Source organism: Anaerofilum hominis, assembly GCF_014287275.1.
GTDB classification, from domain to species: domain Bacteria; phylum Bacillota; class Clostridia; order Oscillospirales; family Ruminococcaceae; genus Pygmaiobacter; species Pygmaiobacter hominis.
This window is the reverse complement of the sequence record NZ_JACONZ010000001.1, coordinates 1,090,934-1,148,604: the sequence shown is the minus strand read 5'-3', so window position 1 is coordinate 1,148,604 and position 57,671 is coordinate 1,090,934. Positions and strand designations below refer to the sequence as shown.

Annotated in this window: 38 protein-coding genes (1 of these 38 cut by a window edge); 26 read left to right on the top strand and 12 right to left on the bottom strand. The window is 63.4% G+C overall.

Features of this window, described 5'->3' with window-relative positions:
• The first annotated feature begins 29 nt into the window (after nucleotides 1-29).
• On the top strand, nucleotides 30-386 hold the full coding sequence (locus H8S23_RS04940; protein WP_186887168.1) for a VOC family protein: 357 nt from the start codon (nucleotides 30-32) through the stop codon (nucleotides 384-386).
• 144 nt (nucleotides 387-530) lie between these two features.
• Nucleotides 531-731, top strand: coding sequence for a nucleic acid-binding protein (locus tag H8S23_RS04935; RefSeq protein ID WP_186887167.1), 201 nt, complete (start codon nucleotides 531-533; stop codon nucleotides 729-731).
• A 663-nt stretch (nucleotides 732-1,394) separates the two neighbouring features.
• Here the strand turns inward: H8S23_RS04935 and H8S23_RS04930 are convergent.
• From H8S23_RS04930 to H8S23_RS04910, 5 genes are all read right to left on the bottom strand, one after another.
• Nucleotides 1,395-2,048, bottom strand: coding sequence for a DUF2812 domain-containing protein (locus tag H8S23_RS04930; protein ID WP_186887166.1), 654 nt, complete (start codon nucleotides 2,046-2,048; stop codon nucleotides 1,395-1,397).
• A gap of 25 nt (nucleotides 2,049-2,073) precedes the next feature.
• Complete coding sequence (locus H8S23_RS04925) at nucleotides 2,074-3,246, bottom strand: DUF2812 domain-containing protein (protein ID WP_186887165.1); 1,173 nt, start codon at nucleotides 3,244-3,246, stop codon at nucleotides 2,074-2,076.
• Entirely contained in the window at nucleotides 3,227-3,562 is a 336-nt protein-coding gene (locus H8S23_RS04920) for a PadR family transcriptional regulator (RefSeq protein ID WP_186887164.1), read from the bottom strand. Before H8S23_RS04920 ends, H8S23_RS04925 begins: the two co-directional genes overlap by 20 nt.
• Before the next feature lie 310 nt (nucleotides 3,563-3,872).
• Complete coding sequence (locus H8S23_RS04915; RefSeq protein WP_186887163.1) at nucleotides 3,873-7,493, bottom strand: FtsX-like permease family protein; 3,621 nt, start codon at nucleotides 7,491-7,493, stop codon at nucleotides 3,873-3,875.
• Entirely contained in the window at nucleotides 7,487-8,194 is a 708-nt protein-coding gene (locus H8S23_RS04910) for an ABC transporter ATP-binding protein (RefSeq protein WP_186887162.1), read from the bottom strand. Before H8S23_RS04910 ends, H8S23_RS04915 begins: the two co-directional genes overlap by 7 nt.
• A gap of 520 nt (nucleotides 8,195-8,714) precedes the next feature.
• On the opposite strand from H8S23_RS04910, the gene H8S23_RS04905 reads away from it, so the two are divergent.
• The 5 genes from H8S23_RS04905 to H8S23_RS04885 all read left to right on the top strand — a co-directional run bounded on the left by H8S23_RS04905 (nucleotide 8,715) and on the right by H8S23_RS04885 (nucleotide 15,256).
• Nucleotides 8,715-11,021 carry a PP2C family protein-serine/threonine phosphatase gene (locus H8S23_RS04905; RefSeq protein ID WP_186887161.1) on the top strand — a complete coding sequence of 769 codons (2,307 nt, stop codon included), beginning with the start codon at nucleotides 8,715-8,717 and terminating at the stop codon, nucleotides 11,019-11,021.
• Between the two features lie 465 nt (nucleotides 11,022-11,486).
• Nucleotides 11,487-11,870: a BlaI/MecI/CopY family transcriptional regulator gene (locus H8S23_RS04900; protein WP_186887160.1), complete on the top strand. Its 384-nt coding sequence runs from the start codon at nucleotides 11,487-11,489 to the stop codon at nucleotides 11,868-11,870.
• Nucleotides 11,867-13,786, top strand: a complete 1,920-nt coding sequence (locus H8S23_RS04895; RefSeq protein WP_186887159.1) for a peptidoglycan DD-metalloendopeptidase family protein — start codon at nucleotides 11,867-11,869, stop codon at nucleotides 13,784-13,786. Before H8S23_RS04900 ends, H8S23_RS04895 begins: the two co-directional genes overlap by 4 nt.
• Before the next feature lie 240 nt (nucleotides 13,787-14,026).
• Complete coding sequence (locus H8S23_RS04890; RefSeq protein ID WP_186887158.1) at nucleotides 14,027-14,173, top strand: hypothetical protein; 147 nt, start codon at nucleotides 14,027-14,029, stop codon at nucleotides 14,171-14,173.
• A gap of 132 nt (nucleotides 14,174-14,305) precedes the next feature.
• Complete coding sequence (locus tag H8S23_RS04885; RefSeq protein WP_186887157.1) at nucleotides 14,306-15,256, top strand: ROK family protein; 951 nt, start codon at nucleotides 14,306-14,308, stop codon at nucleotides 15,254-15,256.
• A gap of 781 nt (nucleotides 15,257-16,037) precedes the next feature.
• Here the strand turns inward: H8S23_RS04885 and H8S23_RS04880 are convergent.
• A complete protein-coding gene (locus H8S23_RS04880; RefSeq protein WP_186887156.1) occupies nucleotides 16,038-17,066 on the bottom strand; it encodes a threonine aldolase family protein in 1,029 nt (342 codons plus the stop codon).
• 236 nt (nucleotides 17,067-17,302) lie between these two features.
• Here H8S23_RS04880 and H8S23_RS04875 point away from each other — a divergent pair, with 236 nt between their 5' ends.
• The 3 genes from H8S23_RS04875 to abc-f all read left to right on the top strand — a co-directional run bounded on the left by H8S23_RS04875 (nucleotide 17,303) and on the right by abc-f (nucleotide 21,112).
• Complete coding sequence (locus H8S23_RS04875) at nucleotides 17,303-18,481, top strand: DEAD/DEAH box helicase (protein ID WP_186887155.1); 1,179 nt, start codon at nucleotides 17,303-17,305, stop codon at nucleotides 18,479-18,481.
• Between the two features lie 14 nt (nucleotides 18,482-18,495).
• Complete coding sequence (locus H8S23_RS04870) at nucleotides 18,496-18,957, top strand: C-GCAxxG-C-C family protein (protein WP_186887154.1); 462 nt, start codon at nucleotides 18,496-18,498, stop codon at nucleotides 18,955-18,957.
• Nucleotides 18,958-19,504: 547 nt separating this feature from the next.
• Nucleotides 19,505-21,112 (top strand): ribosomal protection-like ABC-F family protein, encoded by a 1,608-nt coding sequence (gene abc-f / locus H8S23_RS04865; RefSeq protein WP_186887153.1) that lies wholly within the window; start codon nucleotides 19,505-19,507, stop codon nucleotides 21,110-21,112.
• Between the two features lie 864 nt (nucleotides 21,113-21,976).
• On the opposite strand, the gene H8S23_RS04860 is transcribed toward abc-f, so the two are convergent.
• A complete protein-coding gene (locus H8S23_RS04860) occupies nucleotides 21,977-22,528 on the bottom strand; it encodes a TetR/AcrR family transcriptional regulator (RefSeq protein ID WP_186887152.1) in 552 nt (183 codons plus the stop codon).
• 127 nt (nucleotides 22,529-22,655) lie between these two features.
• On the opposite strand from H8S23_RS04860, the gene H8S23_RS04855 reads away from it, so the two are divergent.
• From H8S23_RS04855 to H8S23_RS04845, 3 genes are read left to right on the top strand one after another with little or no spacing between them, the layout of a single operon-like run.
• Entirely contained in the window at nucleotides 22,656-23,027 is a 372-nt protein-coding gene (locus H8S23_RS04855) for a hypothetical protein (RefSeq protein ID WP_186887151.1), read from the top strand.
• The gene (locus tag H8S23_RS04850) at nucleotides 23,024-23,734 is read left to right on the top strand and encodes a hypothetical protein (RefSeq protein WP_186887150.1); all 711 of its coding nucleotides are present in this window, start codon (nucleotides 23,024-23,026) and stop codon (nucleotides 23,732-23,734) included. The genes H8S23_RS04855 and H8S23_RS04850 overlap by 4 nt, the downstream gene beginning before the upstream one ends.
• Nucleotides 23,703-23,912 carry a hypothetical protein gene (locus H8S23_RS04845; protein WP_186887149.1) on the top strand — a complete coding sequence of 70 codons (210 nt, stop codon included), beginning with the start codon at nucleotides 23,703-23,705 and terminating at the stop codon, nucleotides 23,910-23,912. Before H8S23_RS04850 ends, H8S23_RS04845 begins: the two co-directional genes overlap by 32 nt.
• Nucleotides 23,913-24,594: 682 nt before the next feature.
• Here the strand turns inward: H8S23_RS04845 and H8S23_RS04840 are convergent.
• Both H8S23_RS04840 and H8S23_RS04835 read right to left on the bottom strand, forming a co-directional pair.
• Entirely contained in the window at nucleotides 24,595-25,347 is a 753-nt protein-coding gene (locus H8S23_RS04840; RefSeq protein ID WP_186887148.1) for an RICIN domain-containing protein, read from the bottom strand.
• Nucleotides 25,348-25,608: 261 nt separating this feature from the next.
• Nucleotides 25,609-26,448, bottom strand: coding sequence for a DNA glycosylase (locus H8S23_RS04835; RefSeq protein ID WP_186887147.1), 840 nt, complete (start codon nucleotides 26,446-26,448; stop codon nucleotides 25,609-25,611).
• Between the two features lie 707 nt (nucleotides 26,449-27,155).
• On the opposite strand from H8S23_RS04835, the gene H8S23_RS04830 reads away from it, so the two are divergent.
• The 6 genes from H8S23_RS04830 to lysS all read left to right on the top strand — a co-directional run bounded on the left by H8S23_RS04830 (nucleotide 27,156) and on the right by lysS (nucleotide 36,483).
• The gene (locus H8S23_RS04830; protein WP_186887146.1) at nucleotides 27,156-27,413 is read left to right on the top strand and encodes a hypothetical protein; all 258 of its coding nucleotides are present in this window, start codon (nucleotides 27,156-27,158) and stop codon (nucleotides 27,411-27,413) included.
• 149 nt (nucleotides 27,414-27,562) lie between these two features.
• Complete coding sequence (gene rlmB / locus H8S23_RS04825) at nucleotides 27,563-28,327, top strand: 23S rRNA (guanosine(2251)-2'-O)-methyltransferase RlmB (protein ID WP_186887145.1); 765 nt, start codon at nucleotides 27,563-27,565, stop codon at nucleotides 28,325-28,327.
• A gap of 33 nt (nucleotides 28,328-28,360) precedes the next feature.
• Nucleotides 28,361-31,255, top strand: coding sequence for a hypothetical protein (locus H8S23_RS04820; protein WP_186887144.1), 2,895 nt, complete (start codon nucleotides 28,361-28,363; stop codon nucleotides 31,253-31,255).
• Nucleotides 31,256-31,775: 520 nt separating this feature from the next.
• Complete coding sequence (locus H8S23_RS04815) at nucleotides 31,776-33,854, top strand: elongation factor G (protein WP_186887143.1); 2,079 nt, start codon at nucleotides 31,776-31,778, stop codon at nucleotides 33,852-33,854.
• 354 nt (nucleotides 33,855-34,208) lie between these two features.
• A complete protein-coding gene (gene greA / locus H8S23_RS04810) occupies nucleotides 34,209-34,691 on the top strand; it encodes a transcription elongation factor GreA (protein ID WP_341479892.1) in 483 nt (160 codons plus the stop codon).
• Nucleotides 34,692-34,866: 175 nt separating this feature from the next.
• The gene (gene lysS, locus H8S23_RS04805) at nucleotides 34,867-36,483 is read left to right on the top strand and encodes a lysine--tRNA ligase (RefSeq protein WP_186887142.1); all 1,617 of its coding nucleotides are present in this window, start codon (nucleotides 34,867-34,869) and stop codon (nucleotides 36,481-36,483) included.
• A 247-nt stretch (nucleotides 36,484-36,730) separates the two neighbouring features.
• Here the strand turns inward: lysS and H8S23_RS04800 are convergent, their stop codons facing one another.
• Nucleotides 36,731-36,997 (bottom strand): helix-turn-helix domain-containing protein, encoded by a 267-nt coding sequence (locus H8S23_RS04800; protein ID WP_186887141.1) that lies wholly within the window; start codon nucleotides 36,995-36,997, stop codon nucleotides 36,731-36,733.
• Between the two features lie 109 nt (nucleotides 36,998-37,106).
• Between H8S23_RS04800 and H8S23_RS04795 the strand changes: the two genes are divergently transcribed.
• From H8S23_RS04795 to H8S23_RS04785, 3 genes are all read left to right on the top strand, one after another.
• Nucleotides 37,107-37,415, top strand: a complete 309-nt coding sequence (locus tag H8S23_RS04795; protein ID WP_186887140.1) for a hypothetical protein — start codon at nucleotides 37,107-37,109, stop codon at nucleotides 37,413-37,415.
• Nucleotides 37,416-37,727: 312 nt separating this feature from the next.
• A complete protein-coding gene (locus H8S23_RS04790) occupies nucleotides 37,728-40,517 on the top strand; it encodes a response regulator (protein ID WP_186887139.1) in 2,790 nt (929 codons plus the stop codon).
• A 286-nt stretch (nucleotides 40,518-40,803) separates the two neighbouring features.
• On the top strand, nucleotides 40,804-43,002 hold the full coding sequence (locus H8S23_RS04785; protein WP_186887138.1) for a sensor domain-containing diguanylate cyclase: 2,199 nt from the start codon (nucleotides 40,804-40,806) through the stop codon (nucleotides 43,000-43,002).
• Between the two features lie 82 nt (nucleotides 43,003-43,084).
• On the opposite strand, the gene H8S23_RS04780 is transcribed toward H8S23_RS04785, so the two are convergent.
• Nucleotides 43,085-44,551 carry a GntR family transcriptional regulator gene (locus H8S23_RS04780; protein ID WP_186887137.1) on the bottom strand — a complete coding sequence of 489 codons (1,467 nt, stop codon included), beginning with the start codon at nucleotides 44,549-44,551 and terminating at the stop codon, nucleotides 43,085-43,087.
• Nucleotides 44,552-44,906: 355 nt separating this feature from the next.
• Here H8S23_RS04780 and H8S23_RS04775 point away from each other — a divergent pair, with 355 nt between their 5' ends.
• The 4 genes from H8S23_RS04775 to H8S23_RS04760 all read left to right on the top strand — a co-directional run bounded on the left by H8S23_RS04775 (nucleotide 44,907) and on the right by H8S23_RS04760 (nucleotide 57,154).
• Nucleotides 44,907-46,571 (top strand): putative bifunctional diguanylate cyclase/phosphodiesterase, encoded by a 1,665-nt coding sequence (locus tag H8S23_RS04775; RefSeq protein WP_186887136.1) that lies wholly within the window; start codon nucleotides 44,907-44,909, stop codon nucleotides 46,569-46,571.
• A gap of 349 nt (nucleotides 46,572-46,920) precedes the next feature.
• Nucleotides 46,921-51,558: a PAS domain-containing protein gene (locus tag H8S23_RS04770; protein WP_186887135.1), complete on the top strand. Its 4,638-nt coding sequence runs from the start codon at nucleotides 46,921-46,923 to the stop codon at nucleotides 51,556-51,558.
• Between the two features lie 91 nt (nucleotides 51,559-51,649).
• Nucleotides 51,650-54,280, top strand: coding sequence for a hybrid sensor histidine kinase/response regulator (locus tag H8S23_RS04765; RefSeq protein WP_186887134.1), 2,631 nt, complete (start codon nucleotides 51,650-51,652; stop codon nucleotides 54,278-54,280).
• Nucleotides 54,281-54,331: 51 nt separating this feature from the next.
• On the top strand, nucleotides 54,332-57,154 hold the full coding sequence (locus H8S23_RS04760; protein ID WP_341479891.1) for an ATP-binding protein: 2,823 nt from the start codon (nucleotides 54,332-54,334) through the stop codon (nucleotides 57,152-57,154).
• Between the two features lie 286 nt (nucleotides 57,155-57,440).
• On the opposite strand, the gene H8S23_RS04755 is transcribed toward H8S23_RS04760, so the two are convergent.
• Nucleotides 57,441-57,671: the 3' portion of a sigma-70 family RNA polymerase sigma factor gene (locus H8S23_RS04755; protein ID WP_186887133.1), read on the bottom strand. The gene runs 165 nt beyond the window's last position; the window shows 231 of its 396 coding nt (coding positions 166-396); its start codon lies beyond the right edge, outside the window — the gene reads right to left on this strand; its stop codon occupies nucleotides 57,441-57,443.

Here is a 57,671-nt window from a genome sequence, read left to right as displayed (position 1 = left end):
AGGCTTTGAAGAGAGGAGCGTTTTGCGGGATGAAATTCGATCATTTCAATTTCAATGTGTTGGACCTGGAAAAAAGCCTTGCTTTTTACAAAGAGGCTCTGGGGCTGGAGCCGGTGCGCAGAAAAGAGGGAGACGGCTTTACGCTGGTCTATCTGGGCGACGGGACGGGCGGCTTTGCGCTGGAATTGACCTGGATGCACGGCCGCACGGAAAAATATGATCTGGGCGAAGGGGAGTTCCATCTGGCCCTGACCACGGCGGATATCGAGGCCGCCCACAAAAAGCATGAGCAGATGGGATGCATCTGCTTTGAAAACCCCGCCATGGGCATCTATTTTATCGAGGACCCGGACGGCTATTGGATCGAGATCGTGCCGCAGCGCTGACAAAAGCGCCGCGCGCAGCCGGGCAGGCCGCCCCTCTCCCCACGGCAAAGGTGGGGGAGCGCGGGGCGGAAAAGCAATTTCCCATTCGGCTTTGGGTGTCCAGAGGAATGGTATGGATCGTTATTTGGAGAGGATTTTAAGAATATGCGTAAATGCATCAGATGCGATAGCGTGATGATAGAAGACTGCGGCATAAAGGTGAAAGGTGCAGCATATGGGATTATTTTAACGGATGACGAAAACAAATGGTGGGGCGGTCGTATGGGAGAACCCAAGGTCGCAATTTGTCCTGCTTGCGGCGAAGTTTCTATCTATCTTGAGGATGTAGACAAGTTGAAAAAATAACTTATCCACAGGGTGCACAGAAACGGAGCGGAAGAAAAATAAAAAAGCAGAAGCGCAGGCCTCCGTCTTTGCAAGGAGACCCGCGCCTCTGCTTTTTTGCTGTTCGGCAAGGCAATAAAAAATAGCCACAGGCTATTTTTTAGTAGCCATGTGGCCTGTCCTCAGGCCACGGCGAATCGAAATAAGTTGTTTTTTATTGCGGAGCAATAAAAAATAGCCGCAGGCTATTTTTTAGTAGCTATGTGGCCTGTTCTCAGGCCACGGCGAATAAGAATAAGTCATTTTTTATTGCGGAGCAATAAAAAATAGCCGCAGGCTTTTTTTGGCCATGCGCCCGGTTGTCGCAAAGCGGCAAGGACAAGGTCAATCAAGGGAAGTCGTTTTTTGTTACTCCCCCAGCTTTCTATCCGCCGTGGCCGGGGATTCGAAAGCTGCAGGGCGGCCTCGGGCAAAGCGATGGAAAACGGCTGTTTGGGCGCTCTGAACGGCCCCGGTAAAAACGGATGACAGACAAACGACCCCCTGATGCAGGAAAGCAAAACTGCAGCAGGGGGCCGTTTTATGAAAAACCGAAGTGCGCAAAGGGGAAGGTATTGGAAACGGAGATCATAGAGATACGGGCGGCGGAAAAACCATGGCGGGAAGGTCCCGCAGAGCAGGAGGTCAAAAAAACAGCAGCAGACCTGCCCCCAGCAGGGCAAGGGCAGCCGACCAGGCGCCCCAGAGCGTCCTTTTGTAGGGCTGCTGATGGTCGATGGGCCGCCCCTCGGCAAGGTCCCTTTGCAGCCGCCACAGGCTGCGGATCAAAAAGATCAGCCGGCAGAGCATCCAAAGGTCCAGCAGCAGAAAAAACGCCGCCAGCCCCAGGCTCCACGCCCCCTGCCGCGTCCAGTGGGAAAACAGGAAAAATGTGTTGAGGGCGGACATGATCCCGGCAGCCCCGGCCTGGGTGGTGTAATAATTGCGGTAGCCGGTCATCGCGGCGGCGAGCTCCGCCGGGTCGGTGTGCAGCTCCGGTGCGTCCGCCTGCGCCGGGCTGGCGTAGACGTGCAGCTTGTCGGCCGTGGCGATATACGCCCAGCCCGCCTCCCGGCAGAGCCGCTGCTTTTCATAGGGCGGCGGGTCGCCGGGCTTTTCCTCCTGCGAGGGCTCCAGTCGATAGCGCATCCGGGCGGGCCGGGCGCGCTCGAAGACGTCGAACAGCCAGTTTGCCCCGCACAGCAGCCAGCCGCGGGCGGCAAGGTCGGCCAGCCGGTGCTCCATCTGGCCGATGGAGAGCAGGCCGGTGGGACGCAGGGAAAAACGCTTGAGCGTCATCTTTTTGCCTCCTGTTCCGCCGGCATCAGCCGGCTGTTTGTTCCGCGAGCCGTTCGGCCAGCAGAGAGAACAGCGCGTCCGAGGACAGGCTGCCGCTGTAGTAGACACAGACCGCCTGTTCGCCCCGGCGGGCCAGATACCAATAGGGGATGCTGACATTCTGGTAGGCTTCGTCCAGGCCGTCCACAGCCACCGGCGCAAAGTCCCCAACCCAGCCGTAGCGGTCCAGCATTTTGCCCAGCACCCGCCGGGCCTCGCCCTCGCTGCGGCAGCGGGCGTGCTCCACGGAGAGGTAGAGCAGCATATCCCCGTTTTTTTCCGCCGTCTCGTTCATCTCGCAGAACCGATAGCCCGGCAGCGCAAAAAAAGCGCGGAACGTGTTGTCCGGCTGGCTGGCGGTTATGCCGAGCTCAGTGTGGGCAAGGCCCGGCCCGTCGGTATCGGCCAGCGTGAACAGCAGCTGTCCGGGAGCGGCCTGGTCCAGCGGCCGGAGCGCTCCATGGTCAATGGCGTTCCGCGCCAGCGGCAGGCCAAGATTGAACGCGACGATCAACAGCAGAGGCAGCAGCCGGTTGCGCAGCGTGATGCACCGGGGCACGGGGGCCTCGTGGTCCACCGGCGGCAGGCGCCGCCAGCGCCTGCGGGCCAGCCAGAGCCCATCCCGCACCAGCCCGGGCAGCAGCAGCGCCAGGCAGAGCGTCAGCAGCGCGAGCTGGAACAGGTCGCTGGGCCGGGGGGGATACCCCGCGGCGATCAGATAAAACAGCACGAGCAGCAGCAGGCCCAGCACCAGCGAAAACCAAAAACTGACGCGCCGCTGGCGCCGCAGCACCGGGGCAAAGTCCTGCGGGTCGGTGTGCAGTTCCTCTGCGCCCGAGTCTGCCGGGCTGCTGTAAAAATGCAGGTCCCCGCCGGTGCCGAGATAGTCCCAGCCCGCCTCAGCGTAAAAGGCCCGGCGGTCGTAGTCTGGGCCCTCTTTGGCCTCCCGCCTGTTCAGGCAGGGTTCCGCCCGGTAGCGCATCCGCCGCGGCTCCTCTACGGCAAAGCAGTCCAGAAAATTGCCCGCGCTTTGCAGCAGCAGGCCTCTGCGCGCCTGCTGGCCATAGTAATTCTCCAGTCCGCCCACCCGCTCCAGCACCAGGGCGGGGTGCATCCGCCAGCGGCGGCGCGGCCCGCGGTCAGCTGTTTTCTCCGTCATGGCGGATCGCCTCCTTCATGCGCTTCATGTCCCGTATCATCTCTTCCAGCCGGTGATATTCGGTGAACAGGGCCTCCCGCCCGTCCGGGGTGAGCTCATAGGTCTTGCGCCGGGTGACGCGGTCCGGCAGGCGGCGGATCAGGCCGTCCTCTTCCAGCCGCGACAGCACCCCGTACAGGGTGCCGGGCCCCATCTTTACCCGGCCGCCGGAGACCTCTCCCACCGCCTGCATCAGCCGGTAGCCGTGGCTGGGCTCCAGCAGGGCCAGCAGCACATAATACATCGCCTCGGTCATCGGCCCGCCTGTATAGCCCATGCCGTCCGCCCCCTCCCGTCCGGAAATGTTGCGTGCATCGATATTACGCGTGACGATATATCGTCTAACATAATAATAGAAGGACCGCAAAAAAATGTCAAGGGGCAAACGCGCCGCCGCCCGCCGCCCCTGGCTGCGTTTCGGGCGTCGCCGTTTTTGGAGCTGCCGCCCGCCCGGCCCGCGCCGGGAGCGCCGCAAAAAAGCCGCACTCCAAAGGAGCGCGGCTTTTGAGTCTGCGGGCGGCTGCGGGCGCAGGGCCCGGGGCCGGAAAGGCTGTTTTTCTGCGCTGGCGCGTCTGCCGGGGCGTTTTTTATTCCGGCGCTTTCATGCTCTCCACCATGCTGATCTTTTTCAGCTTGCGGTGCATCACCAGGTTGACCAGCAGCGAGAACAGCAGGGTCAGCAGCGCGGCGAAGAGATAACTCTGCGGCTGGATCGAGCGGCCGAACATCACCGCGTCCACCTCCACGGTATAGATGACGAACATGTGGAGAAAGACGCCCAGCACCAACCCGGCCAGCGTGCCGATGAGCGAGAGCACCGCCGATTCGCGGTAGACGTAGGCCGAGACCTCCTTGTCGAAAAAGCCCAGCACCTTGATGGTGGCGATCTCTTTTTCCCGCTCGGTGATGTTGATGTTGGTCAGGTTGTACAGCACCACAAAGGCCAGCAGGCCGGCGCAGACGATGAGCACCACCACGATGGTGTCGATCTTCTGCATCATGTTGGAAAAGCTGGCTTTCAGGTCGTCGGTAAAGCTCACGCCGGACACGCAGTCCAGCTCGAACAGCTTGGCGCTCAGCGCGTCCCGCCCCTGCTGCGAGGTGTCGGCGGTGTGGGCGGCCACCAGCTTGTAATCGGGGTGCCGCCCGAACTGCTGTTCATACAGCTCCCCGGTCAGGTAGACGTAATTTTCCACATAGTTCTCCACCACGCCGGTGATGGTGAAAGTGCCCGTCTTGTGGTCGCTGTTCTCCAGCTCGATGGTGTCCCCCACGTCTTTGCCGGTGCGCTCGGACATCTTTTCGGTGATGACGATGCCGTCCGGCTGCAGCTGTACGGGATGGCCGCCCCTGCGGGTGTGCAGGTCCACAAATTGGGGCAGCAGCTCCGGGTCCTGCGGCACGTAAAGATAGGTGTTGAAGGTGTCCCCGTCATAGGTGTTCGAGCTTTTCTCCTGGTGGGCTGCCATGAAAGCGGTGATCTCGTCGCCGTCGTTCAGCAGCTTGCGCAGAGCGTCGTCCTGCAGGTCCTCCTCGCTTTTGAGGGTGATGGAGAGGTTGTAGGTGAAGATCTTGCCGAACTGCCGGTTGACGATGTCGCTGATCGAGTCATGCAGCCCGAAACCGGTCACCAGCAGCGCCGTACAGCCCGAGATGCCGATCACGGTCATGAAAAAGCGCTTTTTATAGCGGAACAGGTTGCGGGCGGTCACCTTGTAAGTGAATTTCATCCGCTTCCAGACAAAGCCGATCCGCTCGAGCAGGATGCGCTTGCCGGCCTTTGGCGCGCGGGGCAGCATCAGGCTGGCCGGGCACTCGTGCAGGGTGGTCCAGCAGGCGTTGAGGGTGGCGGCCAGGGTGCAGAAGATGGCCGTGCCGGAGGAGAATACCGCAAACGGCACGTTGAACAGGCAGTAGAGCTTTGGCAGCCGGTACATCATGGTGTAGGCGTTCCAGATCACGGTGGGCAGCAGGTTGAGGCCGACCAGCAGGCCGGCCGCACTGCCCGCCGCCGAGGCGATCAGCGCGTACCAGACATACTTCATCATGATCGCGCCCCTGCCGTAGCCCAGCGCTTTCATGGTGCCGATCTGCAGCCGCTCTTCTTCCACCATCCGGGTCATGGTGGTCAGCACGACCAGCGCCGCCACCAGAAAGAAAAAGATGGGAAAGACCTTTGCCACCGCCTCCACCTTTTCCACATTGGCCTTGAAAGAGGCATAACTCACGTTAGCGTCCCGGGTGAGCACGTACCACTCCGGCTCTTCCAGCTCGTCGATCTGCTTCTGGGCGTCGTCGAGCTGCTGCCGGGCGTCGGCCAGCTGGCGCTCTGCGTCGGCTTTCTGGGTGCGGTACTCCTTTTCGCCCTGTTCCAGCTGCTCCCTGGCATCGCTCAGCTGCGCTTCGCCGCTGGACACCTCCGCCCTGGCGCTGTCCAGCTTGTACTGCGCCAGATCCAGCTGCAGCTGGGCCAGACCGGGGGCCAGCGAAAGGGCTGTCTGGCCCGAGGCGATCTGCTTTTCCGCCTCGGTGATCTGCCTGCGGGCCTCGGCCAGTTTCTGTTGTCCCTCGGCGATCTGCCGCTCGCCCTCCGCGATCTGCGGCTCGCCCACGGCGATCTGTTCCTTGGCGTCCTCCAGCTGCCCGCGCGCCGCTGCGGCGGACTGGCTGGCCGTCTCGTAGGCGCGCTGGGCGGCGTCCAGCTGGGCGTTGGCGGTGTCCAGCGCGGTTTTCAGCGGGGCGACCACCGCGTCGGCGGCGTCGAATTCGGCTTTTGCCGCGTCCCGCCCGGCTTTTGCCGCCTGGGCGGCGGCGGGGTCGGCGGCCTCCCACTCCTCATAGCTGGCGTGGCCGCCGTTGGCGGCGAGAACGGCCTCGGCCTGCTCATAGGCCGCTTTTTTGGCATTGTGATCGGTGGAGGACACGGCAGCGTCGTAGGACGCCTGCGCCTGCTGCGCCGTCTGCTGCAGCGGGGGGATGGCGGCCTCCAGCACGGGCAGCTGCGCCTCCGCCTGGGCCAGCACCGGCTCCAGCGTGGAGACCAGCTGCTTGGCGGTCTCCAGCTGGGCCTTGGCGCTGGCCAGCTGCTGCTGTTTTTCCGCCAAAAGGGCCTCGTTTTCCTCCAGCTGCGCTTTGGCGTCGATCAGGGCGGCCTGCCCGGCGGCCAGCTCCTGCTGTTTGTCGGTGAGGGTGCCGGGCAGGGTCTCCCGGTTCTGCGCCAGCTCTTTTTCGCCGCTGCTGATCTGGGCTTTTGCGTCCCGGAGCCGGGCCTCGCCGCTCTCCACCTCGGCCCGCCCGTCGGCCAGCTGGCGCTCTGCGTCGGCCAGCTTTTCGTCGGTTTCCGCCTGGGCGTCCTCATACTCGGCCCGCGCGTCGGCCAGCTTTTCTTCCGCCTCGGCCTTGACCTCGCGGTAGCGGATGGCGCTGCGCGCGCCGCTGATCTCCTCGATGCGGTCCGCCACTGCGCTGACCAGATCTTCATACTCCGCGGCAAGACAGTTCAGCCCGGCCGCGCCCTGCACGGTCAGATACACGTCGGTGTAGGCGTCCAGCGCAAAGCTGTCCCCGCCCACATACATGATCAGGCCGATCGTGCCGCTGCCCACGCTGGCGGGTTCCCGCTCGATGGAAAAGTAATAGCTGCTCTCCACCACGCCCACCACTTTGAACTCCCGCCGGGCAAGGGTGGCGTCCGGGTCCTTGTTCTCGTCCGAGACCGTCAGCAGGTCGCCGATCTTTACCGACGCGCCGCCGTACTGGCTGCCCGCCTCGATGACGCATTCGTTTTCCTTGACCGGTACCCGGCCCTCCACCACCTGGAACCGGTTCAGCCAGCCCTGGGGCTCCTGCTCCTCGATCTCGTCCAGCGGCAGGCTGTGGATGCGGGTGACCAGCGTGTCGCCCCCCGGGGTGTTGACCAGCATGTCGGCCGAGTAGGCGGGCATCACCTCGTCCACCCCCTCCACCGCGCGGATGGCCTCCACGTCCCCTTTGCTCAGGGCCAGGGTGCCCAGCGTGCGGATGTCGAACAGGCGGGTGTCGTCGAAGTACCTGTCGCCGGAATACCGCATGTCGGGGGTGGTGGAGAGCAGCCCCGCAAGAAAGCCGACCCCCAGCGCCACGATGGCGAAGATGGCCAGAAAGCGGCTCATGGTGCCGCGTATGGTGCGAAAGACGTTTTTGCGATAGCTTTTGTTCAAGGTTACCACTCGATTTCTTCTACGGGGATGGGATGGGCGTTGACCTGATTGGAGATCGCCTTGCCGCTTTTGATGCGGATGACCCGGTCGGCCATGGCGGTCAGGGCGCTGTTGTGGGTGATGACGATAACGGTGCGGCCGGTGCTGCGGCAGGTGTCCTGCAGCAGGGCCAGCACCTGCTTGCCGGTGTTGTAGTCCAGCGCGCCGGTGGGCTCGTCACAGAGCAGCAGCTTCGGGTTTTTTGCCAGCGCCCGGGCGATGGAGACGCGCTGCTGCTCGCCGCCGGACAGCTGGGCGGGAAAATTGTCCATCCGCTGCGCCAGGCCCACCTGCCGCAGCATCTCGCCGGCGGGCAGCGGGTCGCGGCAGATCTCGCTGGCAAGCTCCACGTTTTCCAGCGCGGTCAGGTTCTGTACCAGATTGTAGAATTGAAACACAAACCCCACGTCATGGCGGCGGTAGGCGGTGAGCTGCTTTTGGCTGTACTCGCTCACCAGATCGCCGTCCAGCAGGATGCGCCCCTCGTCGCAGGTGTCCATGCCGCCCAGCATGTTCAGCACCGTCGTCTTGCCCGCGCCGGAGGGGCCCACGATCACACAGAATTCGCCCTTGTCCACATAAAAGCTGATGTGGTCGGCCGCCGCGATGCGGTTTTGCCCCATTTGATAAAATTTGCACACGTTGTCAAAGGTGATGAAGTGCTCCTCCATCCGATCCCCTCCCCAAGGCGGCCGCCAGAAAAAACGGCACCCGGCCGGGCCGGGTGCGGGGGCAGCCTGTTCGTTGAAAAATGTTGAGATGAAAAGCCCTGCGGGCCGTGCGCCGGACAGGGCGGCAAAACCGCCCGCCCGGGCCCCGGGCCGTCTGGCGGCCGGCTGCTCCCGCTGATGTCTATCTTAACAGATTGAAAAACCAAAATAAATGAACGAACTGTAAAAAACTGCGGATTTTGAAGATAATCAACGCTTTTGGGCGAATTTGTCGGAGCCGTTTTTCGCCCGGCGCGGACAGGGCGCTGCGAAACGGCGGGGTTTGTGTCCCAAACTGGCACAACCCAGTATTCGCCCCCTTTCTCAGCGGGGCAAAGGCTATAATAGTGCCGCACAAGTATATGAGCCGGGCGGGCCGGTCAGAACTGCGGGCGCGCGGCAGGGGCGCGGGCCCCGCGGGCGGCGGGGCCGTCCGCAAAGGGACAAGCCCGGCGCACGGTGAAAGGATGGTTATCAAATTATGGTGGAAAAACTGCGTTCCTCCCGGCTGGCGCAAAACCTGCGGCGGTCGTGGGAACAGGCGCTGCCGATGCTGGTCCAGCTGGCTGTGGCCGGCTTTTCGGCCCTGCTGGCGGGCACCACGCTGTTCGGTGATCTGGCGCCCTTTGGGGTGGCGCTGGTGGCGGGGGTGCCGCAGGGCGGCCTGCTGGCCGCCACGGCGGGCGCGGTGGTGGGCAGCGCCATCAGCCTGCCGTTTTCGATGAGCGGCAAATATCTGGCGGGCCTGCTGGCGGCGGGTGCAGTGCGGCTGCTGCTGACAAAGGTCAGGACCCGGCTGGACCCGGCGGCCGCCTCGTCCCTGTTTGGGGCGGCCGCGCTGCTGGCGGCGCAGGCGGTATACACCCTGCGGCTGGGCGAGGGGCCGCTGGCCGTCTTTAACACCGTTTCCGAGGGGCTGCTCGCCATCGGCATGGCGGTGATGTTCTCCATCGCGCTGCCGCCGCTGGCTGCGGGGCGGCCGCCGCTCTCGCAGCCGGGCGCGGTGCAGGGGGCGGCGGTGATCTGCGCCGGCACGGCGCTGCTGGGGCTGGGGCGCATCTGTCTGCTGGGGGTGAACCTTGGCTGCGCGGCGCTGGGAGTGCTGCTGCTGGCGCTGGCCCTCTCGGGCGCGGGGCGGGCAGCGGTGATGGCGCTGGCCGGGGCCGTCATGCTTTATCTCGGGGCGCCGGCAAATGCCTGGATGGGCCTGGGGCTGGGGGCGGCCGGGTTGGCGGCCGCCGCTTTCCGCGACAGGGGCCGGCCGGCGATGGCGGGCTGCTTTTTCGCCGCCTCCTGTCTGGGCCTGTTCGGCGCGCCCGAGCCGCTGCCCGGGCTGTGGTATCTGGTGGGGGCCGGCGTTTCCGCGCTGGTCTTTCTGGCGCTGCCGGTCTCGGTGCTGGAGCCTGTGCTGGAGCCGGGGGAGAACGCGGTCAGCGAGGCGGTGCTGACCAGCCATGTCTCGGCCCGGCTCTATGCCCTCAGCGACGCGCTGTGCCAGGTGGGCACCACGGTGGAGGAGGTCTGCCGCCATCTGCCCGGCCCGCAGGTCACGCTCAATGACCTGTACGACCGGGTGGCGGAGGGGCCCTGCGCCCAATGCCCGTCCCGCACCAACTGCTGGGTCGCCCACTGCAGCGACACGATGGACGGCCTCACCTCGGTCAAGGAGGCGCTGAGCGCCGGGAGGGAGATCACCAGCGAGACGCTGCCCGGGCCGCTGGCCGCGCTCTGTGTGCGGCCGGCGGTGCTGGCCGGGGCGATCAGCCGGTACTACAGCGATTATCTCACCCGGCGCACCGTGGCCGCCCGCACCGGGGTGCTGCGCAGCGCCCTGACGCAGCAGTATACGGCGGTCGCCGACGCGCTGGGACAGGTGGCGGGCGAGCTGTTTGAGGAGACGGTGCTGGACAACCGGCGCGCGGCCAAAGTGAGCGACCTTTTTTATGCGGTGGGGCTGCCGCCGCTGGACGCGGCGGCGGTGATCACGCGGGACGGGCGCTGCCGCGTAACGGTGAAGACCGGCCGGGCAGGCCTGTCCGACGAAGCGCTGCAGGAGCTCTGCGCCGAGGTTTCCGCCTGCTGCGGGCGCAGGTTCGTCTGTACGCGGCACACCGCCAGAGGCGCTGCGAGCCAGTTTGAATTTTATGAGGCCGCGCCCTATGAAGCGCAGTTCGCCACCGCCGGACGCAGCGCAGCGGGCGGCGTTTCCGCCGACGCGGTCAAGACCTTCTGCGACGTGCGCGGCCGGGCGCACATGATCCTCTGCGACGGCATGGGCACCGGCAAGGCGGCGGCGGTGGACGGGGTGCTGGCCGCCACCCTGAGCCGTCAGCTCATCGACGCGGGCTTTGAGGGCGCGTCGGCCGCCCGCCTGGTAAATGTGGCCCTTTCCCTGAAAGGGGAGGACGCGGGCGCCACCCTCGACCTGCTCACCGTGGACCTTTACACCGGACGCTGCGACCTGTTCAAGGCCGGCGCGGCGCCCACCTATGTGGTAAAACGGGGACGGGCGGTCGCGCTGGCCACCGAAAGCCTGCCCGTGGGCATTTTAGGCGGGGTGGTGGGCCGCAGCGCCCACACCGCGCTGGGGGACGGTTCCCTTGCGGTCATGGTCAGCGACGGGGCGATCAGCGCCGGGGATGAGTGGCTCAAAGCGGAGCTGGAACGCCTGGCGGCCGAAGAGGCAAAGACGGTGGCCGACGCGCTGCTGGAGGGCGCGTCGCGCCGGGAGACCGGCCACCGGGACGATATCACGATCGCAGTGCTGCGGCTGGACCGCCGGGACTGAACCGTGGGAACGGAGGAAAAAGCTGCAAAGCGTCGAGCGCCGTCCCGGCATGGCCGCCGCAGGGGGAGATAGCACCGATGTCCTGCCCGCGGGCAGAAAAGCATCCGCCCCACGGCGGAGTGCCGGAGTAGGAGCCGCGGCCTGTGCGGGCTGTCACGGACGCGCTTTGGATATACGAAAACCCCGGTTTTGCCGGGGTTTTTTGTGTGGCCTGTGCCGGAACAGACGCCGGCGGAGACGCGCGCCTTGATGAAATGACTTTTTCTGTGCGGCCCATCCCGAACGGGCCGCCGCTCCCGGTCCGGCGGGCAGTAAAAAGAGAAAAGCGTGCGCCCTCCGCCGCCGGGGCGCGGAGAAAATAAAAGTTTCACATGTGGGAGATTGACAACATATTCTACGTGATGTAGTATATAACTACTACAAAGTGTAGAAACAACGGCAAAAGCGGATAAAGAGGTGAAAGCGATGAATGCAAAGCTGAGCGCCGCGGAGCTGGAGGTCATGCGGCATGTGTGGGCCGCAGGGGAGCCGGTCACCTGCGAAGCGCTGCGGGCGTCCCTGGCGGGCGAGCGGGAGTGGAAGACCACCACGGTGCTGACCTTTTTGTCCCGCCTGGCCGATAAGGGGATGCTCACCGTCACCAAGCGGGGGCGGGCCAACCTTTACGCCCCGGCCGTGACCCGGGGGCAGTACGAGGGCAGCGAGACGGCGCAGTTCCTGGAGGAGATGCACGGCGGAAACGTCAAGCGGATGGTGGCGTCGCTGTGCGAGGCAGGGCGGCTTGCGCCCGGCGAGCTGGAAGAGCTGCAGGCCTGGCTGGAAGAGCAAAGGGGAGGGGGGCGCGGATGATGCGGGTCTTTTTTGACTGGCTGCTGCCCGCCTCGCTGGCAGGCGGCGCCTGTGCGCTGCTGCTGTTCGCGGCGCGCCCGGCCTTTGTGCGGCTGGGCGCGGCAAAGCTGCAAAAGGCGCTCTGTCTGGTGCCGCTGGTGCTGTTCTGTGTGCTGTTGCCGCTGCCCCGCAGCAGCGGCGCGGCTGCAGTGCCGGCGGTGGGGCCGGTGCGCCAGGTCGCGGACAGCCCCCTGCCCGCGCCGGTGGCGCAGGCGGCCGAGGTCTACCGTGCGGCCGTGGAGGCCCCCGCGGCGGGCCGGGCCGTCTTTTCATGGCAAAAGCTGACGGTACTGATCTGGCTGGCCGGTGCGGCGGCGCTGCTGTTGCTGCTGCTGGCGGATTATCTGGCCTTTGTCCGCGCGGCCGCGCGGCAGAGCGCCGCCCCGCAGGATGGGGGGCTGGAACAGCTCTATCGCAGCGTGGCCGACGGCCTGGGGCTGCAGGGATGCCGGCTGCCCCGGCTGCGCGTCTCGTCCCGGGTGGGCGGGCCCATGCTGCTGGGCCTGCTGCGCCCGGTGATCCTGCTGCCCGAGGGCCTGCCGCAGGACGACGATCTGCGCTATGCGCTGGCGCACGAGCTCTGCCACTGGCGGGCGGGGGACGTGGTCTATAAATGGGCCGCCCTGCTGGTGGCGGTCCTGCAGTGGTACAATCCCGCCGCCTGGCTGCTGCGGCGCCTGGTGGAGCAGAGCTGCGAATGCGCCTGCGACGCGGCGGTGACCCGCAGTTTTTCAGCGCGGGAAAAGATTGCCTATGGCGCGGCTCTGCTCCGCTTTCACGCCGCGCGCGCCCCTGCGCCGGCAAGCGGCTTTTCCGCCGCCGGGCGCAGCCTTAAAAGGAGGCTTTTGATGCTGATGGAAAAGAATACGCAGGCCCCCGGCCGCCGCGTGCTGGCGGTGCTGCTGGCAGCGGCGGTGACGACGGGCGGCGCGCTCACCTCCTGCGCCGCTTCCGGCATGGGGGAGAGCAGTTCGGCCCCTGTCTCGATCAGTGCCCCAGGGGAAGGCGCCTCTTCCGCCGCGGCGGGCGCGGGTCTTTCCTCCCCGCAGGCGGAAAAGCTGTTGTTCCCGATCGCCGAGGGGTATAAGGGGATGAGCCGTGGTTTTGCGGGGCCGCAGGAACACGGCGGCGCGGACCTGCGCGCCGAGAGCGGAAGCGAGATCCTGGCCGTCCAGGCGGGCACGGTGGAGGACGCCGGGACGGATGAGGAAAACGGCCTTTATGTGCTGCTGGATCACGGCGGCATCAAGACCTTTTACGCCCATTGCGACGAGCTGCGGGTGGAAGCGGGCCAGACGGTGGAGCAGGGCCAGGTGATCGCCACCGTGGGCAATACGGGCATGTCCACCGGCCCGCACTGCCACTTTGAAGTCCGCCTGGACGGCGCGCCGGTGGACCCGGTCCCCTATCTGGAGCAGCAGCCGGCCGAGACCGCGCCTGCAGAGGGCACGCTCGCGTTCCCGGTAGGCGAGGGTTATGGACATTTTCAGCGCGGGTTTACCGGGGCGGAAGAACACGCCGGGATCGACCTTGCGGCGGCCTACGGCACCTCGATCTATGCGGCGCAGGGCGGCGTGGTCACCTATGCCGACACCACGGCGTCCGGCTACGGCATCCACGTCATCATCGACCACGGCGGCGGGGTGCAGACCCTCTATGGCCAATGCAGCGGCCTTGCGGTCAGCGCGGGCCAGGCGGTCAGCCAGGGCCAGGTGATCGCCTATGTGGGCAACACGGGCGATTCCACCGGCGATCACTGCCATTTTGAGGTGAGGGTGGACGGCGTGCAGACCGACCCGGTGCGCTGGTTTGGCGAAGAGATACAGACCGCTTACGGCCTGACGGCGGACCAGAGCTCCGCGCAGGCGGCGGAATAGTAAAAAGACCGGGCGTCCGCGCCCGGTTTTTCGGTGAAAGAGGCGGTCGGCGGCGGCCCGTTTCCTGGCGGCGGCCTGGAAGATATTGCTGTTTGCCGCTCTTTGAAAATGTCTCAAAACAGCTGCAGAACAAAAAAAGAGACGAAAAGAATCGACAGCCTTCCGCTTGACTTTCCGGCCCGCTCCATTATAATTGTATTTGTGTCATGCATCACAGTTTCATGCGGGGGGAAGTAAAGTTTGATCTATGTCTGCGAGAACTGCAAATTCCTGTTCGAGCGGCAGGGCGAGGTGTTCCACTGCCCCGGCTGCGGCAGCGCCCACATCCGCCCCGCGGATGAAGAGGAACAGCGGCAGTACATAAAGAACAGGGAGAGGGCCAGATAGGCCCTCTTTTTTTGTGTCCGGCGCGGCTTTTGGCGCAAAATTCGGCTTGTCTGGGGCGGGGGCGGGTGGTACAATAAGACCAGAAAAATACCGCCCACGCCGGCGGAAAGAGAGACAAAGGGGTTTTACAGGATGAAATACACCATTGGCATCGACCTGGGCGGCACCAACATCGTGGCCGGGCTGGCGGACGAACAGTACCGGCTGCTCGACAAGGCGGCGGTCAAGACCCAGCCGGAAAAGGGCTTTGACTATATCACCGACAATATGGCGCGGCTGGTGGACACCCTGCTGCAGCGGGCAAAGCTCACCCCTGCCGACGTGGGCAGCATCGGCATCGGCAGCCCCGGCACCCCGGACAAAGAGACCGGCAGCATTATCTTTTCCAACAACCTGAACTGGCACGACGTGCCCCTGGCCGCCGCCGTGCGGCAAAAGACCGGCATCCGCACCTGGGTGGCCAACGACGCGGACTGCGCGGCGTTGGGCGAGTTTGTCGCGGGCGCCGCGGCGGAAAACACGTCGATGGCGCTGATCACCATCGGCACGGGGGTGGGTAGCGGCATCGTCATGGACGGCAAGCTGTTCTGCCCCGCGGGCTCCAGCGCGCCCGAGCTGGGCCACACCACCCTGATCTGCGGCGGCGAGTCCTGCACCTGCGGGCGCAACGGCTGCGCCGAGGCCTACATCAGTTTCACTGCGCTCATCCGGGACGGCAACCGCGCCGCGGACGCCCATCCCGACAGCATGCTGGCAAAGCTGCGCCGGGAGGGACAGGCCCTCAACGGCAAAAACATTTTTGACTGCGGCAAGGCGGGGGACCCGGTCGCCAAAGAGCTCATGGACCGCTTTATCGAGTACATGGGCCAGTTTCTGGCCAATGTGGCCAACAGCTTCGGGGTGCGGGCCATCGTGGTCGGCGGCGGCATCAGCAAAGAGGGCGACTGGCTCTGCCGCCGCCTGAGTGAGATCGTGGTGCGCGAAATGTTTGTGGGCGAAAAATTCGCCCCGGTCATCCGCATGGCGGCGCTGGGCAACGACGTGGGCGTCATCGGCGCCGCCGCGCTGGAACAGTACCGCTGAGACCGCCGCGGCCCGGCGGGCGCTGTAAAAAGAGCGGCGGTCCCGGGCCGCGCACAAAACACGGCTTTTGAGGGGAGAGGACGCGGGCGTCGTCCTCTCCTTCTCTTTTGTCCCCACACAAAAGCGCCGCTTCCGTGTCCCGGAAGCGGCATTTTTTTGTGCGGAGGCGCCGGGCCAGACGGCGCTGGAAAAGCGGGAGAAGAGGGGCCCCGCGCGCTGTTCCTCCGCGCTGGTGTGGTCCCCGCAGTGCTGACCGCCCCGGCGCCGGTCCTCTTTTTCAAAATTTTACGCTGCAGGCTGCCCGCGGGGGACCGCTGGAAAGCGCGTGAGAAGCGGGACCTGCGCGCCATCTGACCGCGCGCAGGTGCGTCTCTGCGGCGCAGGCAGGCGGGGGATGGAGCACACCGCAAACCGAAAAGGGGGAGCGGCGCTTGGGCCGAGCAAGCGGCCCGAGAAGCTTTTTGCCTCGGCCTGAAACAGGGCGGCCAGGCCGGACAAGCGGCCCGCAAAAACCCTTTGCCCCGGCCCGGCCCCAGACGGGGTGGGCCGCGCACCGGGCCCGGCAAGCCGCCGAAAGACCTGTTTGCACGGCGGCAGTGCGGACGCAGACGCCCCGGACGCCGGTCCGCTGACAAAAAACGACCGCCCCGCCGGCAGCTTCGCCGGGCAGGAACGGTCGTTTTTGAGGAAGGGCGCTGGTCTGTGCGCCCTCCTTTTCTGCGCGGATACTTTTTGCCCTGCTGCCCCGCGGGCGCAAGGAGGGCCCGCCGGCGCGCGCCTCTCAGGCCAGGGCGGTTTTCAGATCCGCGATCAGGGCCTCCACGTCCTCTTCCCGGGTGGCCCAGCTGCACACAAAGCGCACCGCCTGCATGCCGTCCTCGGGGGTGCCCCAAAGCTCGAAGCCATAGCGCGGGCTCAGTTTTTCCACAGCGGCCAGGGGCAGGATGGGGAAGATCTGGTTGGTGGGAGAGGGGGCCACAAAGCCGCAGCCCGCGGCGGCAAAGGCGGCCGCCAGCTTCTGCGCCATGGCGTTGGCGTGCCCGGCCAGCTTAAAATAAAGCCCGTCCCGCAGCAGCGTCTCAAACTGCAGCCCCAGCAGCCAGCCCTTGGCCAGCATGCCGCCCCGCTGTTTCATGATATGGCGGTAGCCGTCTTTCAGCGCCGGGTTGTTCACCACCACGGCCTCGCCCATCAGCATGCCGTTTTTTGTGCCGCCCAGATAAAAGGCGTCCGTCAGCGAGCCGATGTCCTCCAGCGTCAGGTCGTTTTCCGCGCAGGCAAGGGCGCTGGCCAGACGGGCGCCATCCAGGTAAAGGTACAGCCCCAGCTCATCGCAGACCTGCCGCAGGGCGGCGAGCTCGGCCTTTTTGTAGACCGTGCCCACCTCGGTGGAATCGGAGATAAAGACCAGCCGGGGCTGCACCATGTGCTCGTCGGTGTGGGCCAGCGCCACCTGCCGCACCAGGTCCGGCGTCAGCTTGCCGTCCGGGGCGGGCACGGTGCACACCTTGTGGCCGGCAGCCTCGATGCTGCCCGCCTCATGGACGGCGATATGCCCGCTCTCCGCCGCGATGGCCGCCTGATGGGGGCGCAGGAAAGCGGTCAGGCTGATGAGGTTGGCCGGGGTCCCCCCGACGAGAAAATGAACGTCCGCGCCGGGGCAGCCCGCAAGCGCGCGGATGCGCGCCGCCGCCGCCGCGCAGTGCCCGTCCATGCCGTAGCCCGGGTTCTGTCGCAGGTTTTCGTCCGCCAGCGCGGCCAGGATCTCCGGGCAGGCGCCCTCGCTGTAGTCGTTGTTGAAGCAGATCATGCTTCCCCATCCCCTCTCTTTTTGCAGAAATATGAAAATCGGTCCGTTGGTATTCGATATGATGATTATAGCACGGCGGCGGGGCTGTGAGAAGAAAAAGGTTTGCGGCCTGCCGCCCCGGCGCGGCGCGTTGCAATGCCGCGCCCCGGTGTGCTACAATAGCAGGGATAACGGCCTTTCCGCGCAAGGCGGCGCGGCGGGCGGGAAGAACAAATCAGACAAGAGGTATTCAGGCTATGGACTACAGTTCCCTTGGCATCAAAGAGGAGATCCAACAGGCCATCGACAAGATGGGCTTTACCGAGCTGACCGAGGTGCAGGAAAAGGCTATCCCGCTCATGCTTGCAGGCAGGGACGTGGTGGCAAAAGCCCCCACCGGCACCGGCAAGACCTGCGCTTTCGGCGTGCCGCTCATCCAGGGCATCGACCCGGCACTGGCAAAACCGCAGGCGCTGGTGCTCTGCCCCACCCGCGAGCTCTGCCTGCAGATCACAGAGGAGCTGGGCAGCCTGACGGCCTTTCTGCCCGGCATCCGCACCGCGGCGGTCTACGGGGGCCAGCCCATTGAAAAGCAGATCCGCAGGCTGAAAGAGGGGGTGCAGATCGTCGTGGCCACCCCGGGCCGCATGCAGGATCACATGGACCACCGCACCATCGACGTGCGCGGCATCGCCGCCGTGGTGCTGGACGAGGCGGACGAGATGCTGGACATGGGCTTTTACCGCGACGTGATGAAGATCGTCGATCATCTGCCCGCCCGCAGGCACCTGCACATGTTTTCGGCGACCATCTCCCGCGAGGTGATGGATATCAGCTGGAAATATCAAAAGAACCCGGAGGAGATCACGGTGGAGCCGGTGGAGGAAAGCGCGCCCCGCATCGACCAGTACAGCCTGCTCACCACCGGCCGCAACAAGCTGGCGGACATGACCGAGATCATGGTCCGGCACGGCTATACCCGGGCCATGGTGTTCTGCAACACCAAATATGCCACCGAGGCGCTCTGCAACCAGCTCATCGGCCTCAATTTCAAGGCTGAGTGCCTGAACGGGGATATGCCCCAAAGCGAGCGCAATAAGATCATGGGGCGCTTCCGCGCCGGGGATGTGGACGTGCTGGTGGCCACCGACGTGGCTGCCCGCGGCATCGACGTGTCGGACGTGCAGGTGGTGTTCAACTACGATCTGCCCCAGACCAACGAGTATTATCTGCACCGCATCGGCCGCACGGGCCGGGCGAAAAAAGAGGGGGTCAGCTTTCTGCTCTACACTGCCGAGGATAAAAAACGGGTGCGCGAGATGATCCGCTACACCCAGAGCGAGGTCACCGAGGTGCGCCTGCAGTTCGGCAAGCTGGTGGAAGTGCAGCCCAACCCCTGGTCCGCCGGGGGCATCCGGGTGCTGTACAGCAATTGAGAGGGGGAAAGACGATGAGCAAAAACGGAGAGCGCGCCTATGCCCTGTTCTGCGAGGGGTATAACTGCGCCCAGTCCACCTTTGCGGCTTTTTGCGGGGAGATGGGGCTGGAAGAAAAGACGGCGCTGCGGCTGGCCAGCGGCCTGGGCGGCGGCGTGGGCCGCCAGAGAGAGGTCTGCGGGGCCATCACCGGCATGACGATGGCCGCCGGGCTGCTGCGCGGGTACCACACGCCGACCTCCGGGCCGGAAAAGACGGAGACTTATGCCATGGTGCAGCAGCTTTGCGCCGCGTTTCGGGAAAAGCACGGCAGCATCATCTGCCGCGAGCTGCTGGGGCTGGACAGGGCGGAGGGCAGCCCCCAGGCGTCGCCCCGCACGCCGCAGTATTATCACGACCGCCGCTGCGGCGAGTTCTGTCGGGATGCGGCCGACCTGCTGGCCGACTTTCTGGCGCAGGCCGCAGCGCAGGAATAAAAATGCAGGCCGCCCGGCCATGGTCCGGGCGGTTTTTTGCGCGCGGCGGCCGGCCGCGCAGAGCAACAGCGGCGGAGAGAGACTTCTGCGGGCGGTTGACAGCCGTCTGCGGGCATGCTATGATAGGGCCATAAATTCTGAGATGGGAAGTGGGAAGATGCGCAAATAACATCCTTTTGACCGCTCATGGGTACGCGGGCTGCGCTTTGGCGCGGCCGGGCGGCGCATGGCAGAAAAGGGATCGTTATTCCGCATCTTTCCGTTTTTCAGAGCGCTGCCGGGCCACAGGTCCGTGCGGCTTTCTGAAAAAAGGCGCGCTTTGGCGCGCCCGGTAAAGCCGCGGGAGGGTCCCGCGGCTTTTTTTATTGGACCGGGCGGCGGCGCGCAGCCCCCTAAAAAAGAGTTCCGCTGCAAAGCGGGCAAGGCGCTTTTCCGGCCGGCGCGCTGGCGCAGGAGCACAGCTGCCGGCTGCGCAGGCGGGACGCCCGTTTCCGGCCGGCGGCAAAAAGCCGTCCCGCCGCGCGCCGCTGCAGAACAGGGAGGTACTATGTCTCAGATAAAGATCGAACATCTGCACTACACTTATGAGGACGGGTTTGAGCCCGTTTTCCGCGACGTGTCCCTGACGCTGGACACCGACTGGCGTTTGGGGCTGGTGGGCCGCAACGGGCGGGGAAAGACCACGCTGCTCCGGCTGCTGAACGGCGAACTGGACAGCGCCGGCGCGATCCGCGCTTCGGTGCGCTTTTCCTATTTTCCGTTTTCGCTGCCGCCGGGCGCGCAGCAACAGCCCGCGCTGTCGGCCGCAAAAGAGGCCGTGGCCCCCTTTGCGGCCATGGAGCGGCGGATGGAACAGCTGCTGGCCCGCGGGGACCCGCAGGCCCTGGCGGAGTACGGCGAGCTGGAGGGGGAGTATGCGGCGCTGGACGGCTATACCATCGACGCGCTGCTCACCCGCGAGGCGGCGCGCCTGGGCGTGGGGGAGGACGCGCTGTCCCGCCCCTTTTCGAGCCTTTCCGGCGGCGAGCGGGTAAAGCTGCTGCTGGCTGCCCTGTTTTTGCGCAAAAATAATTTTCTGCTCATCGACGAGCCGACCAACCATCTGGACCTGCAGGGGCGCGCGCTGCTGGGGCGCTATCTGGCAGGCAAACGGGGCTTTTTGCTGGTGAGCCATGACCGCGCCCTGCTGGACGCGGCGGCGGATCACATCCTGTCCATCAACCGGGCGGACCTGGAGCTGCAGCAGGGCAACTATTCCAGCTGGAAAGAGAACCGCGACCGGCGCGACGCCTGGGAACAGGCGCGGGACGAGCGCCTGCGGGGCGAGATCCGGCGCATGGAGGAGGCAGCCGCCCGCACCGCGGACTGGGGCCGCGCGGTGGAATCCACCAAATACGGCACCCGCAACAGCGGCCTGCGGGTCGACCGGGGCTACATCGGGGCAAAGGCGGCAAGGATGATGCAGAGCGCGAAAAACCTGCAGAACCGGCAGGCCCGCGCGCTGGAGGAAAAGCGGTCGCTGCTGCAGAATCTGGAAGAGGAAGCGCCGCTGAAGATCGGGGCCTTGGCCTGCGGCCAGCGCCGGCTGCTGCGGGCGGAAAAACTCACGGCAGGCTATGGGGCTGCGCCGCTTTTTGCGCCGCTGGACTTTGAGCTGGAACAGGGAGAGCGGCTGGCCCTCACCGGCCCCAACGGCAGCGGCAAAACCACGCTGCTGCGTCTGCTGGCCGGGCAGGATGTGCGGCATACCGGCCTTTTGTGGCGGCAGAGCGGGCTGACCGTGTCGGTGGTGCCGCAGGACACCGGCGGCCTCCGCGGCCACCTGCGGGACTGGCCCCGGGCCCACGGGCTGGAGCCGTCCCTCTTTTTCGCCATCCTGCGCAAGCTGGGGTTTGAGCGCAGCCAGTTTGAACTGGACGCTGCCCGCTGTTCGGACGGGCAGAAGAAAAAGCTGCTGCTGGCGGTGAGCCTGGCCAGGCCGGCCCATCTGTATCTCTGGGATGAACCGCTCAACTATCTGGATGTGACCTCCCGCGAGCAGATCGAAGAGCTGCTGCTCACCAGCGCGGCCACCATGATCTTTGTGGAGCACGACGCCCGCTTTGTGGAGCAGGTGGCCACCGGCAGGATAGAGCTGCACCGCATCGGCTCCTGACAAAGCGCAAAACCTCAGGCACAGCGGCCGATGCTGCAAGTTTGCCGGGGGCAAACTTGGAATGCTTTTCATTCCGCTTTTGACAAAGCGCAAAACCTCAGGCACAGCGGCCGATGCTGCAAGTTTGCCGGGGGCAAACTTGGAATGCTTTTCGTTCCGCTCCTGACAAAGCGCAAAACCTCAGGCACAGCGGCCGATGCTGCAAGTTTGCCGGGGGCAAACTTGGAATGCTTTTCGTTCCGCTCTTGACAAAGCGCAAAACCTCAGACACAGCGGCCGATGCTGCAAATTTGCCGGGGGCAAACTTGGAACGCTTTTTCTCACCGGCCGCCGTGCGGCGGTCCAGCCGCAAAGCACGTCGTTTTTTTCGGCACGCGCAGCAGTAAAACCCGGCAGCGGCACTGCCGGGTTTTTCCTTTAAAAAGGAAAAAGCTTTTTGTGCGCAAAAAACTTATCCCCGCAGCCCGGTCTATTGCGGTGCTGCGCCCCGGGACCAAAGCGGCGGCTCGGCGCCTCTGCCACGGGCAGTTGTTTTGACCGCGCGCAGCGCCGGTGTCTCCGGCGCTGTATACCTCTGCCGCAGAGGGCGTTCGGGAACGGGAAGATGGGGCGGCAATATCGCGTGAGAGGGAAAACCCGGCGGGGCGATACCTGCCGGGTTTTTATTGCTTTCTTTCAAAAAACAACTTATCTTGATGGCCTTGCCCTCGCCGCTTACGCGGCAACCGGGAGGATGGTCAAAAAAACAGCCTGCGGCTATTTTTTATTGCTGCGCAATAAAAAACAACTTATCTTGATGGCCCCGCCCTCGCCGCTTGCGCGGCAACCGGGCGGATGGCCAAAAAAACAGCCTGCGGCTGTTTTTTATGTCTCTTCTTCTGCAGAAAAAAACTTCTCGCGTCCCTGGTACTCGCTTTTGACGATCTCGTACATGTCTTCCGGGCTTTCTCTGCACCCGGTCTGCAGCCACAGCTTGATGATTCTCGTGATCCCGCTTTTGAAAAATTCCATATGGTATTCAATGAAATGGTTCTGGAAATGCCGGCGCGCAAGCTCGGTATCATAAGTGAAGATCTTATAGTTATCGTCATACCCCAGCTTGAAATAGGTCTGATAAAAAATCTGGTTGTCCCTGATGTGGCGGAACAGCTTCAAATAATCGTTGCTGTTGAACCCCTGTGCGATCTCGCTTTGATACAAGCTGGACAAATTGTTTTCCAGCTTGTCCCGTATGGAATCTGCCAGCCCATAGATATCCGCATAGTTTGCATAAAAAGTCGTGCGGTTCACTCCGGCCCGCTTGCAGAGCTCCGATACCCTGATCTCCGCCAGCTCTCTGGTTTGCAGCAGGTCGACAAAGACCTTTTCCATCCGTTCCATCGATTCTTTTTTTCGTTTGTTGTTCGGCGTATTCATAAAATTTTCCTTTATCTCAACACCTAGCTGTAAATTGATGATTGTTTTGGGCTGTCACAGAAAGTATACTCTATTCAGATTAAAACAACAACTGTTGTTTTAATAAAAAATTCAGGAGGCGTATGAGATGAAAAAAAGCAGTTTTGTCGCAATGATACTGGGGACCATAAGCGGGGTGCTGTTCGCTTTGGGGATGTGCATGGCCCTCATCCCGGAATGGGGCGCATTCAAGCCGGGGGTCGTGTTCGGCGGCACGGGGCTGCTGCTCGCCCTGCTCACACTGCTGGTGTGGAGAAAACTGGAGCATAAGGCCCCTGTCCGCTTTTCCGGAAAAGCGGTTTTGAGCATTGCGGTGGGGATCATCGGCGCGTTGGCCCTGGGCGTCGGGATGTGCTTTAGTATGGTATGGAACAAAATGGCTGCGGGCATCGCACTGGGCCTGGTCGGCATTGTGATCCTGCTTTGCCTGATCCCCTTGACGAAAGGGATAAAGGAGTGAAAGCGGCCCGGCTGTTTCTCTTCCGGCTTTTCGGAACGGAAACGGCCCAAAAGCTTATCGGCGATCAGCGCCGCCGCACGGTGCTGCCGGCGGCTGCTGCATTTGTGCTGAACCTGTGTTATGCCCTTTATCACGGGGTGCTGGGGGCCGTGAATCTGTCGCTGTGGTTTGCGGCAATGTGCGCTTTTTATGGGATCTTAGCCGTCACGCGCCTTTTTGCCGTTCTGTGCGGGGGCAGGCGGGACCCCGGCACCTGCGCGGATGCCGAGTACTTTGTCCTGAAATTGTCCGGCATATTATTGGCTGCGCTGAGCTTTGTCCTGATCGCGGTCGTTGCTGTCAGCCTGACGCAGAACATTGCGGTCAAACACGATGAGATCGTGATGATAATCATTGCGGCCTATACCTTTGCCAAAATCACCAGGACGGTCGTGAAAGCGGCCGGGCAGCGCAAGAACACTTCTCCCCTGACTGCGGCGCTCTGCGGCATCAGCTGCGCCGAAGCCGCGGCATCCGTTTTGACCCTGCAGCGCTCTATGCTCGTTTCTTTCGGCGCCATGAACGCCCGGGAAAGAGACCTGATGGATCTGCTCACCGGCGCCGCTGTCTGCTTGTTTATATTGATCTTGGGAGCTCTCATGACGAGCAAGGGAATAAAGAAAGGAATCACGAAAGATGGCAAAATCAAAACTCGTACAGGCAAATGAAAAAATCGCAAAAGCTGTGACAGAGGGGTTTTCCAAAATCGAAAACGGCGTGGTGGCCGGGTACACAAAAATTGAGGACAGGTTTGTCGACGCGTACCTCACAAAAGAGGGGGAGACTGTAGTTGAAGCAAAAGAAAAGCTGCGGCAGGAACAAGCGCAGCGGCGGCAGAGCAAATAGCGCGGTTTCCTGAGGCCCGGGGGATAAGCAATAAAAAACAGCCGCAGGCTGTTTTTTAATAGCCATGTGGCCTGTCCTCAGGCCACGGCGAATGGAAATAAGTTGGTTTTTATTGCGCAGCAATAAAAAACAGCCGCAGGCTGTTTTTTCGGCCATTCGCCCGGTTGCCGCGTAAGCGGCGAGGGCAGGGCCAATCAAGATAAGTTGGTTTTTATTGCGGAGCAATAAAAAGCAGCTGCAGGCTGTTTTTTAATAGCCATGTGGCCTGTCCTCAGGCCACGGCGAATGAAAATAAGTCGTTTTTTATTGCGGAGCAATAAAAAACAGCCGCAGGCTGTTTTTTCGGCCATTCGCCCGGTTGCCGCGCAAGCGGCGAGGGCGGGGCCATCAAGATAAATTGTTTTTTAATAGCCACGTAGCCTGTCCTCAGGCCACGGCGAATCAAAATAAGTCGTTTCACCGCCGTCCTGGTCAGGCCGCTGCGAAAAGCGGCCGGGACCAGAGTTTTAGCGGCTCTGCAGCGGTCCTGGACAGAAAAAACCCGGCAGCGCGGCTGCCGGGTTTTTTGTTTGACGGATGCTGTGATCTTTGCCCTCCCGCCCACAGGGGAAAGACGGGGACAGGCGCAAGAGCGGCTATGGACCGCAGCAGAGGGGCTGTTTTTCCGGGATGCGGCCTCCCTTTATTTCTTTTTGGGGGCAGCGGGTTTCTTTTCCGCTTTCGGGGCCGCAGCTGTGGCAGACGCCGTTTTCGCAGCGGGCGCCGCGGTTTTTGCGGCCTCGGCCTTAGCGGGCGTTTTCTTTGCCGGGCTCTTTTTGGCCGCGGGGGCTTCCTCCGCCTTTGCGGCGGCCGTCTTGGCCGCAGGCTTTTTGGCCGGGGCAGCCTTCTTCGCCGCCGGCGCTTTTTTGGCAGCCGGCTTTTTTGCGGGGGCCTTTTTGGCGGCGGGCTTCTCCGCTGCAGGGGCGGCGCTTTCCGCTTCCGCCTTGGCGGGCAGGGCGGTGATGACCCATTTCTGGTTGTCGCCGTCCACGTCCTCCCAGATCTGGATGTTGGCGCCGTTGACCGCGTTCATCCCAACCACGTCCAGGCATTTGCCGCCCAGCTTGGATTTGATCTTGTAGCAGCCGTCGCCGGCGGCCTCAATGGCCCACAGCTGGTTGTCCGCGCCGACGAAATCCCACTGGTGGACCCAGGCGCCGTCCTGCGTGCCGCCCACCGTGATATCCACGGCCTTTTCCGAATGCTTGCAGATGATCTTGTAAAAGCCGCTGCCGGCCTCGATGATCTTCCACTGCTGGCTCTCGGCGCCGGCGTCGTCCCACAGCTGGATAAGACCGCCGTTCTCCAGGTTGAAATCAGCGACCTCCAGCACTCTGCCGGTGGTCTTGGCGGCGATGGTATAGTATCTATTGGAAACAAATTCGGTTTTTGCCATATTGCAACACTCCTTTGGAGTCGACTATATACCAAAGCGGGACGGGCAGTCAAGCGCTCTGCGGCCACTTTTGGCGGTTTGCATAAGCCTGAAAAATCCCGCTTTCCGTATTTGTACAGATGGGCAATGTGAAAAATGTCAAAAAAGCACAAGATTACAGGGAGGTTACAAACCGCTTTCGGCGGCGCGGGCGTGCGGCGGGCCCTGCGCCGCCGAAAGCGGGAGGAAAGTCCCGCCCCGCGCGGGGCAGGAAAGCCGTTTTCAGCCGGGCCCGCCCTGCGGGCGGAAAGACGTCCTCTCCGCGTGAAAGATATACTGCTGCGCCACACCCGCGCAGTCCCGGGCGCAGAGCGGCATCCCGCGCGGAAAACGGCGGGCCATGGCGCGCTTCATCCAGACGTCCATCGGGCACACCTCCGCCCGCTCAAGGCCGTACAGCAGCACGCAGTCCGCCACCTTGGGCCCGACCCCGCGGATGGTCATCAGCAGTGCGCGGGCCTCCGGGGTGGCGAGGCGGGCCAGCTTCTCCCGCCCCACCTCGCCCGAAGCGACTTTCCGGGCGGCGTCCAGCAGGTAATCTGCGCGCCAGCCGGCGCGCAGAAAGGCCAGCTCTTCCACCGTGCGGTCCGCAAGATCGCACGGCAGCGGAAACGCGCGCCCCCCGCCCGCCAGCGGCGCGCCAAAGCCCTCGCACAGCCGCGCCACGATGCCGGTGATGCGGGGGATATTGTTGTTCTGGCTGATGATAAAGGTGAGCAGCACCTCGAAAAAATCCTGGTGCAGCACCCGGATGCCGGGGGCGCAGCGGATGCACTCCGCCAGGCGTTTGGAGCGCTGTAAGCGCCGCTGCAGTGCGGCATAGTCCTCATCAAAGGCAAAATAGTGCAAAAAAAGGGGAACGTCGCTTTCTTCCAGGCCTGTCAGCAGCACCGTGCCGTCCTGCCGCTCGCGCAGGGTGAGGGCGCGTCCGTGGGCGATGCCCTCAAAACCGTCCGCCGTCTGCCGCCAGCGGAAGCACTGGCCGCAAAAAAGGGTCTCGGCGGCCGAGAAAGGCCCGTCCGGGCGCACTGCCAGCTCCCCATTTTCATAGCGCCACTCCACAGGGCAGCCCTCCTCCCGCAAAAGGTGTTTTTGGCATCGCCAGTATAGCACAAAGGACGAAAGAGGGGAAGCGGGAGGAGCCGTGAAAAAAGGAAAGGTCGCGCCGCGCGGGCCGCTTTTGCCCGCCGCCCGGCGTCCCGGGCAGACGCGGCGCCCGCGGCAGCCCCCGGCATGCGGAGCGGCCGGCGGTCTGCGCAGCCCGGCGCGGCCGGTCCGCAGAAACAGCACCCCGGCCCGCGCCGGGGACGCCCTGCAGGCGGAAAGCCGAAAGCGGGACTTTTTGCGTTCCCACTGTGCCGGAGAGTAAAAAATTTGATAAATTTACCAGTCGAAAAACAGCACAATTACCATCTTGACAAAAAATTTTTAACAACCGGTTTTGTGGAGAGTTTTCAACAGCGTGTGGAAAACCCTGTTTAAAAACCCCCTCTCAACAGGCTGTTTTGGGGCTTTCAAGGCCGTTTGTCCACAGTTTCAACAGGGTTTTCAACATTGGACAAGGGGAAAAGGAGGGGGAAAGGCCGATAAACTCTTTGTATAATCCCGCGTGCGGGGCGCAAGATTTTAAGTCTTGACAAGTTTTTCCTCCCGCATACAGCCTGGTTCCCCGGCGCTTTCCACCCGCCGTAGGGCCGCTGTTCCGCCTGTTTAAGGGAGGGGAGGCCGGTCCATACTGGAGGGGAGAGCGACGAAAGGGGAGACGGGGTATGAAAGGCGTCAACAAAAAGGTGATCGAGATCAACGAGCCCGAGAGCGAGTACATTGAAAAGGTGCTGGTCTTTCTGCGCCAGAAAGACGGCCACGTCAACGTGGCGCGCGCGCGGCAGGAAGCGGAGGGGTATGTCAACACGCTGGTCTGCTGGCGGCGGCTGCCCCTGAATCTGCCGCCGAAAAAGCTGCTGCTGGCCGGCGGCCTGTGCCTGCTGGCGGTGGCGGCGGTGGTGGCGGGCATCCTCCTGCTGTGAGCGGCGGCGCGCCGCGGCAAAGAGAATTTTTGGACATGCCTCCCAGGCGGTGGAAATGCTGTGTGAAAGTTGCTATAATGTACAATATATATGGCATCGGGCGGCGCGGGGAGCAAGATCTCCCCAGCGGCCCGCAGCGGGAGGCATGCATGGAACAGGCACAGAACACGGTCGTATACGGCAAAAACGCAGTGACAGAGCTGCTCAAAAGCGGCGGCGGGGTGGACACGGTCTATCTCGCCGACGGCATGGCGCCAGCCGCCGCGTCCTACTATACCGCACTGGCAAAAGAGGCGGGCGCGGCGGTCAAGCGCGTACATACGGCAAAGCTGCGCGCGCTTTGCGGCACCGACAGCCACCAGGGGGTGGCGGCCTTCGCCAGCGCGGTGGAATACGCGTCGCTGGACGACCTGCTGGCGCTGGCGGCCCAGCGGGGCGAGGACCCCTTCCTGCTGCTGGCGGACGGGGTGGAGGACCCCCACAACCTGGGCGCCATGATCCGCACGGCGCTGCTGGCCGGGGCGCACGGCATCGTCATACCCAAGCGCGGCGGCGCGCAGGTCACCCCCATCGTGGCCAAGACCTCGGCGGGGGCCAGCATGGTGCTGCCCATCGCGCGGGTGGCCAACATCGGCGAGGCGGTGCGGAGGCTGAAAGAAAAAAACGTCTTTGTCTATGGGGCGGATATGGCGGGGCGGGCCATGGGCGGCCAGGACCTCACCGGCCCCATCGCCCTGGTGGTGGGCAGCGAGGGCAGCGGCGTCTCGCCGCTGGTGAAGCGCCTGTGCGACGGGCTGGTCAGCCTGCCCATGAGCCCGCACCGGGCGGGGGTGGACAGTCTGAACGTCTCGGTGGCGGCAGGGGTTTTGATGTATGAGGTCGTGCGCCAGCGCGGCGGCTTGGACAGAGAATAAGACATAGCGCAGCAGACAGGGAGGCAGACCCAGTTGGAACATAAAAACGACAGTGTCGACGAGATCCTCAAACAGCTGAAAGGCGGCCGTTCGTCGGCGGAGGCCGCGTCTTTCTCGGGGGACGAAGTGGATGATATCCTGAACAGCCTGGGGCTGGAGCCGCCGAAAAAAGCGCCGGCCCGGCCGCAGGGCCAGACGCAGGTGCTGGCGCCCTCGGCGGAGGAGCTGGCCCCAAAGGCCGGCCCGGACCGCCCCGCCCCCGCGCCGCGGGAGGCCGGCCGGGCGCAGCAGCCCCCCGCCCCGTCCCCGCAGGAAAAAAAGCGGGCGGCCGCACCGGCGCAGGACGGCACGGTGGAATACATCCGCCCGGACAGGCCCGCCGCCCCGCGCGCGCCCCTGGACGACGGCGGCGAGTTCGTGCGCACCTCGCCGGACATTTTCAGCGGCGAAAAGATCGATCGCCTCAGCCACGCGGACGAGCTGATCGACGAGGAGTTCTATAAGTTTTTCACGAAGTCCGTGGTGGTGGACAAAGCGGAGATCGACCGCCGCATGAAAGAGGAAAAGCGCAGAAAGAAAAAGGAGAAAAAAGCGCGGCGCGGGCTGTTTTCTTTCCTGCGCGCGGAAGAGGAAGAAGAGGAAGAGGAAGAGGACGACGGCGGGGAGCTGTACGGCGCACAGGAGCTGCCGCCGGAAGAGCGGCCGGTCCCCGGCGATATCTTCGCCGCCGCCCCCGAGCAGGAGCTGCCGCCCATCCGCCGGCAGCAGACCCCCATCCCCGCAGCCCCGGCGGCGGACGAGCCCCCGCGCCCGCGGGCGGCCGCCGCGCAGCAGGAGGCCCCCGGCGCCCCGGAAAGGGAAGAGGGCCCCATCACTGAAATGCCCCCCGCCGCGCCGCGCCCCGTGCAGGCGCCCGCGCCGGAAAACGAGCCCCGGGCCGCAGCGGCGGACAGCGCCCCTGCCGGGACGCCCGCGGGGGAAACTGCCCCCGCAGAGGAGTTTTCCCCCGCCGGAGACCTGTCGGAGGAGGAGGGCGGCAGCGCCACCCGCGTGTTTGACACCGTGCCCGAGCTGCCGGTGACGCCCGCGGGGGAGGATGCGGAAGAAGAGCCCGCCCCCCGCCACAGCATTTTTGCCGGTTTCGGGTCGGAGGAGGGGCCGGACGAGGAGCCCGAGGAGGAGGAGGAAGAGGAGGAGATCGAGGACTACGACTCCCCCTCCGACGCGCCGACGGTGCAGGCGGACCTCAAGAGCCTGCGCACCAGCCTCAACCTGCGGCTGCTGGTCACCGCCATCCTGGGCGTGATCACCCTCTATCTGTCCCTGTCGGCCACTTTTCCCTCGCTGCCCATGATCCCGGCCATCGCGCCGGCGGGGCAGCCGCTGTTCTATCTCATCGCCAACATCGTGCTGCTGCTGGTGGCCATGGTGGTCAACTACAACACCATCGCCAGCGGCCTGTCTTCCATCTTTTCGTCCCCCAGCCCCGACCTGCTGCCCTCGCTGGCGTCGGTCGCGGCGCTGGCGCAGTGCGCCGTGTTCCTCACCGGGGCGGAAAAATTCGGGGCGTCAAACTATACCGTCTTTGCCGGGGTGGCGGTGCTCTGCCTTGCGGGCAATACTTTCGGCAAATGCATCACCGCCCGTATGGTGGCGGAAAACTTTGAGATGGCGAGCTCCGGCTTCGACCACGCCGCCGCCTACCAGGTGACGGATGAGGAACTGGTGAAAAAAGTCACCGACGGCCTGGGCGAACCCGACCCCCATCTGCTGGTGAGCCGCCCCACGGCACTGGTGCGCGGTTTTCTGCGGCAGAGCTTTTCCGAGCACCGCAGCGACCGGCTGGCCAAATGGCTGGGCCTGGCGGGCCTGGCGGGCGGCCTGGCCTGCGCGGTGATCGCCGGCGTGCTCACCAAAGAGCCGTTCACCGCCATCTCCTGCTTTGCGGGCGCGGTCTGCCTGGCGGCGCCGCTCTCCTCCACGCTGGTGGGGGCCATCCCCGCCGGCCTGATGCAGGCCAGCGCCGCCCGGGTGGGCGCGGTGGTGCCCGGCCCCAGCGCGGTGGAGGACCTGAAAAACACCAACGTGGTGCTGGTGGGCGCGCGGGACCTGTTTCCCCCCTCCACCGTGCGGCTGCGCGGCATCAAGACGTTCCAGAAAGAGCGCATCGACCTTGCCATCCTCTATGCGGCCAGCATTTTGGTGGAGGGGTGCGACACCCTGCGGGACATCTTTCTGGGCGTGGTCGAGGGCAAGCGGGACATGCTCTACCCGGTGGAAAATCTGGTCACCGAGGTGGGGTACGGCTTTTTGGGCTGGATCGACAACAACCGGGTCATCGTGGGCAGCCGCGAGATGATGACCCACCACGACGTCGAGATCCCCTCGATGGATTATGAAAAGCGCTACACGGGAGAGGACAAACAGCCCATCTATCTGGCGGTGGCCGGGCGGCTGTTCGGGATGTTCCTGGTCAGTTACGGGCCGGACGAGGATATGGCCGAGACGGTGGAGGAACTGCGCCACGCGGGCATCTCGCTGCTGGTCAAGTCCAGCGATTTCAATATCACCAGCGAGCTGGTGGCGGGCTGCTACGGCGTCAGCCCCGAAAATGTAAAGGTGCTCTCAGGCGCCGAGCTCACCGCCCTCACCCCCTCGCTGTCCTATCTGCCGGAAAGCGAGGGCGTGATGACCCACATCGGCAGTTTTTCGTCCTTTATCGGCGGCCTGCGCGCGGCCATCGCCGCTGCCGGTGCCGAAAAGGCCGCAGGCATCGTGCAGACCGCAGCGGTGGTGCTGGGCATCCTGCTGGGGCTGCTGCTTTCGGTGACCACGGGCCTGGGCAGCCTGTCCGCGCTGGCGGTGCTGCTGTACCAGTGCGCATGGCTTATCCTGGTGATCGCGGTGCCGCTGATGAAGCGGTATTGAAGCGGCATGGATGCGGGCCTGAACGGCTGGCCCGCGTCGCCAGCAAAGGGCGGGCAGGCCAGCCGCCGCAGGGGCGTTTGCCGCTGTCTGCGGGCGGTCCCGGCGCTTGCCCTGCGCGGGCACGATCGTGATGAAAACCGGCTCCGGAACGTTTTCCGGGGCCGTTTTTTTGCCTCTCAGCGTCGATTTTCAGCGGGATACTTGTGCAAAATGAACAAATAAACCGGCTTGAATTCTCTTGTCAGTCGGTGGTTTTTTACAGATTACCGCTTTCAAAACAGATTTTGATGTGGTAAAATTCTGATATGATTCGTGTCGGCGCGCACCGCCGGCGCAGGTTTGAAACCAGAGAAACTGCCGGCCTTTCGCAGCCGGCGGGGGCGGCAAAGCCCCCAACAGCCGCGGCCCCGGACGGGGCCCGGGCCCTGCCGCAGCGCCGCGGCGGAAAAGGCGGTCCTCTCGATGTTTGAAACAGCTTCCGGGTGCGTCAGCCAACTTTTGTTAAGGGGGTCCTAAGAGTATGAACTACACACAGGAGAACATCCGCAACCTGCTGATCTCCGGCCATGGCGGTTCAGGCAAGACAAGTCTGGTCGAGGCGCTGGTCTATTATACGAAAGGAACCGACCGGCTTGGGCGCACGGACGACGGGAATACCGTGTGCGATTTTGACCCGGAGGAGATCCGCCGCAGGGCCTCCCTCTCGCTGGCGCTGGCGTCAGCCGAGTACAGCGATACCAAGCTGAATCTGATCGACGTCCCCGGCCTGTTCGATTTCGAGCTGGGCATCCATGAGGGGATGCCGGCCGCCGACGGCGCGGTGATCTGCGTCTCCGCCCGGGACGGGCTGGAGGTCGGCAGCAAAAAGGCCTATAAGCTGGCCCATAAATATCACAAGCCCACCATGTTCTACGTCTCCAAGATCGACGTCGAAAACGCTGATTTCTACAAAGTGTTCGAAGAGCTCAAGGCCGAGTTCGGCCCCTCTATCTGCCCGGTGGTCGTGCCGGTGGAACAGGCCGGCGGCCGCATCTACATCAATCTGATCAAAATGGAAGCTTACAGCTATGTGGGCGGCGTGGCCCACACTGTGCCGATGCCCAGCTTCGGCCACCGGCTCGACGGCCTTGTGGAGGCCATGAGCGAGGCGGTCGCCGAGACCGACGAGGAGCTGATGGAGAAATTCTTCTCCGGCGAGGCGTTCACCCAGGAAGAGCTGCAGCGCGGCGTCAAGGCCGGCATCAAGGCGGGCAGCATCACCCCGGTGTTCTGCGGCAGCTCCACCAAGCTGGACTGCATCGACGCGATGCTGCATTATATGAAACACCTCATGCCGTCCCCTGCCGAGGCGGGCGCGGCGCAGGGCGAGAACGCGGACGGCGAGCCCATCGAGCTGGCCTGCGACGCGGCGGGCCCCCTGGCGGTCTATGCATTCAAGACCGTGGCGGACCCCTTTGTGGGCAAGCTGAGCTATGTCAAGGTGCTCTCCGGCGTGCTGAAAGCGGATTCGCCGGTGGTCAACAGCCGCACGGGTGAATCAGAGCGGCTGGGCAAGCTGCTGTTTATCCGGGGCAAAAAGCAGATCGACACCGACGCCATCTGCGCGGGCGACATCGGGGCCGTCACCAAGCTGGCTGCGACCAAGACGGGTGATACCCTCTGCGCGCCGGGCAAGATCTTTAAGCTGCCTGCGCCCGAGTTCCCGGTGCCCACCTATTCCATGGCGCTGAAAGTAAAACAGAAAAACGACGAGGGCAAGATCTCGGGCGCTATCGCCCGGCTGATCGAGGAGGACTGCACCCTCTCTTACAAGATGAACACCGAGACACTGCAGCAGGTCATTTCCGGCCTGGGCGAGCAGCATCTGGACGTGGTGGCCAGCAAGCTGAAATCCAAGTTCGGGGTGGAGGTAGAGCTGACCCAGCCGCGCATCGCCTATCGCGAAAGCCTGCGCAAAAAGGTCAAAAAGCAGGGCCGCCACAAAAAGCAGTCCGGCGGGCACGGCCAGTTCGGCGACGTGTGGATCGAGTTTGAACCCACCGATTCCGAGGAGCTGGTGTTCGAGGAGAACGTCTTTGGCGGCGCAGTGCCCAAAAACTTTTTCCCGGCAGTGGAAAAAGGCCTGCAGGAGGCCGTAGCCCACGGCGTGTTGGCGGGTTACCCGGTGGTCGGCCTGAAAGCCACCCTGGTGGACGGCTCTTACCACCCGGTGGACTCCAACGAGCAGTCTTTCCGCATGGCGGCCAAGATCGCCTATAAAGCGGCCCTGCCCGAGGCGGGCCCCGTCCTGCTGGAGCCCATCGGCGCGCTGAAAGCGGTGGTGCCGGACGCGGGCACCGGCGATGTGATGGGCGAGGTCAACAAGCGGCGCGGCCGGGTGCTGGGCATGAGCGGCAGCGGCGACGGCATGCAGCTGATCGAGGCCGAGGTGCCCATGGGCGAGATGCACGATTTCACGACCTTTATCCGCAGCCTTACCCGCGGCGAGGGGTCTTTCACCTTTGAGTTTGTGCGCTATGAGCAGCTGCCCTCCCAGCTGGAGGGCAAGGTCGTCGAGGAGGCCAAGAAATTTATGGACCGCTCCTCGGACGACGACTGAGGCAAAGCCTCCCCTGATTTTGCTTTCCCCTCTTCTCATACTCCTCTCTTAACAGCCGCGGGGCCCCTCTTTCGGGAGGGGCCCTGCGGCTGCGCAGAGGGTATAAGGCGGCGGGGGAGCGCATATACTGAGATGTGCCGACCGGGCCGCGGGACCCCGCGCCTGGAAAAACATACCTGCGGGCAGCAAGCTGTAAAATTGTAAAAGACGCCCACTGCACTTGACATGGAGAGGCTTCTATACTATAATACATCTTACTGTTTAGCCGGGGTGAGGCGGACCCTCTCCCCGGTCTTTCGCATATTATGCGGGCGGTGGAGTGAACCCCGCCGCGGAGGAAAAGGAGACAGGATCGTGAACAACAAAGAAATGGTCGTCACCGCCGAGGGCCTGAAAGCCCTGGAGGACGAGCTGGAAGAGCTGAAAACAGTCAAACGCAAAGAGGTCGCGGAGAAGATCAAGGTGGCGCGCGGCTTTGGGGACCTGTCTGAAAACAGCGAATACGACGAGGCGAAAAACGAGCAGGGCCTGGTGGAGAGCCGGATCATCTTTTTGGAAAAAATGCTCAAAAACGTGCGCGTCCTGGACCACAGCGAGCTGACCAACGACCAGGTCATGGTCGGCAGCCGCGTCAAGGTCAAGGACGACGACGGGGACGTGGACGAGTACAGCATCGTCGGCTCCACCGAGGCGGACCCGATGGAGGGCAAGATCTCGGACGAGAGCGCAGTGGGCAAAGGCCTGCTGGGCAAGCGCGTGGGCGAGATCGCCGAGATCACGGTGCCCAGCGGCGCGGTCGTCCACTACGAGGTGCTGGAAATCTCCACCGCGCAGTGACCGCCCACAGACGGCAGATACGGGGGGCGGCGCTGCCGCCCCTCTTTTTTGGTTCATGCCGGGCCGGGAACGGGCCGCGTCTGCGCTGTTTGCCGCAGGCCGCGGGGCAGAGCTTTCCGGCAGCTGCCCAAGGCGGGCGGCAGACCGGCGCGGGGAAGTAAAAAGGAGGCGCAATATGGAAGAGAAGGGACAGGCACAGCAGGGCGCGGAGCTGCTGAAAAAGGCGCAGGACGCGGTACAGGAGGCGGCGGCCGGGGTAAAGGCCGGCGCCAAAAAGGCGGCGCAGAAAGCCGCCGAGGCGGGGGAGGAGCTCTCCGCCGCGGCGTACAGCGAGCTGCTGCAGATCCGCAGGGACAAGCTGTCGGCCCTGCGCGAGGCGGGCTGCGACCCGTTCCGGCAGACCAAATACCCGGTAGACGCCCACGCGGCCGGCATCAAGGCGGATTTTGCCGACACGCCGGAGGGCGAGACCGGCAAGACCGTGTCGGTGGCGGGCCGCCTGATGAGCAAGCGCATCATGGGCAAGGCAAGCTTTGCCGAGCTGCGGGACGGCTCGGGGGATATCCAGATCTATCTGCGCCGGGACGTGGTGGGCGAAGAGCCCTACGCGGCCTATAAAAAATATGACATCGGCGATCTGGTGGGGGTGACCGGCGAGGTCTTCCGCACCAAAATGGGGGAGATCTCGGTCAAGGTGCACGCCATTACCCTGCTGGCAAAATCCCTGCTGCCCCTGCCCGAAAAGTTCCACGGCCTCAAGGACCGGGAGGCCCGCTATCGCCAGCGGTATGTGGACCTGATCGTCAACCCGGAGGTCAAGGACACCTTTGTCAAGCGCAGCCTGATCCTGCGCGAGCTGCGCAGCTATCTGGACGGCAAGGGCTTTCTGGAGGTGGACACCCCCATCCTCACCCCGTTTGAGATCGGCGCCTCGGCGCGGCCCTTTATCACCCACCACAACACGCTGGACATGGATATGGTGCTGCGCATCGAGACCGAGCTGTACTTAAAACGCCTGATCGTGGGCGGCATGGAGCGGGTCTACGAGGTGGGGCGCATCTTCCGCAACGAGGGCATGGACCCCAAACACAACCCCGAGTTCACCACCATCGAACTGTACCAGGCCTTTACCGATTATTTCGGCATGATGGACCTGGTGGAGGAGATGATGAAGACCGTGGCCCAAAAGGTCTGCGGCAGCCTGGTGGTGCCCTACCAGGGCCAGCAGATCGACCTGTCCCACTGGGAGCGGATGACCATGGTGGAAGCGGTGAAAAAGTATGCCGGGGTGGACTTTGCCGCCGTGGCCGGCGACGAAGAGGCGGTCGCCCTGGCCAAAGAGCATCACGTGGAGCTGCCCGAGGTGCCGACCCGGGGCGCGATCCTGGCCGAGTTTTTCGACGCTTTCGTCGAGGACAAGCTCATCCAGCCCACCTTTATCTATGATTACCCGGTGGAGATCAGCCCGCTTGCCAAGCGCAAGCCGGACGACCCCGCTTTTACCGAGCGGTTTGAGTATTTCATCAACGCCACCGAGTTTGGCAACGCGTTCAGCGAGCTGAACGACCCCATCGACCAGAAAGGCCGCTTTGAGCGGCAGGTGGCCGAGCGCAAAGCGTTGGACCCCGCCAGCAGGGCGCAGGTGGATTACGATTACGTCACGGCGCTGGAGTACGGTCTGCCGCCCACGGGCGGCCTGGGCTTCGGCGTGGACCGGCTGGTGATGCTGCTCACCGACTCGGCATCCATCCGCGACGTGCTGCTCTTCCCCACGATGAAGCCGCTGGAGTGAGCGTCCCTCCGTGGAATCCACGGTTTGCACGCCGCTGAAAACGAAAAAGCGCGGTTCGCGGCGCTTTTGGGCAAGCGGCACGACAAGTGAAAAAAGTCCCATCATAAAGAACTCCCCCGCTGTGAAAGCAACAGCGGGGGTTTTTTTATATTTTAACAATAGAAATGCTCAAGCAACAAAGCAAGGTTATTCAAAGGAATGGAAATGCGCATACACGGCTTGGAGCGGGAAAAATGCAGAGATTTGTTTATTCAACGCCCTGCTCATACTTATTGATCGGACTTAACCCCTTGAAGATCTCATCATACTGAGTATTCAATACGGTCCTCAAAGCGATCAGGTCGCTAATAAAAATATTTCTTGCGCCGGTTTCAATTTGGGCATAGGTTGACTGTAACATTGGCCTGCCCAATGAGGCCATCCTTGCACAAACGTCATTTTGGGTCAATCCCCGCATTTTCCGTATCCTTTGTAGATTATTGCCTATGCTTATATCCTGCAAGATCTTGGCCATTGTGCATTTCTCCTTTTTTATCACTATCCAGTAATTTGTAATTGATTTTAGCACATTTAAAAGTTGCGATTATAACTAGATAGTGATAATCAAAGAGGAGAAAACCAAGATGGAAAAAGAAAATAGCCGGATGAAACAAACGGTTAAATTCCTGAAATGGATAAGACAATACAGCGGTTGGTGGTACTTGATCTGCACGCCGAATGACAAACACATGAACCCTGAAATGATGAAAATGCTAATGGAACGGCTTGACAAAGCGGCTCTGTATGAGTTGATCTTTGTCCTGATAATGGTGCACCGCAAGGAGCCGTTTGCGGATAGCTTCATCAAATCTGTACTTTTGGATATGCTGATTGCCCGATGGGATATCGATAAGGAAGAAATCGTCAAGAAGTTTATTGAGCATTTGCAATAAAGAAGAACTGAAATAAAGTATTAGATTTGCTATCGCCCTAGCACCGGCCGGGCCGCGGCAGCGGGGGCGATGTGAAAAAAGCAGAGGAAAAAGCGGCAAACGCGCCGGTCCACGCCGGTCCCGCGGGCGAAAAAGGAGCAAAACACAGCGGCGCGGCAGTGTTGCGTTTTATGGCGGCTTTTGCTATACTGAGTCATATATATGTATGTGAGCAATTTGCGTTTTGCCTTTTGCTGCGGGCATTTCCCGCAGGCGCGGGCTTGAAAAAAACAGGACGATCCCCCCGGGTCGCACGGAACAGGCGGTTGAAGAATGGAAAACAGACAGGGAACGGCGCAGGCCGGGACCGATGCGTCCCACAGGCCGGAAGCGGTATGCCCGGCGGTGCTGGACACGCTGCGCACGGGCATGATCTGCTGCCTGCTGGACGAGGGGCTGACTTTCCGTTGGGGAAACGCCGCCTTTTTCCGCAGCATCGGGTGTTCCAAAGAGGAATTCTGCGCCCGCTTTTGTGATCTGCGGCAGTATTACGCGCAGCTGCCAGACGAGTTCGCCGCCATCCGGCAGGCGGCGGCGCGGGCGCTGCGCGAGGGCCGCTCCGATATCGGGATGACCGTCCGCCTGCCCCTTTGGGCGGGCGGGTCTTTCCCTGCGCGCCTTTGCGGCACCGTGGGGGAAGACCCCTCCTCCGGCGCGCCGGCGCTGCGGGCGGAGCTCACCGCCCTGGAAGCGCAGCCCCCGCAGGAAGAGGCACAGCAGCTTTGCCGACAAAAGCTGCAGTATTTTCACTGGATGCTGGACGCCTACGAGGGGAACGTCTACGTCAGCGATATGGACACCTATGAACTTTTATATGTGAACCAGCGCGCCTGCGAGGTGCTGGGCGCGCCCGCGGTCCGGCTGACGGGCCGCAAGTGTTACGAGGTCATCCAGGGAAGAAGCTCCCCCTGCCCTTTCTGCACCAACGACAAGCTGACCGCGGATGCCTTTTACGAGTGGGAATTTCAGAACCCGGTGCTGGAACGATCCTTTAAGATCAAAAACCGCATCATCGACTGGGACGGCCACCGGGCGCGGCTGGAGCTGTCCCACGATATGTACAGCACGGAATACAAGCTGGCCAAGAAAGATCAGGAGCGGGACGCCCTGATCCGCAGCGTCCCCGGCGGGCTGGCGCGGGTGGACGGCCGGGATATGCGCACGGTGCTCTGGTACAGCGGCGGGTTTCTGGACCTGATCGGCTATACCAAAGAGCAGTTTGAGCAGGAGCTGCACTCTCAGTGCACCTATGTCCACCCGGAGGACATCGAACACGCCGCCGAGGTCATGCGGCAGTCAAAGGTGACCGGCCAGCCCACGGCAGTGGAGGGGCGCGTCGTCACCCGGGACGGCACTGTCAAGATTTTCATGATGACCTACAGCTACGTCAGCGGGGAGGACAGCTGGGACGGCATTCCCTCTTATTACAGCGTGGGTGTGGACGTGACGCGGGAGCGGCTGGAGCAGGCCCGGCAGCGAGAAGCGCTGGAGGACGCCTGCAAGGCGGCGCAGATCGCCAGCGATGCCAAGACCAACTTTCTCTCCTCCATGTCCCACGATATCCGCACCCCCATGAACGCCATCATCGGCATGTCGGTCATCGCGCAGGCAAACCTGCACTCCCCGGAAAAGGTACAGGACTGCCTTGCCAAGATCAGCATCTCCAGCCGGCACCTTCTGGGTCTCATCAATGAAGTGCTGGATATGTCCAAGATCGAGAGCGGAAAGATCGACCTGCTCTCAGAGCGGACGTCGCTGCCGGAGCTGATCGAGGACGTGATGGACGTGTTCCGTCCGCTGGCCGCCGCAAAGCGGCAGGAGCTGCAGATCAACGCCGACCATGTGCGGCACGAGACGGTCGTCACCGATCAGAGCCGCCTGCGGCAGGTCCTGATGAACCTGCTGTCCAACGCGGTCAAGTATACCCCGGAGGGCGGCTGCGTCGGGCTGCGGGTGCGCGAGGTGCCGTCCTTTGCAAAGGGCAGGGGACAGTACGAGTTCCTTGTCACCGACAACGGGATCGGCATGTCCGAAGCGTATATCCCCCACATTTTCGAGCCCTTTTCCCGCGCGGAGGAGGCAAAGGCCGGCCGGGTCCAGGGGACGGGGCTGGGGATGGCGATCACCCAGAACATCGTGCGCATGATGAACGGCACCATTGAGGTCAAAAGCGCCCTGGGCGAGGGCAGCCGCTTCCTGGTGGCCGTCTCTTTCGAGCTGTGCGAGGAGGCGGAGGAGAACGACGGAGAGCTGTGCGGCCTGCCGGTGCTGGTGGTGGACGACGATCAGGCCGTCTGCGAGAGCGCCGCAGAGATCCTGGAGGAGCTGGGCATGCGCAGCAGCTGGGTGCTGTCGGGCGAAGAGGCGGTCCGCCGCGCTGCGGACGCCCATGAGGCGCGAGACGACTTTTTTTCCGTGATCCTGGATTGGAAGATGCCCGGCATGGACGGGCTGGAAACGCTGAAAGCCCTGCGGGAGAAGCTGGGCGCAGACCTGCCCATCATTGTGGTGTCGGCCTATGATTACTCCGCTATCGAGGAGGAGTTCAAAAGGGCAGGGGCGGACGCGTTTATCACAAAACCGCTGTTCAAGTCCAAGATCGCCCACACCTTTCATCAGTTCTGCCGCAGCGGGCGCGCCGACGCCGCGGCCCTCCCCGCCGCCGCGCCGCCGTCCAGCCTTGCGGGCAGGCGGGTCCTGCTGGTGGAGGACAACCAGCTCAACCGCGAGATCGCGGCCGAGCTGCTGGAGATGCAGGGCCTTGCGGTGGACGAGGCGGAAAACGGCCGTCTCGCAGTGGAGCGGTTTGAGGCCTCCGCGCCGGGGGAATACGACTGCATCCTGATGGATATCCAGATGCCGGTGATGGACGGGTATCAGGCCGCCGAGGCGATCCGCTCCCTGCGCCGTCCCGACGCCGGGACCGTGCCCATCCTGGCCCTGACCGCCGATGCGTTTGCCTCCGATATCGGCAGGGCGCACAGCGCGGGCATGAACGACCATGTGGCAAAGCCCATCGAGATCGAGCGGCTTTTGGAGGCCCTGCAGAGATGGATAAGATAGACCCGCCAGGCCGCACGGCGCGCGCTTTACGGGCGGACGGCGGCGCGCGGGGCTGCACCGTGGCGCCGGGGCTTTCTGCGGGAGGCCTTTTTTCGGCAGGCGCGGCGGCATGTCCCCGCGCGGTGCTGCCCGTCCTCACGCGCCCTGACGGCGGTTCTCCGGCGCCGGCCCGCGCAAGGAGCAAAGGGGCGGTTTTCACTTTTTTTACAGTCTGCATTTTACAGAGCCGGTGGCCCGGCGGCCCGTCAGGGCGGCCCGCGGTCCCGGTGGGGTGAGGCGATCAAACATGAAAAGACTGCTCAAAGGGCTCAGCCCGGAGGGGGAAGCCCTGCTGAACCTGATCCCGGGCGGGGTCATGCAGTGCAGAAATGACGAAAGCTATACCATCGTTGCGGTCAACGACGGCTTTTTTGAGCTGTTTGGCTTTACGAGGGAAGAGCTGGAGAAGCGGTTTCAAAACCGGTTCCTCGAGATGATCCACCCGTCGGACCGGCAGAATTTTCTGCTCGAGGTGGACCGGCAGCTGAACAGGGGCAGCCGGCTTTCCCTCAGCTACCGGGTCGTATGCAGAGACGGAAGCTATAAGTGGACCGCCAGCAGCGCCCAGCTGTTCGGTGACGAGCGGGAACAGCGGTTTTTCTGCATTTTTCTGGACCTCACCGAGGTGCGGGATGCGCAGGAAAAGCTGCGCCTGTCTCTGGAACACCTGGAGATCATCATGAACCAGTCCTCGGATATCATCTTTGAGTGGGACCTCGCCGCGGACGAGATCACCTTTTCCCCCAACTGGCTGGGAAAGTTCGGCTATGCGCCCAATTATGACCCCAGCCTGCAGAAAGAGGAACTTCTGCGCCATTTTCACCCGGATGATGTCGAGCCCATGGCCGCGCTGATGGAAGAGATCAAAAAAGGCGCGCCGAATTCCATCATCGATGTGCGCATCTGCACCGCAAAAAAGCGGTATCTCTGGTGCCGGGTGCGGGCGGCCACTCAGTACGATGCGGAAAATAAGCCGCTGCGGGCCGTGGGCACCATCTCGGACATCGACGAGGAAAAACGGATGATGGAGGACCTGCGCCGCCGCGCGGAACTCGACGCCCTGACCGGGCTTTACAACCACGCTGAAATGGAGCGCAGGGCCCAGCAGTATCTGGAGGGCAACCCGCAGACGACCTGCGCCATGTTCATCATCGACGTGGACAATTTCAAACGGGTGAACGACGGCCAGGGGCATCTGTTCGGAGACGCGGTCCTGACCGAACTGGCGGCCGGCATGAAAAGGCAGACCCGCAAATCGGACGTGATCGGCCGCATCGGCGGGGACGAGTTTGCCGTCTTTTTAAAAGATATCCCCTCCGCGCAGATGGCGGAAGAAAAGGCCCAACAGCTTTTGGACCTCTTTGAGCATCTGTTCCAGGGGGAAAAACAGCCCGTCGAGGTGACCTGCAGCATCGGCCTGGCCCTTTACCCGTGGGACGGCAGGGACTTCCAGACCCTGTACCACCGCGCGGACCTGGCGCTGTACCAGGCAAAAAGCCTGGGCAAAAACCGCTGCGCCCGTTTTGACCCCACCAGCATGGCGGCGGTGGAGCGGATCGGCTATTCCTCCCTGGGCGCGGCCATCGACTCCAACCAGGGTGCGGGTGGGAACGGTCTGGTCAACTATGTGTTTCAGATCCTGTACGACGCCGCCGATATCGACGCCGCCGTCGGGACCATTCTGGAGATCGTGGGCAGGCGCTTTGACGTGAGCCGCGCTTATGTGTTTGAGAACAGCGACGACGGAAAATATGCCGACAATACCTATGAGTGGTGCAATGAGGATATCGCGCCGCAGAAAGCCTTTTTACAGCATTACCCCTATGAAAAGGTCAAGGGGTATCAGGACCTGTTTCAAAACGACGCGGTTTTTTACTGCCGCGACATCCATGCCCTCACGCCGGAACAGGCGGCCCTGTTCGAGGCGCAGGGCGTCTGCTCCACGCTGCAGTGCGCGCTGTATGACGGCGGCGGATTTCGCGGCTTCATCGGCTTTGACGAGTGCACCGGTCTGCGCATGTGGAACAAAGAGGAGATCGGCATACTTTCGCTGGTGGCCCAGCTCCTGACCACTTTTCTGCTGAAAAAGCGCGAGGCGGACCGCAACGAGCAGATCATGGTGCAGCTCAATACCATCCTGGATATGCAGGACGCCTATATCTATGCCATCCGCAAGGACACCTATGAGCTTTTGTACCTGAATCACAAGACCCTGCGGCTGGACCCCGCGGCAAGGGCGGGCATGACCTGCCACAAAGCGTTTTTTGGGCGGGACCTCCCCTGCGAGAGCTGCCCGCTGACCGGCGCCACAGAGTTTTATAACCCCCAGTATGACGTGTGGACCCGCGTGCAGTTTTCCACCATGAAATGGGGCGACAGCGACGCTTACCTCATCAACTGCGCCGATATCACAGAATATAAGCGGATGCAGGCGCCGGGGCAGTAGACCCGCTGCGGCCTGTGCCGCGGGCTGCGCGGCTCTGCGCGCAAAAAACCCTGTGGGACCGGGATCCCGCAGGGTTTTTCTGTCAAAGGGGGGCGTCCGGGGCTTCGTCGTCCGGGAGCAGGATGGTCTCGGCGCCCGGCACGCCGAGCCGGGACAAAAGACGAACGGTCCAGCGCAGTTCATACAGCACAAGCGATTCCAGAACGGCCGCAAAGCGGGGAAAGTCCCCGGCGCGCAGCGCCCCGGTCAACTCGTCAAAGTAGGGGTCGTACAGGGCGTTGATATCCGCCTGGCTCCCTTTCAGGCCGCGCAGCGCGTAGCCCCAGAAAAACTGCCGCAGCAGCTCGGCGTAAACGGTGCGGATGGCCTGGCGCGGGGCGTTTTCGGCGATGCGGTCCAGAATAAAATAGGACAGCACTTCGCCCCGCCGCCAGCGTCTGTGCGCCTGCAGCGCGCCGCACAGGTCCTCCGCCGCGCCGCGGCTGAGGCTGGACAGCGTGAGCAGGCTCACCTCTTTGCAGGATAAGGCGAGGATCTGCAGGCTTTCGGCCATATCCAGCAGCCGCCGCTGAAGGACCGGCCTGGTAAAGTCGCTGTTCTCGGTGGCCTGTTCAAACGGCAGCACCCAGGTGCCCACATAGCGGGCCGACTTGATGGCCCCGACGCTGTGCAGCAGCTCCAAGGCCCTGCGGACCGTGCTCACCGAGACGCCTTTTTGGGCCGCCAGTTCCTGCTGCGGGGGAAGCAGCCCGCCGGCGGGATAGACGCCCCGGCTGATCGAGATGAGAAGCTCCATGGCAAGGGAGTAACGCAGCTGCCCGCTTTTTTTGTAGGAGCTCCAGGTGAAGCTGACCTCATCGCAGGCGGGCCGGGTGATCCTGGCCCCGTAAAAGCGGGAAAGCGCAGGGGACAGCTGCCCGACCGACCGGTCCAGCGCCGCGCGCAGCGCGGGCCAGTCTTTGGCGCGGCAGAGGGACAGGACCTGCGGCAGATAATCGGCGGAGCGGTCAAAATAACGCAGATTTTCTGGGATGCTGAAAAAGGGCGCGTGCAGGAACATGAAAGCCTGCCAGGCAAGGCGGGTGAGCAGCGGGTTTCCGAGGGCGCTGTACTTTTGGTCCAGATGCTCCAGCATCGCATAGGGGGCCGCCGCAGCCTCTCTGTCCAAAAGCTCCTCCATGGCACGCAGTGTCTGGCCGCCGGCGTGCCGGAGCCCCACCCACTGGGCGTTGCCGAACAGCGGGAGCATCGCGTCTGCCAGGTCGGCCATCGCGCTTTTGCGCTGTGAAAAAAAGGTCTGAATAAAATTTTCCGTCTCCGCCGCGCTGTAGTCCGCTTTCACGGTGGCGCCCACGTTTTTGGACAGGGTGATATAGCCCTTTTCCTTGAGCTCCAGATAGGCGGCGCGGGCAGTGTCCACCGACACGCCGAGCTGTGCGCCGGCCTCTTCTATAGTGGGCAGTTTTTCCCCGCGGCGATAAGCGCCGAATTGGATCTGGGTGAGCAATACGTTATAGACGATCTTGTGCAGTTCAGCACCGCTTTTCAAAACAGGCCCCTCCATTTTTTTGCGGAAATCCGTTTTACGGCAATTTCAGTATAGCATTTTTTTGGCCGGCTTTCCACACGCGCGGCTCCTTCCCCGCGAACAGTTGCTATTTCGGGTTTCATTTGTTATACTGGGTCTAAATATGGATGTGAACAATAAGGCCGTTTTGGGGCTTTTTCGGACGCGGCCCCGCTTTTGCCAAAGCGGGTGCGGCTGCGCCCGACGCTTTGTTTTTTGCAGCCCTCCCACCGGCGCGCCGGCGGCGCGGGGCGGACGGGCCTTTATTTTTTGACAGCCCGAGGCGAAAGGGCGCAGCCGCGCCCCTCCGCCCGGAAAAAAGAGGTGGAAACAGCGCATGGCCGTGAAAAGAAAGATCCTCGTGGTGGAGGACAACGCGCTCAACCGCGGTATTCTGTGCGAGATCCTGAAGCCCGCTTACGATGTTGTGGAGGCGGAAAACGGGTGGCAGGCACTCGAGTGCCTGCGGCGGGACGCGGGCGGCTTTTCCCTGGTGCTGCTGGACATCGTCATGCCGGTCATGGACGGCTATGGATTTTTGGACGCGGTGCGGGACGACCCGGCCCTCGCCGCCGTCCCGGTCATCGTCACCACCCAGAACGACGGCGAGTCAGAGGAGGTCACCGCCCTGTCCCGCGGCGCCGCCGACTTTGTGGCCAAGCCCTACAAGCCGCAGATCATCCTGCGCCGGGTGGCCAACATCATCCATCTGCGGGAGACCGCCGCCCTGGTCAACGAGTTTCAGTACGACCGGCTGACCGGGCTTTACAGCAAGGCCTTTTTCTGCCGCCGGGTGGAGGAGCTCCTCGCCCAGAACCCGGACAAAAAATACGACATCATCTGTTCCGACGTGGTCAACTTCAAGCTGGTCAACGACGTTTTCGGCATCCCCGCGGGCGACCGGCTGCTGCTGGCGATCGCGCAGAGCTGCAAGGAGGATACGCAGGGCAGGGGGATCTGCAGCCATTTTCACGCCGACCAGTTCGCCTGCATCATCGAGCGCCGCTGGACATACGACAATGAGATGTTCCGGCGGTCCTGTGCCCGGATCAACGCCCTGTCCCAGACCCAGAACGTGGTGATCAAGTGGGGCGTCTACCAGGTGGAGGACCGGGACGTCCCGGTGGAGCAGATGTGCGACCGCGCGCTGCTGGCGGCCCACAGCGTCAAGGGACAGTATCAGAACTATTTTGCCTGTTACGACGACGTGCTGCGCAGAAGGCTGCTGCTGGAGCAGGAGATCGTCGACGGCATGGAGCAGGCTTTGGCGGACGGGCAGTTTGAGATCTACCTGCAGCCGAAATACCGCATTGCCGACGGCAGCCTGAGCGGCGCAGAGGCGCTGGTGCGGTGGAACCATCCTCGGTGGGGCCTGCAGTCCCCCGCGGTGTTCATCCCGCTGTTTGAGCGTAACGGGTTCATCACACAGCTGGATCAATACGTTTGGGACCGGACCTGCGCCGTCCTGCAAGGCTGGCGGGAAAAGGGGCTGCCGCCCTTGCCCGTCTCGGTCAATGTGTCGCGGGCCGACGTCTATAACGTCGATTTGACCGGCATCCTGACCGGGTTGCTGCAAAAATACGGGCTGGCGCCCGGCTGCCTGCATCTGGAGATCACCGAGAGCTCCTATACCGAAAACCCGCAACAGATCATCGACACGGTGAGCCGCCTGCGGGCGCGGGGCTTCGTCATTGAAATGGACGACTTCGGCAGCGGCTACTCATCCCTGCACATGCTGCACCAGATGCCGGTGGACGTCTTAAAGCTGGACATGCAGTTTATCCAGAGCGAGCCGGTGACCCCGGTCAACCAGGAGATCATGCGGTTCATCGTCAAGCTTGCCCATCTGATGTCGCTGAGCGTGGTGGCGGAGGGCGTCGAGACGGCGGAACAGCTGGAGCGGCTGCGCGCCATCGGCTGCGAGTATGCCCAGGGCTATTATTTCGCCCGGCCGATGCCGGTGGAGGCGTTTGAGCGGCTCATGACGGGAACAGACGCGTAAGGGCGGCGCGGCCCACACGCGGTACATAAAATGGAGCGGCCCGCGCCGCGCGGCTGCGAGGGCGCAGTTCCGGGGCCGGGGCCTTTCCGGGCAGGCGAGCCCGGGATGGGAGACCCGGCGGCTGGGAGACGCGCGGTGGCCCCGGGATGCGGCGGCGCTTTGACGGTGCGCGCCCCTAAAAGGCCGGCGGGGAAACTGGACTCTTGCCGCTTTGCCGGGCAGCGTATGCCTCCCGCAGAGGCGCGGGTCCCGGCGGCCGGCACAAGAGCGGCCCGGCAAAGCGCGCGGCCGCCGAAGTGGGTTTTGGACGGGCCGGCCCCATGCCGGCGGAAAAGGAGGGCGCAAAACGATGGCAAGGGAAGAACTTTCCACCCGGCAGCTCGCCGCCGTACTGGACAGCGTGCCGGCGGCCGTGCTGGTCAGCGCCGTGTCCGACCGGCGGCTGCTCTATGCCAACCGGCTGGCGCAGGAGCTGTTTCCGCGGGCGCAGCAGGACGGCGCGGCCTGCTATATGGCGGCGGGCTTTGACAGCCCCTGCCCGTTCTGCCGCGCCGGTGAGATGGACCGCTCACAGCTGCTGGTGCGGGAGTACCGGCACCCCGCCGACCAGCGGCTCTACCAGCTCAGCGGAAAACTCATCGACTGGGCGGGGGAAGAGGCCCACATCGAGTATATCCTGGACATCACCGACCGCAGGCGGGAGGAGGAACACCTCAAAAGGTCGCAGCGGGAGATAGCGGGGATGCTGGACGGGATCGCCAGCGGGCTGTGCGTTTACCGGGTCGGGCAGGACGGCATCCATCCGGTTTTCCACAACCGGGCCTTTTATGACATTATGGGCTATTCGGAAGAAAACCGCCGCCGGGTGGAGCGGCGGACCGAGTACCTCAACGTGCACCCCAGCGACCTGGGGCCCCTGAAGCAGAAGATCGAAGCGCTGCTTCAAAGCGGCGGCGCGACGCAGGCCACCTATCGCCTGTGGAACGACCGGCTGGGAGAGTATCGCTGGATCCATCTGGAGGGGACGCTCCCGGCCGGGAAAGACGGCGAAAAGCTGCTTTACGGCGTCTACAGCGACGTCAGCGTCCAAAAGCGGCTGGAAGAAGAATTGACCGCCGCCAATAAAAAAATGGAGAACATCATCAACGCCATCCCCGGGGGCGTGGCCATCTACAGGGTCTCGGATATCTTTGAGACGGTCTATTTTTCAAAGGGTGTGCCGGAACTCTCCGGCTATACCGTGGAGGAATACCGCGAACTTGTCAAGGGGGACGCCGCAGAGCTGATCTATCCCGAGGACGGCCCGATGGTGGTGCAAAAACTCCATGAGGCGGTCCGGGACCAGACCACCGCGGAGTTTGAGTTTCGCAAACAGCACCGGGACGGGCATGTGGTCTGGGTCCATGTCCAGGCGCGGCAGATCGGGGAAGACGGCGGTTTTCCCCTGCTTCAGTGCGTCTTTCACAATATTTCCGCCCTGAAAGAGACCCGGCGGGAGCTGGACCATCTGATCAACTCCATTCCGGGGGGCATCGCCAGCTATCGGGTGGAGGGCGGGCGGTTCATCCCCACCTTCTTCACCGACGGGGCGGCGGAGCTGGCCGGCTTTACGCGGGAGGAGTATGAAAAGCTGCTGCCGGGCGACGCGCTGGAATTTGTCTGCGAGCAGGACCGGCCGCGAGTGACAGCGGCTGCCCTGGCCGCCGTGGAGAGCGGCGAGGTCCTGGACATTTCCTACCGCACACGCCACAAAAACGGCGATCTGGTCTGGATCCATCTCAACGGGCGGCGCATGGGGCCGCGGTCGGAGGCGCCCCGCTTTTACGCGGTGCTGACCAACCTGATCTCGGACGCCGACGCGCTGGCCAGCGAGCACGCGGACGGGGTCTACGTCATCGACAGAGACACCTATGAACTGCTGTATCTCAATGAATCAAAGCGGCTGGATGTGCCCGGTGAAATGCGCCTGGGAGAGACCTGCTTCAAGGCCATTCAGGGGCTGGATGGCCCCTGCGGGTTCTGTCCGCTCCGGCGCTGCGGCCCGGACGAACAGGAGCACGAGATCGAGGTGGAAAAGACGGGGATCGTGTATACGGTCCGCGCCAGGGAAAGCGTCTGGAACGGCATCCCGGCCTATATTCTGTACCTGCGGGACGTGACGGAGGAAGTGCATGCCCGCCGGGAGAAAGAGCGGCTGGAAATGTATTTCCAGACCCTGGTGAAAAATCTGCCCGGCGGGATCTCGGTGCTCCGTTACGGGCCGGACGGCAGCATCACGCCGGAATATATCTCAGAGGGGTTTGCCGCCCTGGTCGGCATGACGGTGAAAGAGGCGGAAGCGCTGTACCGGGAGGATTCTTTCGCGGGCATCCATCCGGCAGACGTGCCGGACAGCCGCAGAAAGCTGGAGGCGTTCCGCAGCAGCGGGGCGGAGCACTGCGAGTTTTCGGCCCGGTTCAGGCGACGCGACGGAAGCTATATGTGGGTGCGCACCCACGTCTCTCTTCTGGCGGGCACGGACGGGGTCCAGCGGCTCTACTGCTCTTATACGGATATCGACCAGCTGGTGGCCGAAAAGGAACAGATGAGCCGGCAGTATGAGGAACTGATCCTGCAGCACTACCGCACGCCGGGGCCGGACACGCTGGTCCTGGGCCACTGCAATATCACGCGGAACCGCATTTTGGATATCCGGGATTTTACCGGCTCCCGGCTGCTGGAGGTTTTCGGCCGGGACCGGGAAAAATTTTTCACCGGCCTTGCCGGGCTGATCGTGGACGGGGAAGAGCGGCGCGCTTTTTTGGATACCTATCTGAACGCGCCGTCGCTGGCGGCGTTCACGCGGGGCGAAACGGAGCAGACCCAGAAGTGTTTTATCCGGCTCCCCCAGGAGCCCAGGGGCCGCTATGCGGAATTTCAGATGAACCTGGTGGAGACGCCGGGCACGGGGGACATCACGGGGATCCTCTCCGTGTTCGACGTGACCGACCAGGCCGTTTCCAAGCAGATCTTCCACCGGCTCTCGGTTACCAGCCATGACTATGTGGCTGATTTGGATCTCAGCAGGGACTCTTATACCCTCTTGGCCCGCAATGAACACGCCAGCCGGGTCCCGCCGCCGCACGGAAGCCACAGTGAGCGGGTGGCGTTTATGGCGGGCTCGGTGGTGGTGCCCCGGGACCGGGAGGCCTTTGCAAAAGCGCTGGCCCCGCAGGAGATCGAGCGGCGGCTGAGCGAAAGCGGCGCGTATACGATCTCTTATTCCGTGAAGGATGAGAACGGCGGCATCCGAACGAAAAGTACGACGGTCTCGGCCATCGACCTGCGGCTGGGTCGGGTGTCCCTAGTGTGCACCGACATCACCGGCTCGGTGCGGGAGCAGCAGAACCTGCTGAGCATGCTGGCCTATACCTTTGAGCTGGCGGGGATCGTCAGCGTCCGGGACGGCAGTTTCGTGATGTACACCCGGCAGATGGTGCTGGAAAACCTGCCCCCCTGCGTCAGCCGGGATTACCGCGCGGTGCAGGAGAACTTTGCGGCCGCCTATGCGCAGGAGAGTCAGGAGGAAGCGCGCCGGCAGTTCGGCCTGGAGACCATGCTGGAAAGGCTGCGCAGAACGCCCGCCGGCTACGAGTTCATCCTGCCTTTCCGGGGCGAGGGCGAGACGGAGCTGCGGTATAAGCAGATCAACGTGCTGTGGGGTGATCGAGGACGCGAGACCGTCTGCATGGTGCGGGCGGATGTGACCGAGGCCCTGGCGGCAGAGCGGCAGGCGAAAAGCGCGCTGGAAAAGGCGCTGGCCTCCGCCGAGGAGGCGAACCGGGCCAAAAGCGATTTCCTCTCCGCCATGAGCCACGATATCCGCACCCCGATGAACGCCATCATGGGGATGACGGCGCTGGCCCCGGCGCATCTGGACGACCGGGCCTGGATGGGGGAGTGCATCCGCAAGATATCGGTCTCCTCCCGCCACCTGCTCAGCCTCATCAACGACGTGCTGGATATGAGCCGCATCGAGCGGGGCCGCCTCACCCTCAACCCGGTGCCGCTCTCGGTCCCCCAGCTGACGGCGCGGCTGTCCGAGATGATGGAGGCCCCGGCAAGGGAGGCCGGCGTCGCGCTGACAGCGCGCACCTCTCAGCTTGCGCACCCCGCCTTTTACGGCGACTCGCTGCGCATCAACCAGGTCCTGATCAACCTGTTGAGCAACGCGGTAAAGTTCACGCCTGAGGGCGGCCGGGTCGAGCTTTTGACCGAAGAGCTCCCCGCAAAGACAGCGGGGCAGGTGCGTTACCGCTTCACGGTCAGCGACACAGGCATCGGCATGCCGGAGCCGTTCCTCAAGGTGATTTTCGAACCCTTTGCCCGGGCAGACGGCGCGTCGCGGGTCGAGGGGACCGGCCTGGGCCTGAGCATCGTGCGGGGCATGGTGGAGCTGATGGACGGCTCGGTCTCGGTGGAAAGCCGGCCGGGAGAGGGCTCCGTGTTCCGGGTGGAGCTGGAGTTTGAGCCCGCGCCGCAGGAGGCCGTGCCGGCCTGGGACGCGCTGGGCGGGGAAGCGCCCGGCGCACAGCAGCCCAAAGAGGGCGCCGCCTTTGCCGGCCGCCGTTTTCTGGTGGCGGAGGACAACGCCCTCAACGCGGAGATCCTCACCGAGATTTTGCAGGGCCTCGGGGCGCGGGCGGAGGTGCGCACGGACGGCGCGCAGGCGGTGCGGGCCTTTGAAGAAGCGCCGCCGGGCACCTACGACGCCATCCTGATGGATATCCAGATGCCCAACATGAACGGCTGCGAGGCGACCCGCGCCATCCGGGCGATGGGGCGCCCCGACGCAGAAGAGATCCCGATCATCGCCCTGACGGCCAACGCCTTTGCGGAGGACGTGCAGGCCACCGTCGAGGCGGGCATGACCGCCCATGTGGCAAAGCCCATCGACGTGGCCGTGCTGCGCGCGGCGCTGGACAGGGCTCTGGGCGGGCAGGGATAACAGAGAAAAAGCCCGCCGGCAGAAAGACCGGGCGGAGAAGAGCCGCGGACGGCCGCGAACGGGCCGGAAAAAGCGAGGAGTCGAAAGACAGATGCAAAAAAGCGTAAACGACAAACAGAGCTCGATAGAGCGCAGCCAGCGGCTGAGCATCGCCAGCACGGCGGTGCTCATCCTGCTGATGATCTGCTACCTGGTCATGACCATCAGCATTTCCGCCAGGCTGGCGGCGCAGACCGAGATCATCTCGAACCACCCCTTTGAGGTGGTGATCTCCGCCGGCGACGCAAAGCTTTATGTGTCGGAGATGAGCCTGCGCACCGGGCGGCTGGAGCGGCATCACAGTGACGAGGATATCCAGATCGCCGCAGACAAGCTGGAAGAACTTTACCTTCTGCTGGAAGAGCCGGTCGCCCGCATAGAGGACCTTTATCTCGGCGACGCGGAGGACGTCCGCGCGCTGGAGGCCACACTGGCGCTTTTAAAGACCGAACAGGACGGTTATCTGGCATTCTGCGGGCAGCCCGGCCGCACGGAGGGCGAGATCGAAGCCTACGCGCAGCAGCATCTGCAGCCCCTCTATGACCGGGCCCTGGGCCAGACGGAAAGCATCGTTGTCACCGCCCAGGAAAAAAAGGTGGGCTACGGCGTCACCGCGGAAACGCTGCGGGTCACCAACCTGGCCGGCTCCGTCGTGCTGATGAGCCTGATGGTGGCCGTGCTGGTGATCTCCCAGTATGTGCTGCACCGCCAGCGCAAAGAGCTGGTCTACCGCAGCAAGCTGTTCGACGACCTGTCGCTGAGCATCGACGATGCGTTCATCATCCGCAGCGCCGATACCGGCGTCATCAGTTACCGCGGGCTGAACCTGGAGCGGATCTTAGGCGGCCGGATGCCGGATGTGGAAAGCCTTTACCGGGGCCTGAACGACGAGGACGCACAGTTCTTCCGGGAGCGGGTCGGCGGCCCCCGCTTTTCCTCCCCGCTGGAAAAGCTGGTGGAATACACCAAGCCCAACAAGGAAAAACGCTGGATGCTGATCCGGGTCTACCGGGTGGAGGACATTAAGACCCCGCAGCTCATCACGGTGTTTTCCGACCGCACCGACGAGGTGCGCTCGCGGCAGGCCCTGCAGGAGGCCATGCTCACCGCAGAGCGCGCCAACGCGGCAAAAAGCGAGTTCCTTTCCCGTATGAGCCACGAGATCCGCACGCCGCTGAACGCCATCATCGGCATGACGACCATTGCGGCAGCCTCGGTCAAAGACCCGGCCCGGGTGGAGGACTGCCTGTCCAAGATCGCCTTTTCCTCCAAACATCTGCTGCTGCTCATCAACGACGTGCTGGACATGTCCAAGATCGAGAGCAGCAAAATGGTGCTGCAGAACGAGCCCTTTGACATTTTCGAGGTCGTCAACGGCTTTGTCTCCACCGTGTACGCCCAGGCAAAGGGCAAGGGGGTCGCGTTCAGCGAGACCATGGAGGGCTTTGGCGGGGACACCGTCTTTGTAGGCGACTCGCTGCGGCTCAATCAGATCCTTTTGAACCTCAGCTCCAACGCGGTAAAGTTCACCCCGCCGGGCGGCAGCATCCGCCTGGAAGTCTCGCGGCACAAAAGCGGCAGCACCACCGACGTGCTGCGCTTCATCCTGTCCGACACGGGCATCGGCATGACCGAAGAGGCGCTGGAGCGGGTGTTCCAGCCCTTTGAGCAGGCCGACGCTTCCATCGCAAAGCGCTACGGCGGCACCGGGCTGGGCATGTCCATCACCCGCAACCTCATCACCCTGATGGGCGGCCAGATCCAGGTGGAAAGCGCGCCCGGCGCGGGCACCACCTGCATCGTCGACCTGCCTTTTGAAAAGGGGCGGGAGAGCCGCCTGCCGGAGCCGGATTTTGAGCGCCAGGGCCTGCGGGCGCTGATCGTGGACGACGAGCAGCAGGTCTGCGAGCAGACCGCCGCCCTGCTGGAAAAGATCAAGATCGGGGCGGAGTGGCGCCTCTCCGGCGCAGCGGGGGTCGAGCGGGTCAAACAGGCCCACCGGGAGGGGCGGGACGTCGACCTGTGCCTGGTGGACTGGAAAATGCCGGACATGGACGGCGTGGAGGTGACCCGCCGCATTCGGCGGGAGGTGGGCAGCGAAGTGCCCATCGTCATGATCTCGGCCTACGACATCTCCGAGGTGGAACAGGAGGCGCGGGCCGCGGGGGTGAACGGGTTCCTGCCAAAGCCGCTCTACCGTTCCTCCGTCTACGCCGCCATCAAGGCCGCGCTGGAGCACAAGGGTATGCCGGACGCGGCCGCGCAGGAGCCGCCCGCGGGCGCGTCCCTGGCCGGCTTTCATCTGCTGATGGCCGAGGACAACACCCTCAACGCCGAGATCGCCGCCACGCTGCTGCGCATGAACGGGGCCCGGGTGGACTGTGTGGAGGACGGACGGCAGGCGCTGGACGCCTTTCTGGCCTCTGCGCCCGGCGATTACGACGCCATCCTGATGGACGTGCAGATGCCGGTCATGGACGGGCATGAGGCCGCCAGAAGCATCCGCGCCTCCGCGCACTCATCGGCGCGCACGATCCCCATCATCGCCACGACGGCCAACGCGTTCAGCGACGATATCTCCGCCGCGCTGGCGGCGGGCATGGACGCCCACGTCAGCAAGCCGCTGGACGTGGCGCAGCTGTGCAGGACGCTTTCAGACTGCATCCGCAAAGCGGATGGTTAAAAACGGCGGTGCGGGCCGCAGAGGGATAAAAGAGACGGAGGGGGCATGTGAGTGAAATTGAAAAAGCAGCTCAAAAATTGGGGCAGACGGGCGGCGGCCCTCTTTTTGGCGGCTTTTCTGGCCGCCGCGCCGGTGATCGCCGCCGCCGCGCCGGGCGAGGATGAGGCCCGCGTGCTGCGGGTCCCCTTTCCGCAGGTGCCGGGACTCACCGAGACGGCGCAGGACGGCAGCCGCCGGGGTTTGGTGGTGGATTACCTCAATGAGATCGCCAAGTACACCGGCTGGCAGTACGAGTATGTCGATACCGACGGCGACAGTATGGTGGGGGACTTCCTGGACGGCGCGTACGACCTGATGGGGGGCACCTATTACTCCCCCGGGTTTGAGGTGTATTTCGCCTACCCGGACTACAACATCGGGTACAGCAGATCGGTGCTGATGGCCCGGCTGGACGATGAGAGCGTTAGCAGCTATGATCTGCGCAGTCTGAACGGCAAGACCATCGGCGTCTATGAACGGGCGCTGGAGAACATCCGCCGTTTGAGGGAGTTTTTGTCCATGCATGATCTGGACTGCGAGATCCGCACCTACAGCTTTGAGCAGCTTGGGGAGAACGGCAAGCTTTACCCCTATCTGGAAAACGGCGAGGTCGACCTGCTGCTGGGCAACGGGTTCGAGGACCCGCAGCAGTTCCGCATCGTGACCTCTTTTGAGTCGCAGCCCTATTATATCGTGGCGCACCCGGGCGATCAGGAGATTTTGGACGGGCTGAACATGGCGCTGAAAAAGATCGCCGACTCCAACCCGAATTTCAGCGCGCAGCAGTACGCGGCCCATTTTCAAAACGAGAGGGCCGTCGACATCCGGCTCAGTGCGGCGGAACAGGAATACGTCCAGGGCCGCGGCGCCGTCACCGTGGCGATACCCGAGAGCTACCATCCGCTGGTCTGTCTCAATTCGCCGGACGGCGAGCACAGCGGCGTGGTGCCCGATATCCTGGACCGGGTGGCCGAGTTCACCGGACTCACCTTTACCTATATCCAGACGGACACCTACAGCGAAGCGGTGCGCATGGTGCAGCAGGGGGAGGCGGAGCTGCTCGGTTTTTATATGGGAGACGAGGACGAATCAGCCCGGCAGGGGCTGGCCCTCACCGCGCCCTATGCGGATATGAACAACATTGTGGTGCGCAACAAGGGATCCAGCTATCCGGCCGAGGGGCTGGTGGGCGCGGTCGCCGCGGACAGGACGCTGCCCGCCGGCATCGAGGCGGCGGAGGTGCGCACTTATCCCACCGTCACGCAGGCGCTGGAGGCGGTGAACGCGGGCAGGGCGGATTTCATCTACGGCCTTGCCAGCCGGCTGGAGCTGGATATCCAGCGCTATCACTTTTCCAATCTGGTGCCCGTGACGCTGGTCAACGACCGCAGCGACCTTGCCTTTGCGCTGCGGCGGCCCTGCGACCCCGATCTGCTGACCATCCTCAACAAGGCCGTCAACAGCCTGACGGCGCAGGAGCGCGCCCTGATCCTGGACCGCAACGTGATCTCCATCGGCGCCTCCGGCCTCTCGCTGCTGGAACTCATCAACGCCAACCCCGTGACCTTTATCGCCGTGCTCACGTTGTTTTTGCTGATGGTGGTGACGGCGGTGCTGATGGTCTCGCGGGCAAAAATGCGTTCCGCCGTCATGCAGAGCGAGCTGGAAAAGGCCGAGGCGGAGAGCCGGGCCAAAGGGGAATTCCTCTCGCGCATGAGCCATGAACTGCGCACCCCCATGAACGCCGTGGTGGGCCTGACCGACCTCACCGACATGATGGAGGGGGTCCCGCCCGGCGTGCGGCAAAACCTCTCAAAACTGCGCGCCGCATCCCACTACATGCTGGACCTGATCAATGACGTGCTGGACATGAGCCGCATTGACAGCGGCAAGCTGTCCCTTTCCAGCGAGCCTTTCTCACTGGAGGGCATGCTGGACGGGATACAGTCCATGATGGAGGCCGAGGCGCACCGCCGGGGCCTGACCTATACGGTGGAAAAGGAGATCGTCCACAGCGATCTCACCGGCGACGGTATCCGCCTGCGCCAGGTGCTCACCAACCTGCTTTCCAACGCTTTCAAATTCACCCCGGAGGGCGGTTCGGTGCGTCTGCAGGTGACGGAGCAGGCGGGGGACGGCGGACAGGCCGTTTTCACTTTCCGGGTGACCGACACCGGTATCGGGATCGAGCCGGGGGACCACAAGCGCATTTTTGAGAGCTTTGAGCAGGTGGGCCCCAGCCGCGCCAAAAGCCAGGGCACCGGCCTGGGCCTGCCCATCAGCAGAAGCATCGTGCAGATGATGGGCGGCGAGCTGCAGGTCGACAGCAGCCCCGGGCGCGGCAGCGAGTTCTGGTTCACCGTCGCCCTGCCCCTGGGCTGCCCGGGCCGGGACGATGCGGACGGGCCGGACAGGCGCCGGCCAGAGGAACAGCTGCTGGATGGCGTCACGATCCTGCTGGCAGAGGACAACGACCTCAACGCCGAGATCGCAGCCCAGCTTTTGGAGCTGCAGGGCGCGCAGGTGTGCCGGTGCGAGAACGGCCGGCAGGCGGTGGACCAGTTCGCCGGCAGCGGGCCGGGCGCGTTTCAGGCCGTGCTGATGGATATCCAGATGCCCGAGATGAACGGCCTGCAGGCCGCCCGGGCCATCCGGGCGCTGGAACGGCCGGACGCGGCGTCGGTGCCCATTGTCGCCATGACGGCGAACACTTTTAAAGAGGATGTGGACGCGGCCATGGACGCCGGCATGAACGGCTTTCTCCCCAAACCGCTGGACGTGGACGCCCTCTATCGCCTGCTGCACGATCTGCTGCGGGGCGGCGCTTCCCGCTGAAAATGCGGCGGGTAGCGGGTAAAGCCCGGGGGCGGCGCGTCCCGCCCGGCCCGGCATCCTTTGTCCGCCTCCCGCGGATAGGCGATAAAAGATACCGCAGACGCGCGCAGCAGCGGTGTGCAGCCGGCTTCCCGCCGCCGCTGTGTGTGGAGCGTATGAAGTAAAAAACAGAGCCGTTTGTGCGGCTCTGTTTTTTTATCGGATATCCTTTGCGGGGGACAGAGGTCCCGGCGGCCCTGCCTTTTGCCCCGGGCGGCCGACCAACGCGGCGGCCCGGCGGCCCGGCCTAAACGCGGCCGTCGTCGTTATAATCGTACCGCAGCAGCGCGCGCGTCTTTTGCTGCAGCTTTTTCAGTTTTTTGCGGGTCTCGAGAAATTCTTTTTGCACGTCCATCGGGCCCTCGCCGCGCGCACATTCCAAAGTGGCCTCATAGAAATAAAGCCCCGCGAGAAGCAGCCTCAATTCATTTCTGCAAAAGCCGCCCGACAGCTCCATCAGCTCTTTTTCGGCACAGCG

What these genes read in the sequence shown, in the direction of transcription:
- H8S23_RS04940 (WP_186887168.1), top strand. Translation starts at nt 30, where the DNA reads ATGAAATTCGATCATTTCAATTTCAATGTGTTGGACCTGGAAAAAAGC.
- H8S23_RS04935 (WP_186887167.1), top strand. Translation starts at nt 531, where the DNA reads ATGCGTAAATGCATCAGATGCGATAGCGTGATGATAGAAGACTGCGGC.
- H8S23_RS04930 (WP_186887166.1), bottom strand. Translation starts at nt 2,048, where the DNA reads ATGACGCTCAAGCGTTTTTCCCTGCGTCCCACCGGCCTGCTCTCCATC.
- H8S23_RS04925 (WP_186887165.1), bottom strand. Translation starts at nt 3,246, where the DNA reads ATGACGGAGAAAACAGCTGACCGCGGGCCGCGCCGCCGCTGGCGGATG.
- H8S23_RS04920 (WP_186887164.1), bottom strand. Translation starts at nt 3,562, where the DNA reads ATGGGCTATACAGGCGGGCCGATGACCGAGGCGATGTATTATGTGCTG.
- H8S23_RS04910 (WP_186887162.1), bottom strand. Translation starts at nt 8,194, where the DNA reads ATGGAGGAGCACTTCATCACCTTTGACAACGTGTGCAAATTTTATCAA.
- H8S23_RS04905 (WP_186887161.1), top strand. Translation starts at nt 8,715, where the DNA reads ATGGTGGAAAAACTGCGTTCCTCCCGGCTGGCGCAAAACCTGCGGCGG.
- H8S23_RS04900 (WP_186887160.1), top strand. Translation starts at nt 11,487, where the DNA reads ATGAATGCAAAGCTGAGCGCCGCGGAGCTGGAGGTCATGCGGCATGTG.
- H8S23_RS04895 (WP_186887159.1), top strand. Translation starts at nt 11,867, where the DNA reads ATGATGCGGGTCTTTTTTGACTGGCTGCTGCCCGCCTCGCTGGCAGGC.
- H8S23_RS04885 (WP_186887157.1), top strand. Translation starts at nt 14,306, where the DNA reads ATGAAATACACCATTGGCATCGACCTGGGCGGCACCAACATCGTGGCC.
- H8S23_RS04880 (WP_186887156.1), bottom strand. Translation starts at nt 17,066, where the DNA reads ATGATCTGCTTCAACAACGACTACAGCGAGGGCGCCTGCCCGGAGATC.
- H8S23_RS04875 (WP_186887155.1), top strand. Translation starts at nt 17,303, where the DNA reads ATGGACTACAGTTCCCTTGGCATCAAAGAGGAGATCCAACAGGCCATC.
- H8S23_RS04870 (WP_186887154.1), top strand. Translation starts at nt 18,496, where the DNA reads ATGAGCAAAAACGGAGAGCGCGCCTATGCCCTGTTCTGCGAGGGGTAT.
- abc-f (WP_186887153.1), top strand. Translation starts at nt 19,505, where the DNA reads ATGTCTCAGATAAAGATCGAACATCTGCACTACACTTATGAGGACGGG.
- H8S23_RS04860 (WP_186887152.1), bottom strand. Translation starts at nt 22,528, where the DNA reads ATGAATACGCCGAACAACAAACGAAAAAAAGAATCGATGGAACGGATG.
- H8S23_RS04855 (WP_186887151.1), top strand. Translation starts at nt 22,656, where the DNA reads ATGAAAAAAAGCAGTTTTGTCGCAATGATACTGGGGACCATAAGCGGG.
- H8S23_RS04845 (WP_186887149.1), top strand. Translation starts at nt 23,703, where the DNA reads ATGGCAAAATCAAAACTCGTACAGGCAAATGAAAAAATCGCAAAAGCT.
- H8S23_RS04840 (WP_186887148.1), bottom strand. Translation starts at nt 25,347, where the DNA reads ATGGCAAAAACCGAATTTGTTTCCAATAGATACTATACCATCGCCGCC.
- H8S23_RS04830 (WP_186887146.1), top strand. Translation starts at nt 27,156, where the DNA reads ATGAAAGGCGTCAACAAAAAGGTGATCGAGATCAACGAGCCCGAGAGC.
- rlmB (WP_186887145.1), top strand. Translation starts at nt 27,563, where the DNA reads ATGGAACAGGCACAGAACACGGTCGTATACGGCAAAAACGCAGTGACA.
- H8S23_RS04815 (WP_186887143.1), top strand. Translation starts at nt 31,776, where the DNA reads ATGAACTACACACAGGAGAACATCCGCAACCTGCTGATCTCCGGCCAT.
- lysS (WP_186887142.1), top strand. Translation starts at nt 34,867, where the DNA reads ATGGAAGAGAAGGGACAGGCACAGCAGGGCGCGGAGCTGCTGAAAAAG.
- H8S23_RS04800 (WP_186887141.1), bottom strand. Translation starts at nt 36,997, where the DNA reads ATGGCCAAGATCTTGCAGGATATAAGCATAGGCAATAATCTACAAAGG.
- H8S23_RS04795 (WP_186887140.1), top strand. Translation starts at nt 37,107, where the DNA reads ATGGAAAAAGAAAATAGCCGGATGAAACAAACGGTTAAATTCCTGAAA.
- H8S23_RS04790 (WP_186887139.1), top strand. Translation starts at nt 37,728, where the DNA reads ATGGAAAACAGACAGGGAACGGCGCAGGCCGGGACCGATGCGTCCCAC.
- H8S23_RS04785 (WP_186887138.1), top strand. Translation starts at nt 40,804, where the DNA reads ATGAAAAGACTGCTCAAAGGGCTCAGCCCGGAGGGGGAAGCCCTGCTG.
- H8S23_RS04775 (WP_186887136.1), top strand. Translation starts at nt 44,907, where the DNA reads ATGGCCGTGAAAAGAAAGATCCTCGTGGTGGAGGACAACGCGCTCAAC.
- H8S23_RS04770 (WP_186887135.1), top strand. Translation starts at nt 46,921, where the DNA reads ATGGCAAGGGAAGAACTTTCCACCCGGCAGCTCGCCGCCGTACTGGAC.
- H8S23_RS04765 (WP_186887134.1), top strand. Translation starts at nt 51,650, where the DNA reads ATGCAAAAAAGCGTAAACGACAAACAGAGCTCGATAGAGCGCAGCCAG.